Annotated in this window: 35 protein-coding genes; 22 read left to right on the forward strand and 13 right to left on the reverse strand. The window is 59.2% G+C overall.

What is annotated here, in order from left to right:
* The 17 genes from ABJP42_RS08735 to ABJP42_RS08815 all read left to right on the forward strand — a co-directional run.
* Window positions 1-1,064: peptidoglycan glycosyltransferase FtsW (locus ABJP42_RS08735; protein ID WP_348339939.1), on the forward strand; the 1,064-nt coding region annotated here is incomplete at its 5' end.
* 71 nt (window positions 1,065-1,135) lie between these two features.
* Window positions 1,136-2,227, forward strand: a complete 1,092-nt coding sequence (locus tag ABJP42_RS08740) for a UDP-N-acetylglucosamine--N-acetylmuramyl-(pentapeptide) pyrophosphoryl-undecaprenol N-acetylglucosamine transferase (protein ID WP_348339940.1) — start codon at window positions 1,136-1,138, stop codon at window positions 2,225-2,227.
* A 2-nt stretch (window positions 2,228-2,229) separates the two neighbouring features.
* On the forward strand, window positions 2,230-3,642 hold the full coding sequence (murC, locus tag ABJP42_RS08745; protein WP_348339941.1) for a UDP-N-acetylmuramate--L-alanine ligase: 1,413 nt from the start codon (window positions 2,230-2,232) through the stop codon (window positions 3,640-3,642).
* Window positions 3,643-3,670: 28 nt separating this feature from the next.
* Window positions 3,671-4,882, forward strand: coding sequence for an APC family permease (locus tag ABJP42_RS08750; RefSeq protein ID WP_348339942.1), 1,212 nt, complete (start codon window positions 3,671-3,673; stop codon window positions 4,880-4,882).
* Window positions 4,879-5,124 (forward strand): DUF2484 family protein, encoded by a 246-nt coding sequence (locus tag ABJP42_RS08755; RefSeq protein ID WP_348339943.1) that lies wholly within the window; start codon window positions 4,879-4,881, stop codon window positions 5,122-5,124. Before ABJP42_RS08750 ends, ABJP42_RS08755 begins: the two co-directional genes overlap by 4 nt.
* On the forward strand, window positions 5,121-5,390 hold the full coding sequence (locus ABJP42_RS08760) for a DUF2484 family protein (protein WP_348339944.1): 270 nt from the start codon (window positions 5,121-5,123) through the stop codon (window positions 5,388-5,390). Before ABJP42_RS08755 ends, ABJP42_RS08760 begins: the two co-directional genes overlap by 4 nt.
* Before the next feature lie 2 nt (window positions 5,391-5,392).
* Entirely contained in the window at window positions 5,393-5,686 is a 294-nt protein-coding gene (locus ABJP42_RS08765) for a hypothetical protein (RefSeq protein ID WP_348339945.1), read from the forward strand.
* A gap of 2 nt (window positions 5,687-5,688) precedes the next feature.
* Window positions 5,689-6,639 (forward strand): UDP-N-acetylmuramate dehydrogenase, encoded by a 951-nt coding sequence (murB, locus tag ABJP42_RS08770; protein WP_348339946.1) that lies wholly within the window; start codon window positions 5,689-5,691, stop codon window positions 6,637-6,639.
* A gap of 347 nt (window positions 6,640-6,986) precedes the next feature.
* Complete coding sequence (locus tag ABJP42_RS08775) at window positions 6,987-7,907, forward strand: D-alanine--D-alanine ligase (protein WP_348339947.1); 921 nt, start codon at window positions 6,987-6,989, stop codon at window positions 7,905-7,907.
* Entirely contained in the window at window positions 7,895-8,785 is an 891-nt protein-coding gene (locus ABJP42_RS08780; RefSeq protein WP_348339948.1) for a cell division protein FtsQ/DivIB, read from the forward strand. The genes ABJP42_RS08775 and ABJP42_RS08780 overlap by 13 nt, the downstream gene beginning before the upstream one ends.
* A gap of 1 nt (window position 8,786) precedes the next feature.
* Window positions 8,787-10,121: a cell division protein FtsA gene (ftsA, locus tag ABJP42_RS08785; RefSeq protein ID WP_348339949.1), complete on the forward strand. Its 1,335-nt coding sequence runs from the start codon at window positions 8,787-8,789 to the stop codon at window positions 10,119-10,121.
* A 382-nt stretch (window positions 10,122-10,503) separates the two neighbouring features.
* The gene (gene ftsZ / locus ABJP42_RS08790; RefSeq protein ID WP_348339950.1) at window positions 10,504-12,213 is read left to right on the forward strand and encodes a cell division protein FtsZ; all 1,710 of its coding nucleotides are present in this window, start codon (window positions 10,504-10,506) and stop codon (window positions 12,211-12,213) included.
* 210 nt (window positions 12,214-12,423) lie between these two features.
* Window positions 12,424-13,359 carry a UDP-3-O-acyl-N-acetylglucosamine deacetylase gene (gene lpxC, locus ABJP42_RS08795; protein ID WP_348339951.1) on the forward strand — a complete coding sequence of 312 codons (936 nt, stop codon included), beginning with the start codon at window positions 12,424-12,426 and terminating at the stop codon, window positions 13,357-13,359.
* 311 nt (window positions 13,360-13,670) lie between these two features.
* Window positions 13,671-14,519 (forward strand): outer membrane protein assembly factor BamD, encoded by an 849-nt coding sequence (locus ABJP42_RS08800; protein WP_348339952.1) that lies wholly within the window; start codon window positions 13,671-13,673, stop codon window positions 14,517-14,519.
* A 45-nt stretch (window positions 14,520-14,564) separates the two neighbouring features.
* A complete protein-coding gene (recN, locus tag ABJP42_RS08805; RefSeq protein ID WP_348339953.1) occupies window positions 14,565-16,211 on the forward strand; it encodes a DNA repair protein RecN in 1,647 nt (548 codons plus the stop codon).
* Between the two features lie 119 nt (window positions 16,212-16,330).
* Entirely contained in the window at window positions 16,331-18,013 is a 1,683-nt protein-coding gene (locus tag ABJP42_RS08810; RefSeq protein ID WP_348339954.1) for a chloride channel protein, read from the forward strand.
* 427 nt (window positions 18,014-18,440) lie between these two features.
* On the forward strand, window positions 18,441-18,629 hold the full coding sequence (locus ABJP42_RS08815) for a hypothetical protein (RefSeq protein ID WP_348339955.1): 189 nt from the start codon (window positions 18,441-18,443) through the stop codon (window positions 18,627-18,629).
* Window positions 18,630-18,882: 253 nt separating this feature from the next.
* Here the strand turns inward: ABJP42_RS08815 and ABJP42_RS08820 are convergent, their stop codons facing one another.
* The 7 genes from ABJP42_RS08820 to ABJP42_RS08850 all read right to left on the reverse strand — a co-directional run bounded on the left by ABJP42_RS08820 (window position 18,883) and on the right by ABJP42_RS08850 (window position 26,294).
* Window positions 18,883-19,224 carry a DUF427 domain-containing protein gene (locus ABJP42_RS08820; RefSeq protein ID WP_348339956.1) on the reverse strand — a complete coding sequence of 114 codons (342 nt, stop codon included), beginning with the start codon at window positions 19,222-19,224 and terminating at the stop codon, window positions 18,883-18,885.
* 67 nt (window positions 19,225-19,291) lie between these two features.
* Window positions 19,292-21,082 carry an aminopeptidase P family protein gene (locus ABJP42_RS08825; protein WP_348339957.1) on the reverse strand — a complete coding sequence of 597 codons (1,791 nt, stop codon included), beginning with the start codon at window positions 21,080-21,082 and terminating at the stop codon, window positions 19,292-19,294.
* Window positions 21,083-21,156: 74 nt separating this feature from the next.
* The gene (locus tag ABJP42_RS08830) at window positions 21,157-21,807 is read right to left on the reverse strand and encodes a 2-hydroxychromene-2-carboxylate isomerase (protein WP_348339958.1); all 651 of its coding nucleotides are present in this window, start codon (window positions 21,805-21,807) and stop codon (window positions 21,157-21,159) included.
* Between the two features lie 27 nt (window positions 21,808-21,834).
* Complete coding sequence (gene cobT, locus ABJP42_RS08835; protein ID WP_348339959.1) at window positions 21,835-23,712, reverse strand: cobaltochelatase subunit CobT; 1,878 nt, start codon at window positions 23,710-23,712, stop codon at window positions 21,835-21,837.
* Window positions 23,709-24,236, reverse strand: a complete 528-nt coding sequence (locus tag ABJP42_RS08840) for a hypothetical protein (protein WP_348339960.1) — start codon at window positions 24,234-24,236, stop codon at window positions 23,709-23,711. The genes cobT and ABJP42_RS08840 overlap by 4 nt, the downstream gene beginning before the upstream one ends.
* Before the next feature lie 189 nt (window positions 24,237-24,425).
* Entirely contained in the window at window positions 24,426-25,412 is a 987-nt protein-coding gene (gene cobS / locus ABJP42_RS08845) for a cobaltochelatase subunit CobS (protein ID WP_122075315.1), read from the reverse strand.
* Between the two features lie 258 nt (window positions 25,413-25,670).
* On the reverse strand, window positions 25,671-26,294 hold the full coding sequence (locus ABJP42_RS08850) for a DnaJ domain-containing protein (RefSeq protein ID WP_348339961.1): 624 nt from the start codon (window positions 26,292-26,294) through the stop codon (window positions 25,671-25,673).
* Between the two features lie 106 nt (window positions 26,295-26,400).
* Between ABJP42_RS08850 and ABJP42_RS08855 the strand changes: the two genes are divergently transcribed.
* Window positions 26,401-26,658, forward strand: a complete 258-nt coding sequence (locus ABJP42_RS08855; protein WP_348339962.1) for a BolA family protein — start codon at window positions 26,401-26,403, stop codon at window positions 26,656-26,658.
* An 80-nt stretch (window positions 26,659-26,738) separates the two neighbouring features.
* Here ABJP42_RS08855 and ABJP42_RS08860 read toward each other — a convergent pair whose 3' ends face one another.
* Entirely contained in the window at window positions 26,739-27,242 is a 504-nt protein-coding gene (locus ABJP42_RS08860) for a DUF4177 domain-containing protein (protein ID WP_348339963.1), read from the reverse strand.
* A 102-nt stretch (window positions 27,243-27,344) separates the two neighbouring features.
* Entirely contained in the window at window positions 27,345-28,583 is a 1,239-nt protein-coding gene (gene pepT / locus ABJP42_RS08865; protein ID WP_348339964.1) for a peptidase T, read from the reverse strand.
* Between the two features lie 53 nt (window positions 28,584-28,636).
* Here pepT and ABJP42_RS08870 point away from each other — a divergent pair, with 53 nt between their 5' ends.
* Entirely contained in the window at window positions 28,637-29,932 is a 1,296-nt protein-coding gene (locus ABJP42_RS08870; protein ID WP_348339965.1) for a hypothetical protein, read from the forward strand.
* Window positions 29,933-30,114: 182 nt separating this feature from the next.
* Here ABJP42_RS08870 and gatB read toward each other — a convergent pair whose 3' ends face one another.
* Entirely contained in the window at window positions 30,115-31,623 is a 1,509-nt protein-coding gene (gatB, locus tag ABJP42_RS08875) for an Asp-tRNA(Asn)/Glu-tRNA(Gln) amidotransferase subunit GatB (protein WP_348339966.1), read from the reverse strand.
* A 245-nt stretch (window positions 31,624-31,868) separates the two neighbouring features.
* On the opposite strand from gatB, the gene ABJP42_RS08880 reads away from it, so the two are divergent.
* The gene (locus ABJP42_RS08880) at window positions 31,869-34,271 is read left to right on the forward strand and encodes a Tex family protein (protein ID WP_348339967.1); all 2,403 of its coding nucleotides are present in this window, start codon (window positions 31,869-31,871) and stop codon (window positions 34,269-34,271) included.
* A gap of 78 nt (window positions 34,272-34,349) precedes the next feature.
* Here the strand turns inward: ABJP42_RS08880 and ABJP42_RS08885 are convergent, their stop codons facing one another.
* The 3 genes from ABJP42_RS08885 to pepN form a co-directional block, all read right to left on the reverse strand.
* A complete protein-coding gene (locus tag ABJP42_RS08885) occupies window positions 34,350-35,759 on the reverse strand; it encodes a hypothetical protein (protein ID WP_348339968.1) in 1,410 nt (469 codons plus the stop codon).
* A gap of 138 nt (window positions 35,760-35,897) precedes the next feature.
* On the reverse strand, window positions 35,898-36,407 hold the full coding sequence (locus ABJP42_RS08890) for a hypothetical protein (protein ID WP_348339969.1): 510 nt from the start codon (window positions 36,405-36,407) through the stop codon (window positions 35,898-35,900).
* Window positions 36,376-38,940: an aminopeptidase N gene (gene pepN / locus ABJP42_RS08895; protein ID WP_348339970.1), complete on the reverse strand. Its 2,565-nt coding sequence runs from the start codon at window positions 38,938-38,940 to the stop codon at window positions 36,376-36,378. The genes ABJP42_RS08890 and pepN overlap by 32 nt, the downstream gene beginning before the upstream one ends.
* Window positions 38,941-39,229: 289 nt before the next feature.
* Between pepN and ABJP42_RS08900 the strand changes: the two genes are divergently transcribed.
* Complete coding sequence (locus ABJP42_RS08900) at window positions 39,230-41,362, forward strand: malate synthase G (protein WP_490363203.1); 2,133 nt, start codon at window positions 39,230-39,232, stop codon at window positions 41,360-41,362.
* Window positions 41,363-41,436: 74 nt separating this feature from the next.
* A complete protein-coding gene (locus ABJP42_RS08905) occupies window positions 41,437-41,862 on the forward strand; it encodes a GlcG/HbpS family heme-binding protein (protein WP_348339971.1) in 426 nt (141 codons plus the stop codon).
* The last annotated feature ends 13 nt before the right edge of the window (window positions 41,863-41,875 follow it).

The raw sequence follows: 41,875 nt of genomic DNA on the forward strand, positions 1-41,875 counted from the left end.
TATTTGTATTGGGCCTGCTGCTGGGGCTTGCGGCCTCGGTACCGCTGGCAGAACGCAATGGCTTTGACAATTTCCACTATGTGCAGCGCCAGGCGATCTTTGGCATCACCGCCCTGATCGCGATGATCCTGACCTCGATGATGTCGCCGCAGTTGGTGCGCCGCCTGGCGGTACTTGGCTTCATCTGTGCCTTTGTGGCGCTGGCCCTGCTGCCGGTGCTGGGAACAGATTTTGGCAAGGGCGCGACGCGCTGGTATTCGCTTGGCTTTGCCTCGCTGCAGCCCTCGGAGTTTCTGAAACCCGGTTTTGTGGTGGTGGCGGCCTGGATGATCGCCTCGAGCCAGCAAATCAATGGCCCTCCGGGCACGTTGATTTCCTTTGGCATCTGCATGGCTGTGGTGATGATGCTGGTTCTGCAGCCCGATTTTGGCCAGGCCTGTTTGATCCTTTTTGGCTGGGGCGTGATGTATTTCGTCGCTGGTGCGCCGATGCTTTTGCTAGTCGGCATGGCAGGCGTGGTGGTTCTGGGCGGTGTTTTTGCCTATTCTAATTCCGAGCATTTTGCCCGCCGCATTGATGGATTCTTAAACCCGGATATCGATCCCACCACCCAGATGGGCTATGCCACCAATGCGATCCGTGAAGGTGGCTTGTTTGGGGTTGGTGTCGGCGAAGGTCAGGTGAAATGGTCGCTACCCGACGCCCATACCGATTTCATCGTGGCGGTTGCCGCCGAGGAATACGGGCTGATCCTAGTGCTGGTGCTGATCGGTCTCTATGCCATGGTGGTGGTGCGCTCGCTGTTGCGGCTGATGCGCGAACGCGATACTTTTATCCGTCTCGCAGGAACCGGTCTGGTCTGCATGTTTGGGGTGCAGGCAATGATCAACATGGGCGTGGCCGTGCGGCTTTTGCCAGCCAAGGGCATGACCCTGCCCTTTGTCAGCTACGGCGGGTCTTCGCTGATTGCTGGCGGGATTGCGCTGGGGATGCTCTTGTCTTTTACCCGCGCAAGGCCGCAGGGTGAGATCGCCGATTTCCTGCGTGGACGCGGGCGCGGCTGATCAGTAAGACCTCCAAAAGAGACGCCCCAAGGGTAGACCGGGCTGGTTCCTAGCAAAGAAACACGAGTGATATGACACAGAAACTGCTCTTGATGGCGGCCGGTGGCACCGGTGGACATATGTTTCCCGCCCAGGCCCTGGCCGAGGCGATGCTGCGCAAAGGCTGGCGGGTGAAGCTGTCAACGGATGCGCGCGGCGCGCGCTACACCGGCGGTTTTCCCCATTCAACCGAGATCTCCGAGGTTTCTTCAGCCACCTTTGCCCGCGGTGGTCTGCTGGCGAAAGCCATGGTCGCGCCCAAGATCGCTGGGGGCGTTTTGTCGATGGCGTTGCAGATGCGCCGCGACCGCCCGGATGCGGTGATCGGCTTTGGCGGCTATCCCTCGATCCCGGCCCTGGGGGCTGCTACCCTACTGAAGCTACCGCGGATGATCCACGAACAAAACGGCGTATTGGGCCGGGTTAACCAGCTCTTTGCCACGCGCGTTGCCGGGGTCGCCTGTGGCACCTGGCCAACAGATCTGCCAGAGACCGTGCCGCATGAACACGTCGGCAACCCGGTGCGGGGCGCGGTGTTGGAGCGTGCCGGCGCGGGCTATATTTCGCCGGGTGATTACCCGATGTCGATCCTGGTGATGGGCGGCAGTCAGGGCGCACGCATCCTGTCGGATGTGGTGCCTGCTGCGATTGCCGCCGTGCCCGAAAGTATCCGCAAGTTCCTGCGGATTTCGCATCAGGCGCGGGATGAGGACATGGCGCGAGTTACCGAGTTTTACGCGAGCCATGGGATTTCTGCCGATGTGCAGCCGTTTTTTCACGATGTACCGGCACGGATGTCCGAGGCGCAATTGGTGATCTCGCGGGCTGGGGCCTCTTCGGTGGCGGATATCAGCGTCATTGGACGCCCATCTATTTTGGTGCCCTATGCCGCCGCAACTGGCGATCATCAGACCGCCAATGCCCGTGGTCTGGTGGATGCGGGCGGCGCCATTCTGATCCCTGAAAGTGCCCTTGACGCCGCCGCGTTGAGCGCGCAAATCGAGGCCGTTTTGAGTAACCCAGAGGCGGCACAGAAAATGTCGCTTGCCGCATTGAGCGCCGGTGTTCCCGACGCCACCGAAAGATTGGTGGCGCTGGTCGAGCAACTGGCTGAGGAAGGATAAGTATGACCCCTGCAACCAAACTGCCCGGTGACGTCGGTCCCATTCATTTTGTCGGCATTGGTGGCATTGGCATGTCCGGCATTGCCGAGGTGCTGTTGAACCTGGGCTATGTGGTGCAGGGCTCTGATCTGAAAAGCTCAAAAATCACCCAGCGGCTGGAAAAGCTCGGCGCTCTGGTCTTTGTTGGGCAAAGGGCGGAAAATCTGGCTGAGGCCGAGGTGGTGGTAATCTCCTCCGCCATCAAACCAGGCAATCCCGAGCTGGACGAGGCCCGTCGTCGTGGCCTGCCGGTGGTGCGCCGGGCTGAAATGCTGGCAGAGCTGATGCGGCTCAAGTCCAATATCGCCATTGGCGGCACCCATGGCAAAACCACCACCACCACAATGATGGCCGAACTGATGGTGGCGGGAAAATTTGACCCTACCGTGGTCAATGGCGGCATCATCCACGCCTATGGCTCCAATGCGCGTATGGGGCAGGGCGAATGGATGGTGGTTGAGGCTGATGAGAGCGACGGGACGTTTAACCGCCTGCCAGCGACAATCGCCGTGGTCACCAATATCGACCCCGAACACATGGAGCATTGGGGCGATTTTGACACGCTTCGGGATGGCTTCCACGAGTTTGTCTCCAATATTCCGTTTTACGGCGTCGCGGTCTGTTGCACCGATCACGCCGAGGTGCAGGCCCTGGTTGGCCGCATCACCGACCGCCGGGTTGTCACCTATGGCTTTAATGCCCAGGCTGATGTGCGGGCAACCAACCTGACCTATAAGGCGGGCGTGGCGCATTTTGACATCCATTTGCAGGCTGAAGATCAGGTGATCAAAGGTTGCAGCCTGCCGATGCCCGGCGACCATAATGTCTCGAATGCCCTGTCTGCTGTGGCGGTGGCCCGGCATCTGGGCATGAACAGCGGTGAAATCCGTGAAGCCCTGGCCAATTTTGGCGGCGTCAACCGGCGTTTCACCAAGGTGGGTGAAGTCAATGGCGTGACCATCATTGACGACTACGGCCACCACCCGGTTGAAATTGCTGCGGTGCTGAAAGCCGCCCGCCAAGCCATCGCGGATACCCCTGGCGCACGGGTGATCGCAGTGCATCAGCCGCACCGCTATTCGCGCCTGTCGGACCTGTTCGAGGATTTCTGCGCCTGTTTCAACGAGGCGGATGTGGTTGCCATTGGCGAGGTCTTTGCCGCTGGCGAAAATCCCATTCCCGGTGCCAGCCGCGATGATCTGGTGGCAGGAATGATCCGCCATGGCCATCGTCACGCCCGCGCCCTGCTGGACGAAGACGATCTGGAACGTCTGGTGCGCGAGCAAGCCCGTCCGGGTGATATGGTGGTCTGCCTTGGGGCTGGTACCATCAGCGCTTGGGCCAACGGCCTGCCAGAACGGTTGAGCCAAAGCTAAACAACTCTGACCAGAAGGATCCTGGCCCATGACCCAGCACCTCAAGCGCCGCATTGGATTGGGTCTTTTGACCGCCTATGGCATTGGCGTCATGGTGGGGGCCGGGATCTATGTGCTGGTCGGGGCCGTGGCGGGTGAGGCCGGCGTTTTGGCGCCACTGTCCTTTTTGCTCGCTGGATTGGTCGCGGCGCCAACAGCGCTCTCCTATGGTGAGTTTTCCTCTCGTCTGCCCGAGGCTGCCGGTGAAGCGGCCTATGTGGGGCAGGGGTTTGCCTCGCAACGCCTGGCGGTGTTTGTCGGGCTGGCGATTGTTCTGGCCGGGACTGTTTCAGCTGGGGCGGTGCTGCGCGGCGGCGCTGGGTATTTCTCTGCCGCCACTGGCTTGAGCTCGCAAATTGCGATCCTTGCCATGGGGCTCGCCTTGATCCTGGTGGCCCTGGTGGGGGTGCTGGAAAGCTTTGCCCTGGTGGCGATTTTCACCTTGATCGAGGTGCTGGGCCTGGCCCTGGTGGTCTGGGCCGGGTTTTCCACCTCGGCCAGCGTTGATTGGATGGCTGCGCCGCCGCTGCTAGAGGGCCTGGGCTCCCCCGGTGTGGCCACGGGCATTGCCTTTGGGGCGGTGCTGGCCTTTTTTGCCTTCATCGGCTTTGAAGACATTGTGAACATGGCCGAAGAGGTGCGCGAGCCGACCCGCATTCTGCCCAAGGCCATTATCATCTCGCTTGCCGTTACCTCTGTTATCTATGCGCTGGTCTGTTGGGCCGCGGTGCGGGCGGTACCGCTGGAGAGCCTGTCGCAATCGCAAAGCCCGTTGGCGCTGGTCTGGCAGCAGGCCCAGGGCGGCAATGCGCGGTTCCTATCGGCGATTGCGGTCTTTGCGGCGCTAAACGGTGTGTTGGCGCAGATCGTCATGGCCTCGCGGGTGCTTTTTGGCTTGGGTGGTCGCACAACGGGCCTCGCGGCCTTTCGCCATGCCCATCCTAGGTTTGGCACCCCGGTGCGCGCCACCGTGCTGATAGGTCTGGCGGTACTGGGTGCGGCCTATTGGCTGCCAGTGGCCCAGCTGGCCGAGGTAACTTCAACCACGTTGCTTTCGGTTTTCGTTCTGGTGAACCTGGCGCTGATCCTGCAAAAACGCCGCCGACCAGAGGCACCGTTTCAGGTGCCCTTTGCGGTGCCTGTTGTGGGTCTGGTCCTGTCATTGCTGGCCTTGGCCATCGCACTGAAGGGCTGGATGTGAGCCTGATCGCGGGAATTCTATGGGTGCTGGCCACCACTGCAGTGGCCATGCTGCCCGTCGAGCGTCATTTTGTGCCGGGCCGCATCCTTTTGTTTCTGGCGCCGGTCCTGCTTATCTGGATGGGGATTGAAATGGGCTGGCTGGCTATTGCCTTTGGACTGTTTGCAGTTGCGTCGATGTATCGCCGCCCGATCAAATACTATTGGGCCAAGTGGCGCCAACCAAAGGAGGGGTCGCAATGACAGTCTCGCTGACGCTGGCCGCAGTCTGGGCCTTGGCCGCCAATTTTCTGGCCGTCCTGCCGAGCCGCGACAATCATTGGCGCCGCGCCTATGTTTTGATCGCCATTGGCATTCCGCTCTTGGGCTATGTAGCCTATGAGAACGGTCCCTGGTGGGGGCTTGGGGTACTTTGCGCCGGTATGAGCGTGCTGCGTTGGCCTGTGATCTATCTGGGGCGCTGGCTGCGCGGTTTGGGCGCTTCAGCTTTTGGAGATAAAGGGGACTAGTCATGTTTTGGCTTGGCTTGGCTTTGGTCGTCGGGGCATTGCTTGGACTGGCGGGAAAGGCTCGTTGGTTCCTTGCACTTTTTGCGGGGACAACCCTCCTTTTGGGCGGGGGGTGGCTTTACGTTTACTACGTCACGGTTCTTCCAAACTATGGAACTGGAGTGGGGGACGATGGCACCGGAATTGGATTTGCCTTTGTCAGTGCTTTCCTTTCTGTCGCTTGGGTTGCAACTTTGTTTGCCTTCTGCTTTGGCTTTTTGATCAATGCCTTTTTACGTTGGATGGACTGGCTCTGAATATGTCTGAACTTGAATTTCCCAATTTGCCATCGGTGCGTGGCAAACTGACCCCCAACCGTGCCCTGTCGGATCTCACCTGGCTGCGGGTGGGCGGCGAAGCCGACTATCTTTTCCAGCCTGCCGATGTGGACGATCTGCAGCACTTCCTGGCAGAACTTCCTTCCGAGGTGACGGTCTTTCCCATGGGGGTAGGCTCCAATCTGATTGTGCGCGATGGGGGCTTGCGGGCGGTTGTCATTCGTTTGGGTCGCGGCTTCAACACAATCGAGACAGAGGGTGATCTGGTCACCGCAGGAGCGGCGGCGCTGGATGCTCATGTGGCGCGTAGGGCGGCGGATGCCGGGCTTGATCTGACGTTCCTGCGCACCATTCCGGGATCAATTGGCGGCGCTGTGCGGATGAACGCGGGTTGCTATGGCTCATACCTGGCGGATCACTTTGTCTCTGCGAAAATTGTCACCCGCGATGGGACCCTGCGGGAGATCACGGCGGATGAGTTACAGTTTCAGTACCGGCAGACCGAGCTCCCCGAAGGCGCGGTGCTGATATCAGCCACATTGCGCGCCGCAGCGGGCGAGCCGGAAGCGCTGCATGCCCGCATGGCAGCGCAGCTACAAAAGCGGGATGAGACCCAGCCGACCAAGGACCGTTCCGCCGGATCGACTTTTCGCAACCCGGCTGGATTTTCCTCCACGGGCCGGGCTGATGATGTGCAGGATCTGAAGGCCTGGAAGGTGATTGACGATGCGGGCCTGCGCGGGGCGCGCATTGGCGGCGCACAGATGAGCGAAAAGCATTCCAACTTCATGATCAACACCGGTGGCGCAACTGCCGCAGATCTGGAAACTTTGGGCGAAGATGTCAGAAAAAAGGTTTACGCGGATTCCGGCATAACGCTAGAATGGGAAATCATGAGGGTCGGAGAACCCCTGTCAGAGCAGCAAGACTGACGTCAGAACAATCGCAAAGGCGCTACCTTTTCAAATCATTACGGATTTGTTTTGGGGGTTTTGACCGTTTTTGACGTGACAGCGGGCAGGCGCGATCTTAAGCATGGTAAAGCTGCTGTTAATGGGCCAGTAAGATTTACGGCGTTAAGATGGCACAGGGCCCTGTTTTGGGGTCGCGAGATTTCCCGGCAATGGCACAGGCAGCTGTTGGCGAGGCGCTGGATTCTGGATCCGGCAAAACACTGGGGTGCAGGCCCCAAACATCGGGCAACGACCCGGATACGATGTGGGCCAGTTTTCGGCTCCAATAACCAAGGGCAAAAGCCCGATAAATTTGAGGCGCTATCGTGGGTGAGTCGAGCAGAACACTCCCGAAAGTGGCGGTACTATTGGGCGGGCCCTCGGCAGAACGTGAGGTCTCTTTGTCCAGTGGGCGTGAATGCGCAGCCGCGCTACGGGGCGAAGGATATGAAGTGGTGGAGCTGGACGCTGGTCCGGATCTCTACGCACAGCTTACGACACTCAAACCAGATGTGGTTTTTAATGCCCTGCATGGCCGCTGGGGTGAAGACGGCTGCGTTCAGGGCCTGCTGGAATGGATGGCTCTGCCCTATACTCATTCTGGGGTATTGGCCTCTGCCCTAGCAATGGATAAGCAGCGCAGCAAGATGGTGTTTCAGGAGGCGGGCCTACCAGTGATGGAAAGCGGGCTGTTTCCCAAATCCAAGGTGATGGCTGAGCACGCAATGGTGCCGCCCTATGTTGTTAAGCCCAACAATGAAGGCTCCAGCGTTGGCATCTATCTGGTGCACGAGGCGGCCAATGGCCCGCCTGCGCTGTCTCCTGAGATGCCCGAGGAGGTACTGGTCGAGGCCTTCGCACCGGGCCGTGAGCTGAGCGTGTCGGTATTGGGAGATCGCGCCCTGGAAGTGACCGATATTCTGACCGATGGCTGGTACGACTATGATGCCAAATACAAACCCGGAGGGTCGCGCCACGTGATCCCGGCAGATTTGCCGGAAGATATTCGTGCGCTCTGTCTGGATTATGCGCTGCGGGCGCATCAGGCGCTTGGCTGTCGCGGGTTGAGCCGCACGGATATTCGCTGGGATGAAAGCAAGGGCGCAGCTGGCCTGATCTTGCTGGAGACCAACAATCAGCCCGGCATGACGCCGACCTCGCTGGCACCAGAGCAAGCCGCCCATTGTGGCATTCCCTTTGGCGCGCTCTGTGCGCAGCTGGTGGAGGATGCATCATGCGGGCGTTAAAAAAACGGATCTCTCGTGGCGACAGTATGGCCGATCCGGCACCGTCACGGCTGAAGTACCGCCTGCAACGCTGGATGCTCACTCCGGGCATTCGCTTTGGCCTCAAATTTGGTGTGCCGCTGTGTCTGTGCCTGGCGGCCACTGGCGCTTTTCTGGCCGATGTCGGGCGGCGTGATATGCTGCGCGACAGCGCCGCATCCCTTGTGGCGGCCATCGAAGAGCGCCCGGAATTCATGGTCAATGTCATGGCCATTGACGGTGCTGGGGACTCTGTGGCGCAGGATGTGCGCGAAGTGGTGCCGCTGCGCTTCCCGGTGAGCTCCTTTGATCTGGATCTGGCCCAGATCCGCATTCAGATTGAAGAGCTGGCCCCGGTGAAATCTGCAGATGTGCGTATTCGCCCAGGCGGTGTTTTGCAGGTCGATATCAAAGAGCGCACCCCCGCGCTGGTCTGGCGTAGCCACGAAGGTCTGGCCTTGTTGGACGAAAGCGGGGCCCATGTGGCTGAGCTGGGCCGCCGCGCCATGCATCCGGACCTGCCGCTGATCGCCGGGAAATCTGCAGATCTCATGGCCGAAGAGGCCCTGCAGTTAATCGCAACCGCGCGCCCTTTGGGGGAGCGGCTGCGCGGGCTGGTGCGGATCGGAGAGCGCCGTTGGGATCTGGTTCTGGATCGCGGCCAGCGCATCATGTTGCCCCGCGACAAGCCCATTCAGGCTCTGGAACGGGTGATCGTCGTGAGCGAAGTACAGGATCTGCTGGAGCGTGATGTCGCGGTGGTGGATATGCGGATTGCGGCACGGCCGACAGTTCGAATGACAAAAAACGCAGTGGAAAACTGGTGGCGCATCAGAGCGCTGAACGAGGGTGGATTCTAAGATGACGGATCTTTATCAGTCCCAGCGCGCCATGCGCCAAATGCGCCGTCAGGCGATGCAGCGCGGCGTGGTGGCCATTCTGGATATCGGCAGTTCGAAAATTGCTTGCCTGGTTCTTCGCTTTGATGGCACCAATCGGTTGAGCGAAGACAACTCGATCGGCTCGCTGGCAGGCCAGTCCGGGTTTCGGGTGATCGGTGCCGCCACCACCCGCTCGCGCGGGGTGCAATTTGGCGAAATCACCGCCATGCAGGAAACCGAACGCGCCATCCGCACCGCTGTACAGGCAGCGCAAAAGATGGCCGGTGTGCGGGTTGACCATGTGATCGCTAGTTTTTCTGGCGCCAATCCGCGTTCCTATGGCCTGGATGCCCGGTTGGAGCTGGAAGGCCAGGAGGTCTCGGAGACTGAAATTGCCCAGGTGCTTGCGGCCTGCGAGGTGCCGGAATATGGCGCTGGCCGTGAGGTGCTGCATGCGCAGCCAGTGAATTTTGCCCTCGACAATCGTTCTGGTCTGGAAGATCCGCGTGGCCAGCTGGGCCAGACACTGGCGGTGGATATGCATATGCTGACCGTTGACACAGGTACGGTGCAGAACCTGGTGCGTTGTATTCAGCGCTGCGATCTGGAACTCGCCGGAATTGCCTCTTCGGCCTATGCCTCTGGCTATGCGGCCCTGGTCGAAGACGAGCAAGAGCTGGGCGCGGCCTGTATCGACATGGGCGGTGGCTCCACCTCGATTTCGGTCTTTATGAAGAAACACATGATCTATGCCGATGCGGTGCGTATGGGCGGCGACCATATCACCAGCGATATTTCCATGGGGCTGGGTGTGCCGATGGCCAGTGCCGAACGCATCAAGACCTTTTGCGGCGGGGTGCATGCCACTGGTGCCGATGATCGTGACATGATCGATATTGGCGGCGACACCGGCGATTGGGAACATGATAGGCGTACTGTGAGCCGGGCGGAACTGATTGGCATTATGCGCCCCCGTGTCGAGGAAATCCTCGAAGAGGTGCGCACGCGGCTTGATGCCGCCGGATTCGAATACCTTCCCAGCCAGCAAATCGTTCTCACCGGCGGCTCCAGCCAAATTCTGGGTCTTGACGGTTTGGCGACACGTATCCTGGGCCAGCAGGTGCGGCTAGGCCGTCCTCTCCGGGTTCATGGCCTGCCACAATCGGCCACCGGGCCCGGTTTTGCCGCCGCTGTCGGGCTGAGCCTGTTTGCCGCGCATCCGCAGGATGAATGGTGGGATTTTGAAACCCCGGTGGACCGCTATCCAGCGCGTTCCATCAGCCGCGCAGTGCGTTGGTTCAGGGACAATTGGTAAGCCTTAGGGGGTGGGGGTAAAAAAATATCCCCAGCCTGTGGAAAACCTGTCGGGATCTGGGTGACAGACCCGCAAAAAAAGGCTAATATTATGCGAAGCGTCGTAGAAAGCGACGTAATAAGGCCGAGCAGTTGGCAACCAAGTCAGAAGAGTTTCAGTGTTCGGCGCTTTGCCGGATCCAATGTTCTGTTGTGTTGTGGTGGGCGTTTTCCACCAAATCTGCCGGGATAAGCGAAATTCTGCGGGTTTCCCCCGACGGTTGACCATATTTTGTGGTGTTTTTCGTTTTTTTGGATGACGAGACTCCGCCGTCGCGGTAGGGTTGAGGCTGAATTTACAGGAATAGCCCTTGCGGGAGGGCTGAGTAACAGGCGGAAAGAGCATGACATTGAACCTTTCGATGCCCGGGCAGGAAGAACTGGCCCCTAAGATCACCGTGTTCGGTGTCGGCGGTGCGGGTGGCAACGCGGTCAACAATATGATCGCAAAAGAGTTGGAGGGTGTCGATTTTGTCGTCGCCAATACGGATGCTCAAGCGCTGCAGCAGAACGCAGCCAAAAGCCGGATCCAGCTGGGTGTAAAAGTCACCGAAGGTCTGGGTGCTGGCGCGCGGCCCTCTGTGGGTTCTGCCTCGGCAGAAGAAAGCATTGAGCAAATTGTCGATCACCTGGCAGGCGCACATATGTGCTTCATTACTGCCGGTATGGGCGGCGGCACCGGAACCGGTGCGGCTCCAATCATTGCGCAGGCCGCACGTGAGCTGGGCGTTCTGACCGTTGGTGTTGTCACCAAGCCTTTCCAGTTTGAAGGCAACAAGCGGATGAAACAGGCCGAGGAGGGTGTCGAAGCCCTGCAAAAGGTCGTGGATACGCTGATCATTATTCCAAACCAGAACCTGTTCCGTCTGGCCAATGAAAAGACCACCTTCACCGAGGCTTTCTCGATGGCGGATGACGTGCTGTATCAGGGCGTCAAAGGTGTGACCGATCTGATGGTCCGTCCCGGGTTGATTAACCTTGACTTTGCCGATGTGCGCGCCGTGATGGACGAGATGGGCAAGGCGATGATGGGCACAGGCGAGGCCGAAGGCGAAGATCGCGCCGTTCAGGCGGCAGAAAAAGCCATTGCCAATCCGCTGCTGGATGAAATCAGCCTGCGCGGTGCCAAGGGTGTTCTCATCAACATCACCGGTGCGCATGACCTTACTCTGTTTGAACTGGACGAAGCCGCCAACCGCATTCGCGAAGAGGTGGACCCAGAGGCAAACATCATCGTGGGCTCCACGCTGGACACCGCAATGGAAGGCCAGATGCGCGTTTCCGTCGTGGCCACCGGTATCGACGCCACCGAAGTGATGACAGATATTCCAGTGCCACGCCGCCCGATGTCTGCGCCACTGAAAAAATCCGTCAGCAATGAACAGGCGCCTGCTGCTCCTTTGGAGTTGAACACGCCTGTCGAACAGCCTCAGGTGGCGGCTCCGGCGCAGCCAGAACCCTCGCTGTTTGAAGGGCTCGACCCGCAGCAGGTTGCTGCGCAGGAGCAGGCCGAAGATATCTTTGAAGAGATCGAAGAAGTCGGCCAGGATGGTCTGCCACAGCCTGCCTACCAGCCTCAGGTTCCGGCCTTCCAGCCGCAGGCCGAAGTTGCCGAAGCCCAGCCAGAGGCCAGCTTTGTTGCTCCTAAAGCTCCGGCACCTGGCACCCCTTCTGCCGATGCGATTGTGCGCCTTCAGGCCGCGGCCGCCCGTGCGCAGGGTCAGTCTGTTGGTCAGCCGCAGGCCGCACCTCAGCCGCAGATGCAGCAGCGCCCTGTCGCGGCCGCTCCTGCCGCAGAACAGGACGAGCAGCAGTCTGAACAGCGCCGGTTTGGCCTGAACTCGCTGATCCACCGGATGACAGGCAGTGCCACCGAAGGTCAGGCCGCAAAGCCGCAGGCCACGCGTCAGCAGCCACCCATGCAGCAGCCAGCTCAACAGCCGGTGCAGCAGCAATCCGCGGCGCCTCAGCCGCAGCCGGTGCAGCAACAGGACCCTGATGCTGAGCAGGATCGCATCGAGATTCCTGCATTCCTGCGTCGTCAAGCCAATTAACCTTTCACTAATCAAGATTAACGGGCCGCCTTAGGGCGGCCCTTTTTTGTTCAAATACAATGTATTGAACTGCATTAAGCAGTGTTTTGCCGATCTGTTACAGGGATGTTTCATTCCGTTACAAAGATTGAGTTGTGGCTTTTTTGTGAAATCCTTACCTGTCATCCCAACACGACGCATGACGTCGGACATGGTGATCAGGAGCACAAGGTGCAGAATACGCTAAAAGCATCGGTGACATTTGAAGGGGTTGGCCTGCATTCAGGTCAAACAGCGCGGCTGGTAATCATCCCGGCGCCCGCTGGACACGGCATCGTCTTCAAACGTACTGACATCGCTTTGGGCAACACCCTTGTACCTGCCATGTGGGATCACGTAGAGCGCACGGCACTTTGCACCCGTCTGGTCAATCGGGCCGGAGTTTCTGTCTCGACTGTTGAACATGTGATGGCGGCCCTGGCGGGCTGTGGTGTTCACAATGCACTGATCGAAATCGACGGACCCGAAGTGCCTATCCTGGACGGGTCTTCTGCCCAGTTTGTGCGTGGCATCATGGGGCGCGGCATTCAGCGTCTGGCGGCACCTGTTTCGGCGATCGAAGTTCTGAAGCCTGTGACCGTGACCAAGGATGGCGCCACGGCGACCCTGCTGCCCTGTGACCGCCTGATGATCGAATTCCACATCGACTTTGAAGAGCAGGCAATTGGCCGCCAAAGCCGGGTCCTGGATCTTCGCAACGGTGCCTTTGTGCGTGAACTCTGCGACAGCCGAACTTTCTGCCGCCGCTCTGATGTCGAAAACATGCAGGCCAATGGGCTGGCTTTGGGCGGTGTTCCCGGCGAAAACGCCATTGTTTTTGACGGTGTTCAGGTCGAAAGCGGCGAAGGTCTGCGTCATTCGGATGAACCCGTGCGTCACAAGATGCTGGACGCCCTGGGCGACCTGGCCCTGGCCGGTGGCCCATTGCTGGGCCGCTATGTTGGCGATCGTGCGGGTCATGCCCTGACCAACACCTTGCTGCGTGAACTCTTTGCCACACCGGGCGCAGCACGTCGTGTTGACTGTGATCTGGCCATGGCGGCACGCCTTCCAGGGCAGGGGCTGGTCTGGTCCGAAATTCCCAATACTAGCCGCCGCGTCGCCTAAGGCCGCGCTGTCAGGATTGGCGCTTGGGCTGTTCGCCCGGTGCTACGGGCAGACTGAGGTCTTTGGTCTTGGAGGTATTCCACCTACACCGTTATAGCCCCGTATTGGCGGGGCTTTTTTGTTTTTTGGATGGCGAAGCTTTGCCTCCGGCCTTGGTTCCAGGCGCGTCGGGCTTGACCATTCCAAACAATCTCTGCCAAGTGGGGGTGAAGTGGGTGAAAGGCGTTTTGTACGCCTGATGAATGTGCTAAACCGGGCGGAACCCGGGGCGTTTAACACCCGAAAGTCAAAGACGGTGAGGTTTAGGCAATATGATCGGCATCAAGACAGGGGCCAAATTTGTCGGCGCGGCTCTTTTGATGGCAGCACTCTCTGGCTGTGGCGGAGATGGTGGCGCTGCTGAACAGACTGTTCCCCTTGAGTCTTTTACGCCTCAGCAGATTTTTGAGCGTGGTGAGTTTGAACTTTCTCGCAAGCGCACCAAAGATGCCGCCTTCTATTTTTCTGAGATCGAACGGCTCTACCCCTATTCGGAATATGCCAAACAGGCCCTGATCATGCAGGCCTTTGCCAGCCATAAAGCTAAAGACTACGAAGGTAGCCGTGCTGCGGCGCAGCGCTTTATCGACTTCTACCCTACGGATGAGGATGCCGCCTATGCGCAGTATCTGCTGGCGCTCAGCTACTATGATCAGATTGACGAAGTCGGCCGTGATCAAGGGCTGACCTTTCAGGCGCTGCAGTCCCTGCGCACCGTGATCGAGGTCTATCCGGACAGCGAATATGCCACTTCGGCTATTTTGAAGTTTGACTTGGCCTTTGATCACCTCGCTGGCAAAGAGATGGAAATTGGCCGCTATTACCTGCGCCGTGGTCATTATACCTCTGCGATCAACCGCTTCCGTGTGGTGGTCGAAGACTTCCAGACCACCAGCCACACCGCAGAGGCGCTGCATCGTCTGGTCGAGGCCTACATCTCGCTGGGCTTGATCGAAGAGGCGCAGACAGCTGGTGCCATTCTTGGCCATAACTACCAATCGACTGATTGGTATGAGGACAGCTATAAACTGCTCACATCACAAGGTCTTAAGCTCAAGGATCGCGGCAACAACTGGCTGAGCCAGATCTATCGTCAATCGATCAAAGGGCGTTGGCTGTAGTCAGCCAGACCAGCCTGACGAGGGAACGGGGCGATATAACCGGCCATGCTGCGCGCACTTGATATTCGCGATCTTCTGATCATTGATCACCTTGAACTGGCCTTTCAGCCGGGGCTGAATGTGCTCACTGGCGAAACTGGGGCAGGCAAGTCCATCCTTTTGGATTCGCTTGGCTTTGTTTTGGGCTGGCGGGGGCGCGCGGAACTAGTGCGCCAAGGCGCAGCCCAGGGCGAAGTCATTGCTGAGTTTGATCTTGGGCCAGAGCACCCGGCCCATGCTATCCTCGAAGAGGCAGGGTTGCCGGGCGGCGAAGAACTGGTTTTGCGACGGATCAACACGGCCGATGGGCGCAAGACCGCCTGGGTCAATGACCGGCGCTGTTCCGGTGAGGTGCTGCGGCGCCTGTCCGAAACCTTGGTCGAACTGCACGGACAACATGATGATCGCGGGTTGTTGAATCCGCGTGGGCACCGGGCGCTGTTGGATGCCTTTGCCGCTGTTCCAGATCTGTTGGCGCAGACCCGAACCGCCTGGAGTGTGGCCTCCAAGGCGCAAAAATCTGTACAGACCACGCGGGATGCGCTCGAAGCGGTGCGCGCCGAAGAAGAGTTTCTGCGCCATGCGGTGGCAGAGCTGGACAAGCTTGACCCGGAGCCGGGCGAAGATGAGACGCTGGATGCGCGACGTCGCCAGATGCAGCAAGCAGAACGGATCCGGGGTGACATCGCCCGCGCCCATACACTGCTGAGTGACGGTGCAGAGGCCGCATTGGGCGAGGCACAGCGCTGGCTCGAAGGTGTTGAGAGTGGTGAAGACACTGGTTTGACCGCGCCGCTTGGAGCATTGAGCCGAGCCATGGTGGAGCTGGGTGAAGCCCAGGACGGGGTGAGCCGGGTGCTAGAAGGGCTGGATTTCAACCCCGGAGATCTCGAGGATTGCGAGGCAAGGCTGTTTGAAATCAGGGCTTTGGCACGAAAATACGCCGTTCAACCGGATGAGCTTGCCGCCCATGCTGATGTTCTGCGGGGCAAACTTGCGGCACTGGATGCAGGTGATCAGGATCTGGCGGATCAGGAAGCGGCACTGCAGCAGGCGCAGGCTGCCTATCAGACTTTGGCCGATCAACTCACCGCTGCCCGGCAGGGCAATGCCGAAGCTTTGGATCAGGCCGTGATGGCAGAACTGGCGCCGCTGAAAATGGAGCGGGCCTTGTTTGAAACGCTGGTCGAACCGGCAGATCCTGGACCCGAAGGTCAAGATACCGTCGCCTTTACTGTCGCAACCAATCCCGGCGCCCCCTCTGGGCCGCTGAACAAAATTGCCTCTGGTGGGGAGCTGAGCCGGTTTCTGCTGGCCCTCAAGGTCTGCCTGCGGGGCACAGACCAAAGCAAAACGCTGATTTTTGATGAGATTGACCGGGGGGTCGGCGGGGCCACGGCAGATGCGGTTGGTCGACGCCTTCGGTCCTTGGCTGCTTCTGGACAGGTGCTGGTTGTGACCCATTCGCCGCAGGTTGCGGCCCAGGGCGGTTTCCACTGGCGGGTGCAAAAACGAGTGACCGAGGGTCTTACCCTGTCTGAAGTGGTGCCCCTGGATGAGGGGGAGCGGGTGGATGAGATTGCGCGCATGGTTTCCGGTGATACCATAACCCCCGAAGCCCGCGCTGCTGCACGGGCGCTTCTGGCCAGCTAAGACGCAGACATTACACAGAGAAAACGGCGAGGATGAGTTATCCAAACCATTTCTTTACGGTCAGTTTGCTATTTTAGGGCAAAGACGCACCTTACATTTGTCGATTGAACAGGACCCCAATGCCCCAGAAGCTTCGCTTTTCTGTCACAGCCCAATCCGCCCAGGGGATCTCTGCGGTGCGGGATCTGTGGCGGGTATTGCTGCACCGGGGGCCAAGCCAGTTCCAGTTCTGGCTGATTGCGCTGCTGATTGGTATCAGCGCCGGCTTTGCAGCGCTGTTGTTTCGCAAGGGTATTTCGGCGCTGCAGGCCTGGGTCTACGGGGCAGAAGATGTCAATTATCTACACAGTTTTGCAGCAGATCTGCCCTGGTATTGGCTGGTGCTGATTGCCACCTTTGGCGGGTTGGTTGTTGGGCTTATTCTGGATCGTTTTACACCGGATGCGCGGGTGCGATCGGTTTCGGATGTGATTGAAGGGGCGGCTCTAAAAGAGGGGCGGCTGGAGATGCGGGAGGGGCTGGCCTCGGCTCTAGCCTCGTTCATTACCCTCTCAACTGGTGGCTCATCGGGGCGCGAAGGACCAGTAGTGCACCTTGCGGGGGTGATCTCCAGCTGGGTCAGCGACAAAATCAAGGCAGATGGCATTACCGGGCGAGATTTGCTTGGCTGTGCCGTAGCCGCTGCGGTTTCCGCTAGTTTCAACGCGCCAATTGCCGGAGCGCTTTTTGCGCTGGAAGTGGTACTGCGCCATTTTGCGGTGCGGGCCTTTGCGCCGATCGTCATTGCCTCGGTTGCGGGGACTGTGATCAATCGCATGGCCTATGGCGATGTCACCGAGTTCTCCATGAGCACGCCTGGCGCTTTGCAGTTCTATGTCGAATTGCCTGCCTTTTTGATGCTCGGGGTTATCTGTGGTCTGGTGGCAGTGGCGCTGATGCGGGCAATTTTTCTGGCCGATCGGGTTGGCGACTCCCTGCAGGAAAAACTTTGCCTGCCACGCTGGCTGCGCCCGGCGATCTCGGGCCTGCTGCTGGGGGTTATTGCAATCTGGTACCCCCATATCATTGGCGTTGGGTACGAGACCACTGAACTGGCGCTTTCGGGTGGGTTGATACTGTCGCAAGCACTGATTTTTGTCGTGGTCAAAACGACGGCCGTGGCAATCACCATGGGTGGGCGCATGGGCGGCGGCGTTTTTTCCCCTTCATTGATGATTGGTGCCATCACCGGGCTTGCCTTTGGGCTGGTTGCAACCTCCTTCCTGCCGGATGTATCCGGCACCCATACGCTTTATGCCTTTGCAGGCATGGGGGCGGTGGCCGCGGCAGTACTGGGCGCGCCGATCTCCACCACCTTGATTGTGTTTGAGCTGACCGGAGACTGGCAGATCGGCCTCGCGGTAATGGTGGCCGTGTCTATTTCTACGGCGCTGGCATCGCGACTGGTGGACCGGTCCTTCTTCCTCACTCAGCTGGAGCGCCGTAACATCCATTGTGCCGCCGGCCCGCAGGCCTATCTTCTGGCTCTACTCAAGGCCAATGTGGTCATGCGCCGGCTGGAGGATCCAGGCTGTGCTTCGAAAGGAGACTGTGAAGCCCTGTGCGAACAGGGGCTTGCGGTAGAGCTTGGAACCTCTTTAGAGGCTGTTCTTCCGGTGTTTGACCGTGCCGATGTGACATTTTTACCAGTGGTGGAAACCCTTGAGGGGGAGGAAATCCTGGTTGGGGCGATCTACCATGTGGATGCTCTGAAGGCCTATAACAGGGCACTGGTTTCGGTCGCCGCTGAAGAGCACAGTTAAGTCGCCAGGCCTTGAATTTGAGACGGGTGGGCTCAGTAAATGGCCAGGATTTGTCATCAAGGCACAAATCCTTTTAGGTGGCAAAGCCCCTTGTCCCGTTTGTATTTAGCTAAATGTTAACGGGCAGTTACCCAAGACAGGGTCATCACTATCCGCAGGTAGAACCTCCTGTTTGGACTAGCAATCATCTGGAAGGGGGCTCGGCTTTGTTGCGTGACCGAAAACAACGCAGGAAAAGCCCCCTGCAGTTATGGTGGTTTCGAGCAGCCAACTCGCCCTGGTTGAATTCACTGTTGCAACTTGGCCTGGATTCGAGAGGCTTTTACGACACATAAAAGTTAATTTCTTCTTTCTATTGATTAACCTCTTGGATTAATGGATTCTAATCGCACAGTGACCTTTGTTACTAAAGTGCGGAAGGAATGATATGCGTGCTTTTGAATGCGGCCCGGAAGAGGCTGTGCAAAAACGTATTGGTGGCGAGCAGGAAAAAGAAAAGGCGTCTTTGGAGGCCTTGATTGATTATGCGCTTCAATGCGCAATGGAAACCAATGTCTTTAGCGCCGATGAGCGGCTGGAAGACGTGCGGCGCAATCTGTGCCGGGCAGTTCTTTAAGTCAGTTTCCTATTAGTCATGCTTGCAATGCACCCTGATCATCCGACGGGGTAAATACTGATAGCTTACTGGAATGGATTTGGGGCCCGGGGTCCTGTTGGAAAACATGAAGAGCGGCCCGTGAAGGCCGCTTGTTTCATTCTGTCTTGCTAGGTATTTTGACCAAGCTTTCTGTGGATCAGGTCTTTGCCTGACTTATCCGCAAGAGCAATAATTGCCGTCAGCTCTGGCCCTAGGTCCGCTTTTCTGAGGCTTAGATTTGCTCTACTTTAACAGTGTCGCCAAGATGAAACGCGAGATAGCCTTTGATCTCCGCCACTGCATCGATAGGATCTTCGTAGCTCCAGACCACATTCTTGGTGATGGATGATTTATTGACGATCGAATAATAGGTCGCGTCGCCTTTGTGTGGGCAATGGGTTGTCTTGTCGCTTGGGTCCAGAAAAGCCGTGGCGATGTCCGTGCGCGGAAAGTAGATCACTGGGGCATGGCCGTCCTCATTCAGTTCAAGCGCATTTGTGCTTTCACCCAGAACGGCGCCGCCAGAGCGAACCACCCAGGTGCCTGTTGCTTTGCGAATGCTGATATTGCTCATCGGTCACTTCCCCCTCAAATTCGGCTCATGGCATATCTCTATGCCATAACCATGTAACATTCTGTTATCAGATTGCTCTGGTGACGTCATCCAGCCAGGCCTGTGCGTTTTTACTGACGTGGGGGCGTAGTTTTGCCAAAGTCTCGGCGTGGTAGGCATTGATCCAGTCCCGCTCTGCCTGGGAGAGCATCTCGGTGAGGATCAGCCGCCGGTCAATCGGCGCATAGGTGAGGCCGCGCCAGCACAACATCTCCCGCTCTGGATCGCTGCTGCTCAGCTTTGGGGCGCGTTGCACCACCAGCAGGTTTTCGATCCGAATGCCAAAGGCGCCTTCGCGGTAGTATCCCGGCTCATTGGACAGGATCATCCCCACCTCCAGTGGCACCGTAGAGACCCGGCTCAGACGCTGTGGGCCTTCATGGACGCTGAGGTAAGCACCAACACCATGCCCCAGCCCGTGGTTGAAATCCTGCCCCGCCAGCCAAAGCGGCATACGGCCGATGGCTTCGATATCGCGACCTGCCAGCCCTTTGGGCCAGCGCAGACGGGACATGGCGATCATGCCCTGCAACACGCGGGTAAAGGCGGCGCATTCCTCGGAGCCGGGAGTGCCAATGGCAATGGTGCGGGTGATATCGGTTGTGCCATCCTGATATTGCCCGCCGCTGTCCAGCACCAGCAAATGGCCGTCCTCCAAAGTGCTGTTGCTTTCCTCGGTGACCCGATAATGCATCACAGCACCATTTTCACCAGTGCCAGAAATAGTTTCAAAGCTGATGTCGCGAAGTACTGGGTCGCGGCGGCGCAGGTCTTCCAGGCGTTTGGCCACCTCGATCTCGGTGACACTGCCCGCGGGCTGCGCGTCTAGCCAGGACAACAACTCCACCACGGCAGAACCATCGCGCAGATGGGCGGCGGCGGAGCCGGCAATTTCGGCTGTATTCTTGCGCGCCTTGGGCAGGGCGCAGGGATCGCCTGTGGAGACCATCCGCTCTCCAAGGGCGTCGGCCACGATCTGCGGCAGGCTGGCACGGTCTACCGCAACCGCGCCATTGAGGGCGGCAACCGCCTGCAAAAAATCCTCTGAGGCGTGGTGGCGCACCGTTTCGGGCAGGTGGTCCCCAAGCTGTCCCAGTTTTTCTGGAGCCATGAAAAGATCAACGCGCGCGTCGGCGTGCAGAATGGCAAAACCATGGGCCACTGGGTTGCGGGGAATGTCGGCACCGCGGATATTCAGCAGCCACATGATGCTGTCGGGCAGGGTGATCAGCGCCGCCGTCTGTCCTGCAGCGCTCAACTCCTGCGCCAAACGGCTACATTTGTCTACTGCCGTTTCCCCTGCATATTCCAGTGCATGGGGTAGGACGGGTTGCAGGGGCGGGGCAGGTTGGTCCTGCCAGATCCGATCCACAAGGTTGTCACATTGCACCAGTTCGATGCCCGTGTCGGCAAGCTCCTTGGTCATGGTGGCGATCTGTGCGGTGGCATGCGGCCAAGGATCAAACCCGACCTTGCCGCCCTTGGGTAGCTTTTCTTTGAGCCAGCCGCCAAGCTGTACCTCGGGCCAGGGCACTGGGGTGAACACTTCGGCAACCTGCCGTTTGACTTGGGTGCGGTAGCGGCCGTCAATAAAAACACCGGCCTGTTCTTTCAGAACCGCGCAAAATCCTGCAGATCCGGTGAACCCAGTAAGCCAACTCAGCCGTTCATCGCGAGCGGCGACATATTCGCCCTGATGCGCATCGGCGCGCGGCACAAGAAACCCGTCAAGCCCCTGCTTTTCCAGCTCCAGCCGCAGCGTGGCCAGGCGCGGTGGCCCCTGTTCAGGACGGGCTGTGACGTCAAAACTCTGGAACATGGGGGTCTCCTGCTTGGGCGGGTGTCAGCGTCGCCAGAGAACCGTGAAGTTTGGCTGGGCGCAACCCGTGAAATTCAGCTTTTGCCTACGGGAGGGTTCTTGAACCCGGTGCCGGGAAAGGGATGCGTCAAGGCGTGTTCCATCAGTTCGAGGTGGTCCTGGCCATAGTAGGGATCGCCGTCCAGGATGTAGGTCGGAGAGCCAAAGAGGTGCATCGCCAGCGCAGCTTTGGTGTTGTCTTCCAACACTTTCTGCACATTGGGTTGCATTGCGCCTTCCAATAGCGGCTCAGGATCCAGCCCGGCTGCCCTTGCCGCCCTGCGCAGTTCATCGGGGTTCATCAGATCGATGTCATCACGCCAATGGGCCTGCAGCAGGGCATCTGCCAGGGCGTCCACATCCTGCCCCAGCCGGGCGGCCATGATGACCATACCGCTAGAGAGGGTCAGAGCATTGTCATGATAGGTTGGCCGATAGTGGATGATAGGCAGGCCGCGATAGGCAGCCCAGCGTTCGATCTCGCGGCCAAAGAAATAGTCCACATGGGCCTGGCTGCGCCCGGCAAAGGGCTGCCCGCCGGCTTGCTCCACCACAGGCGATAGCAAAAAGGGCCGATGCACCAGTTCGCACCCGTGGGCTGCACAGATTTCACCCAGCCGCTTGGAGCCCAGATAGGCATAAGCGGAGTGGGTGGAGTAGAAATACTCGATCCTGTGCTGTGTCATCTCTGTCCTTCTGATCAGTCGACCCGATTAGCTGACCTTTTTCATGCCCATCACCCGTGCACGGGCGCGGGGATCGCTGTCAAACAGGGCAGCAAGCTGTTCTGTCATGGCCCCGGCCAGCTGCTCCACATCGGTAATGGTCACCGCGCGGTCATAGTAGCGGGTCACATCATGACCAATGCCGATCGCCAGCAACTCCACCTGTTTGCGCTTTTCGACCATATCGATCACGTCGCGCAGGTGTTTCTCCAGGTAGTTGGCCGGGTTCACCGAGAGGGTGCTGTCATCCACCGGAGCACCATCCGAGATCACCATCAGGATCTTGCGGGCTTCCTGACGGGCCAACATGCGCCGATGGGCCCATTCCAGCGCCTCGCCGTCGATGTTTTCCTTCAGCAAGCCTTCTTTCATCATAAGGCCGAGGTTGGGCCGCACGCGCCGCCAGGGGCTGTCCGCGGATTTGTAGATGATGTGGCGCAGGTCATTCAGACGGCCCGGCATCTGTGGCCGCCCATCATTGAGCCAGGCCTCGCGGGCCAGCCCACCTTTCCAAGCGCGGGTGGTAAAACCGAGGATCTCCACCTTGACGTTGCAGCGTTCCAGGGTGCGGGCCAGAACATCAGCGCAGATCGCGGCGATGGAAATAGGACGTCCCCGCATCGAGCCGGAGTTGTCCAGCAGGAGCGTCACCACGGTATCGCGGAACTCAGTGTCTTTTTCGCGCTTGAACGAGAGCGGAGTGGTCGGGTTGGCAATCACCCGCGCCAGACGGCCGGCATCCAGAATGCCCTCTTCCAGATCAAACTCCCAAGAGCGGTTCTGCTGCGCCTGCAGACGGCGCTGCAATTTGTTGGCGAGACGGCTGACAGCGCCCTTAAGCGGCTCCAGCTGCTGATCAAGATAGGCGCGTAGCCGTTCAAGTTCTGCCGGTTCGGCCAAATCTTCAGCAGCGATTTCTTCGTCATTGGCGTCGAGGAAAACTTTATAATCCGGGTCGGCCTCTGACACCGGGGGGGGCGGAGGCGGATCCAGCGGTGCTTCGCCGTCGGGCATCTCGGTTTCTTCGGCCAGTTCTTCGTCGGCCATCTCATCCATCGAGACCTGAGCCTGACTTTCGTCCTGCTGCTGTTCTTGCGCCTGCTCGGCGTCGGCATCGGCCTCTTCGTCGTCTGAGTCATCCTCGCCATTGCCATCGGGATCGGGCTGCTCTTCGGCGTCGTCTTCAGCTTCGTCGTTCTGTTCGTCGTCCAGCTCATCCGGATCATCGCCCAGCTGATCACCATAGCCCAGATCGGCGATGATCTTGCGGGCGAATTTGGCAAATTCGGACTGGTCGGCGATTTTGTCGTCGAGGTTTTCCAGCGTCTCGCCGGCCTGAGATTCAATAAATCCACGCCAGAGTTCCATAACATTGTCTGCACCCTGCGGCAGGGGGCGACCGGTGGCGAGATGGCGCACTAGGTAACCGGCCGAGGCCGCCAGCGGCGCCTCAGAGGAGCTTTTCATCTGGTCATAGCCGCGCCGAATGGCCTCGTTGCGGATCTTGACGTCGATGTTGGAGGCGGTGCCGGGCATATGCCGCGCGCCCATAGCCTCGCAGCGGGCGGTTTCCATCGCCTCATACAGATCACGCGCCATTTCCCCCTGTGGGGTGTATTTGGCATGGGTGGCATCGTCGTGGAACTTGCGCCGCAGCGCCAGCGCATCAGCGGTGCCACGGGCCAGCAGCACCTCCTCGCGGGTCATGCGACGGGAAACCTGCGGCAGGCGCATATTGTCACCGGAGACGCCCGAGGGGTCGACGGTGTAGGAAACGCTCAGCTCCGGATCATCGGCCATGACTTTGGTGGCCTCGGCCAGGGCCTTTTTAAACGGGTCGGCTGGATTGTCGTTTTGTTTTTTCATTGGAATACCCAGCGCGTTTGTTCATGCTTTGCACCGATAGTGGTGCAGAATGACTGCAGCTCGTCTAGATTTGCACTATCCTCTGCGGCGTCCCGCATATCCAGGAAGATGCCAAGCATCATCGAGGATAGCTCACGCTCATAGGCTTTTCGTTCGATATAGCTCGGTGGCAGTTCGCCATGCTGTTTTTGGTAGGCAACAGTAGCAAAATCGACAACAGCCTCTTCAAAGGCCAGGTCCATATCGCCCTCAGGGTTATTGTATATAAAGAACTCCAAGTCAGCCATGACGTAGGCTGTGCAAACGTCATAGGCTTCCGCCTCGTCATGGACATCGGTCCAATCGGCCGCTAGGGCGGTCGATGCCGACAGCCCTAGTGCGGCAAGAAAAATCGTAGCAGGGGCAAGTATACGGAACAATCCGGAGACCAGCGGCAGGCGCATCTTGTCATCGGCCATGACCTTGCTGGCCTTGGCCTGCGCCTTCTTGATCGGACCCGCAGGAATTTTGTTGTGTCTACTCATGGTCGCACCCCGTCTTTGGTAGAAGCATCCCGCCGGGAGCAACCTTTGTCCAGCCTTCCGAAGTAGTATGGAGGGCGGGGCCGGGCCGCGGGCGGGAAACAAAGTGCCCTCCCCCGTTTTGCCAAAGGCAGACCTCCGGATTGGAGGGCGGGTCGGGCACCGCCCGGCGTTGCCGCCGGGGGCTTCGTCTTACCCCAAGCTCACGCTGGCGGCGCTTTCGGGCAGCTCTTCGTCAAAGCAGCGCTGGTAGAACTCGGCGACGGTCTGGCGTTCCAGCTCGTCGCATTTGTTCAGGAAGGACAGGCGGAAGGCATAGCCTACATCGCGGAAGATCTCGGCGTTTTGCGCCCAGTTGATCACGGTCCGCGGGCTCATCACGGTCGACAGGTCGCCATTCATGAAGGCGGTTCGGGTCAGATCCGCAACAGTCACCATCTGGCTGATGCTCTTGCGGCCTTCGGCGGTGTTGTAATGCGGGGTCTTGGACAGAACGATGGCGGTCTCAGCATCGTGGCTGAGGTAGTTCAGCGTTGCCACCAGCGACCAGCGGTCCATCTGGGCCTGGTTGATCTGCTGGGTCCCGTGATAGAGGCCGGTGGTGTCGCCCAGACCAACGGTGTTGGCGGTGGCAAACAGACGGAAGAAGGGGTTCGGGGTGATGATCTCGTTCTGGTCCAGCAGTGTGAGCTTGCCGTCATGTTCTAGAACACGCTGGATCACGAACATCACGTCCGCGCGGCCGGCGTCATATTCATCAAAGACAATCGCAACCGGGTTACGCAGGGCCCAGGGCAGGATGCCCTCGTGGAATTCTGTCACCTGCTTGCCGTCGCGCAGTTTGATCGCATCTTTACCGATGAGGTCAATCCGGGAGATATGGCTGTCGAGGTTGACCCGCACAGAGGGCCAGTTCAGGCGGGCGGCGACCTGTTCGATATGGGTCGATTTGCCTGTGCCGTGGTAGCCCTGGATCATCACACGACGATTGTGGCTAAAGCCCGCCAGGATGGCCATGGTGGTATCGGGGTCGAACTTATAGGTGGGATCGATCGCGGGAACGCGGTCAGAACCTTCGGCAAAGCCTTTGATGGTCATGTCGGTATCGATGCCAAAGACATCGCGCACCGAAATGGGGTCGGTGGGTTTTGCATTCATATCCAGCATGCCGTCGGTCATCACAGTCGATCCTTGTTCCTCTCCCGCCTCTGCGGGGTCAATCCGAGGGATTGGTGCCTGATCTTGCCTTGAAGGGCAAGGGGCAGAGTAGAGGCTGGCCAAATAACGTGATGTTGTTGGCGAACTGGACTTACGAGCGGCCCAATATGTGAACCCATTTCCTGCAGGCACAGGACTGTCGCCACAAAGACTGTCGCCACAAAAAAGGGCAGCGCGGGCTGCCCTTCTGTCGGTGTTCTTGCTGCAGCTAAAGTGGCATCACTTAAAGCTGCGGCTGTCCTTGATCTGGTCCCAGGCCCAGCGGACCTCTTGTAGCTGCTCTTCCTGGCTACGGTCGCCGCCATTCATATCCGGGTGCAGCACCTTGATCAGCTTTTTGTAGGCCTTGCGGATGTCGGCCTTGGACCAATCGTCCTTGGCTTCCAGCAGTTCCAGCGCCTTGCGTTCGGTTGCCGGCAGGCGGCGCCCCGTCGCGCCGGAGCGGCCCGGGTTCTGCGTGGCATTGCCGCCCAGAACTTGATGCGGATCCTCGATGCCCAACCGGGCCCAGGCGCGGGCTTCGGGGTCGCCCATGGGTTTGGTTTGGCGTTCCCAGACCTTATCCTTGGATTGCTGCGCGTTCAGCTCGGCCTCGGTTGTGCCTTGGAAGAAATTCCAGTGGTTGTTGTATTCGCGGACATGTTCCTGACAGAACCAGAAAAAATCATCCAGAACATCGGGGGCTTTGGGCGCGCGGAATTTACCCGCCTCGTTACAGCCTTCCTTGTCACAGACCCGCGTGGAGGTCTCCGACGCGCCGCTGGCGGCCCGACGTCCGCGCGGGTTTTTCTTTTTTGCAGAACTGACGGACATATCGAAACCGAAAGGATCTGATTTGCTCATGGGGTGCACCTTCTCGACGCAACTACTCGACTCGGAGGCAGCAGTTTAGTCTAAGGGGCGAGAGATTGAAGGGGGGCAGCGAAATAAAAATGAGGATGAGCGAAATATGAGCATTCGCGTAGAGATGGAACAGCGGCTGCAGGAGGCCTTTGCGCCCACAGCGCTAGAGGTGGTGGATGACAGCAACAGCCATATTGGCCATGCCGGCCATGATGGCAGCGGTGAGAGTCACTTTAACGTGATGATCCGCGCTGCCGCCTTTGCCGGGCAGAACCGGGTGCAGCAGCACCGGGCGGTGCATAGGGCGCTCGGCGATATTGTGCCGCGCATTCACGCGCTGGCGCTGGATATTGGCAGCGACTGACAAAAGAAACCGCCCCTGCTGTCAAAGGACACAGGGGCGGTTTCTATCCAAGGGCAATTTCACTCCAGGCCGCGCAGGGGCTAGTCGCTGTCTGAGGATCGCTGGCTGGCGCGTGCTTTTAGGGCCTGGGTCATGCCGGAAACCGGGCTCAGCTCTTCAACGCCGTCATCAGCCTGCATTCTAGCAGCGCCGACACCCGGAACCGGTGTGGCACCCGAAGGGGCCTCTGGATCCCCTGCGGTGGCGGTCAGAGGCACAGGTTCGGCTTCATGCTGAGGCAGGGGAGCCGGGTCGAAGTTGACGGTGGTGTTTTCTTCAAGCTGGACCACCTCGGTGGGGCTCAACTCTTTCGGCAGGGCGCGGCGGAAAATCAACACGTTACGCCAGTTGGTCGTAGAGCCGGTCAGGCCAGAACGTTCGTCCGAGGGCAGGAGCTCGGCGCGTTGGTATTCCCAGCCCTCTGCCGCCATCTCATTGAGGGTGATCTCGATGGAATTGGCAAAACGGCTCTCTGGGGTTTTGACGCCCTTGGCCTTGGTGCCCTTGTGCGGGGCGGGGACAACTTTGTACTCAAACGCTTGCATCGCGGTCTCCTGACTTCCGGCGCAGGTTTAACCGATGCAGGCGGGGGGTCAAGTCTGGCTTCGCTGCCCGATCCAAAGACCGGACAGCGAAGAGGGCAGCGCCTATTTTTTTGCTGCCAGCTGCGCCAGAGTCAGGCAGACATTCAGCGAGGCCGCCATGTCCTGCACCGAGACCCATTCCAGCGGCCCGTGCACGCATTGCATGCCACAGAAAATATTCGGGGTTGGCACGCCCAGCTCTGTCAGGCGGGAACCATCGGTGCCGCCGCGAATGGGCACCGAGATCGGCTCGATCCCATTGGCGCGGCAGGCCTCCAGCGCCAGATCAACCGGGGTCATGTCCTTTTCCAGCCAATAGCGCATGTTGCGGTACTGCGGATAGATCTCGCAGGTCACTTCGGCACGCGGCTCAGAGGCCTGCACGGCCTCGCAGACGCTGCGCAACAGATCGCCCTTGGCCTGCAACCCGTCGCGTTCAAAATCGCGCAGGATCAGCTTGATCTCCATCTCTGACGAGCCGCCGCTCATGTCGGTGACATGCAGGAAGCCCTCGCGCCCGTCAGTGGTTTCCGGCGTCAGGGTCGCCTGCGGCAGGGTCTGCACGATCTTGGAGGCCAGATGCGCGGCATTGACCATTTTTTCCTTGGCCCAGCCGGGGTGGATGGAAACCCCCTTGATGGTGACAATGGCACGATCCGCCGAGAAGCTTTCGTAGATGATTTCGCCCAGATCACTGCCATCCAGCGTATAGGCAAAATCGACGCCCAGATCCTTGGGCAGTTCTGCATCCACACCGCGGCCAATTTCTTCGTCCGGGGTAAAGGCGATGCGAATGGGCCCATGGGGGATATCCGGGTTTGCCAGCAGGTGGCGGGCCAGGGTCATGACGATAGAAACCCCGGATTTGTCATCGGCCCCCAGCAGGGTCAGTCCCGAAGCGGTGACCAGATCATGGCCTTCCTTGCCGGCCAGATAGGGGTGATCCTTGGGGGACAAGACCAGGTCGGGATCATCTGGAAAGGTGATGTCGCCGCCATTGTAACCCTTGATGACACGGGGCTTGACGCCTGCCGCATTGAATTGCGGCGCGGTATCCACATGGGCCAGAAAGCCAACTGTTGGCCCATCGGTGTTGCCCGGAATTGTCGCCAGAACCGTGCCGTAATCTGTGAGGCTAACATCCTGCGCGCCGATCCCCTTTAGCTCTTCCACCAGCAGGTTTGACATATCGAGCTGGATTGCGGTGCTGGGCGAAGAGGGCGAATTCTCATCGCTCTGGCTGTCGATGGCGGCATAGCGGACCAGACGGTCCTGAAGCTCTTGATTGAAATTATCTTGCATGAGACCTCCTGAGTTCATGGGCGAGAAAAGCCTGTGGGGCAGGCAAGGTCAAGGTGGGTGTTCTGGTTGAGGAATGTGGTATAGGTACGCGCATTGCGGGCGATTTCGGAGTCATGATGAAAGTTTTGCAAAACATTGATATGAAATCCTATAATCGCTGGTTTGAGCATGTGCCGGTTGATCAACAGGTTTCCACTGCCGTTGCCTTGGGAAACCGAGCGGCCAAGAGGGCGATGCTTGGTTTCCTCGCTGAACTACTCGCAGAGAAAGACGGTGCCATCGTTGCTTTGAGACTGTTCCGGCATCAGCTGTTCTCAGAGAATACGGGGCGTGACTATCTTGTCGATGAAGCCCAAGCGAATCGAGCATGGCTATCCGCTGTTGATCGCAAGCAGGTGTTGAGCCTTCCTGTCTCAGCGGGCATCAGAGCCACTCTGGACGCTGTTGAATTGGCAAAACCGGCGGGGGGCGCCGGTATTTCGCCAATGGCACTTGCCCTCATGGTGCACGCGCTAACCTCCAAGGCTGGCGATAGTTGGGACGGAGCCAAGGTTGCAAAGGCCATGGTCTGGTTGGAATTTCAGGAGGACCGAGATTTAGTTGATAACAAAGAAGATCTGTTGACGGCCCCATTGTTTCACGAATTGACTGAGGTCTATGGCGTGCTTTGGGCTGATGTAAGTGCTGGATTGTCGAAACGCGCCGGTTTCGGGTTCTGGGTTCGATGGCTGGAAGCTGCTTTGAAAGGGAAACCACTGACCGGCGATTGGGACAGTCACTGGCAGCTGATGCACGACATCGCGCTGATCCCCGATGCGGATTGGGGCGAGGGTAAGGAATCCGACGCCATCCGCGTGGCGAAGATCATCGACCTTATCACCCAGAAACATGCGCTGCGGCAGGAAGTCGCGCGGGCGAAGCAGGCGCTGGAGAATGAGACCTTCAACGCGATGACGCTTGGCCGACATCGTGACAACCTGCCCGATGACATGCCGCCCTCGCACATCGTGGAATATCGCGCCCGGCTGCAAGAGTTAGAGACTGCCCTAGATGAGGTGGGCGCTGCCCTAGAACCTCCCATCCCTGACGCAGAGGCCTTGGAAGAGGCCACTGGGCGTCTGCGGGCAGTTTGGGAGAAGATTAAGAAGTACCCTGTTGCCCTAGCCTTTGTCACTTTGATCGGGGCAGCGGCAACTGGTGCGGCAGGTCAAGCCGGTGTGCGCGGGATGGACTGGGTTTGGGACAATGGTATGCCGCAAATCATTCGTGGTCTGAAGGACATCGCGCCGAAGCCAAGCACTCCACAGAAAGCCCCAAAAGGCTGGGAAAAGCCTTCTGTTGATATCTAGCGATTGAACGCCAAGGGCAGGGCCCGACCGTGGTGGGGGTGAAGCCCCCGCCGTGGGGGCGGGCGGGGGCTGCCCGGCCTATCGCCCGGGCCTGTGGCCGGTTTGGGCGATGCAACAAATTTGGACGATGCAACAAAAAAGGCGCCCCGGGTGGAGCGCCTTTGGAGAGGTTGATTTGTGGCTTAGCCCAGTTTTTTGGCAACCAGTTGGTTTACCGCCTTGGGGTTGGCCTTGCCGCCCGTGGCCTTCATCACCTGACCCACGAACCAGCCTGCCAGTTTGGGGTTCTGTTTGGCTTTTTCCACCTGCGCGGGGTTGTCGGCGATGATCTGATCCAGGGCGGCCTCGATGGCGCCGGTATCTGTCACCTGCTTCATGCCACGCTCTTCAACGATCTGGGCCGGGTCACCGCCCTCGGTATAGACGATCTCAAACAGGTCCTTGGCGATCTTGCCCGAAATAGTTTCAGCCGAGATCAGCTCCACAATGCCGCCCAGCTGCGCCGGGGTGACGGGGCTGTTGGCAATATCGGCTTCATCAGCCTTCAGGCGGCCAAAGAGTTCATTGATCACCCAGTTGGCAGCGAGCTTGCCATTGCGGCCCTCAGCCACGGCTTCAAAATAGGAGGCAGATTCCACATCTGCGGTCAGCACCGAGGCGTCATAATCGCTGAGTTTGAAATCGGCGATGAACCGCGTCTTTTTTGCGTCAGGCAGTTCCGGCAGCGTGGCGGCGATATCATCGACCCAGGCCTGTTCGATCTCCAGCGGCAGCAGATCGGGATCGGGGAAGTAGCGATAGTCATGTGCTTCTTCTTTGGAACGCATCGACCGGGTTTCACCCTTGTCTGGGTCATAAAGCCGGGTTTCCTGATCGACTTCTCCACCGGCTTCGATGATGGCGATCTGGCGGCGGGCTTCGATCTCGATGGCCTGCTGGATAAAGCGCATGGAGTTCATGTTCTTGATCTCGCAGCGGGTGCCAAGATGATCGAAGTCCTGGGTTTCCTGGTATTTCTCGTACTGACCGGGGCGGCAGACCGAGACGTTCACATCGGCCCGCAGGTTGCCGTTTTGCATATTGCCGTCGCAGGTACCGAGGTACTTCAGGATCTGGCGGATCTTGGCGATATAGGCGGCGGCCTCTTCGGGGCCACGGATGTCGGGGCGGGAGACGATCTCCATCAGGCAGACGCCTGTGCGGTTCAGGTCAACAAAGGACATATTGGGATCCATGTCATGGATCGATTTGCCCGCGTCCTGTTCCATGTGGATGCGTTCCACCCGCACGGTGCGCGCGGTGCCATCGCCCAGTTCCACCAGCACTTCGCCTTCGCCCACGATGGGGTGGTAGAGCTGGCTGATCTGATAGCCCTGCGGCAGATCCGGGTAGAAATAATTCTTGCGGTCAAAGGCGGACCAGAGGTTGATTTCAGCCTTCAGACCCAGGCCGGTGCGCACCGCCTGTTCAACACAGTATTCGTTGATGACGGGCAGCATGCCGGGCATGGCGGCATCAACAAAGGAGACATTGGAGTTTGGCTCGGCACCAAATTTGGTCGAGGCGCCAGAGAAGAGTTTGGCATTGGAGCTGACCTGGGCATGTACTTCCATACCGATGACCAGTTCCCAGTCATGTTTGGCGCCCGAAATCACCTTGGGCTTGGGGAGTTCATATGTCAGGTCGAGCATCTCGCACCGGCTCCTTATATCACGTTTAAAAGGCGTTCTAGGCCAGCGGGGCAAGCGGGGCAAGTGGTTGCAGAGATTCTGCGGGGATCTGGGGGCGAGACTTGTGGATTTGGCGCAAATCGCAGGCAACTGCGGGTTTGTGGCGCGCTCGGCCACGCGGGCTCTTGGCGGCATCTCATAGCAGGGCTAAGAAGGGTGCCCGAGCCGACCGCCGGTCGGCTGCGCAGATAAAATGAGGACGCCCCTTGGATACAGCAGCCCGTATCGCCCAGAGAATTGCCACCGAGATTGGCGCCGCAGCAAAACAGGTTACCAGTGCTGTGACCCTGCTGGACGAAGGCGCCACCGTGCCCTTTGTGGCGCGCTACCGCAAGGAAGCCACCGGAGGTCTGGATGATACGCAGCTGCGCACCCTGGATGAGCGCCTGTCCTACCTGCGCGAATTGGAAGCGCGACGCGGGGCAATCCTGGAGTCGATTAAATCGCAGGACAAGCTGACGGATGCCCTGGCGGGATCGATTGCCAAAGCTGAGACCAAAGCGCAGTTGGAAGATATCTATCTGCCCTATAAGCCCAAGCGGCGGACCAAGGCGATGATTGCCCGAGAAAATGGGTTGGAACCCTTGGTGGAAGCTATTCTGGAGGATCACAGCGCCGATCCTGAGGTCCTGGCTGCGGGCTATATCACCGAGGCGGTGCCGGGCACCAAAGAAGCCCTGAACGGTGCGCGTGATATTCTGACCGAACGGATGACAGAAAATGCCGGATTGTTGGGCCGGTTACGTCAGTTCATGCAGGCAGAGGCCCGGCTGACCGCGCGGGTGGTCGAGGGCAAAGAACAAGAGGGCGCCAAATTCTCTGACTATTTTGACCATGCTGAGCGCTGGGGGGATGTGCCCTCGCACCGGGCCTTGGCGATGCTGCGCGGCTCCAATGAGGGCGTGTTGACGCTGGATATCGGACCCGATCCGGAAGAGGGCGTTGCGCGCGCCGAAGCCATGGTGGCGGCGGAACTGCAGGCTGGCGGCACTGGGCCGGGGGACAAATGGTTGCGTAAAGTGGCCGGCTGGACATGGCGGGTGAAGCTGAGCCTGTCGATGATGCTGGAGTTGATGGCGGATTTGCGGTCACGGTCGCAGGATGACGCCATTCAAGTCTTTGCCCGTAACCTCAAGGATCTGCTGTTTGCCGCCCCAGCCGGTGCGCGACCGACGCTCGGGCTGGACCCGGGCATTCGCACCGGCGTCAAGGCGGCAGTGGTGGATGCAACTGGGAAACTGGTGGCCACAGAGACGCTCTATCCATTTCAGCCAAAGAATGATCTGCGCGGGGCGCAGGTCTCCATTCTGAAGCTGATCGCCGAACACGGCGTTGAACTGGTCGCCATCGGCAATGGCACCGCCAGCCGCGAAACAGAACGTATGGTGGCCGAGGTGATCAAACACCTGCCCGCCAAGGTGAATGCGCCCACCAAGGTCGTGGTCTCAGAGGCCGGGGCCTCGGTCTATTCGGCCTCGGAACTGGCGGCGCGGGAATTCCCAGATCTGGATGTGTCGCTGCGTGGCGCAGTGTCGATTGCGCGGCGCCTGCAGGATCCGCTGGCGGAGCTGGTCAAGATCGAACCCAAGAGCATTGGCGTTGGTCAGTATCAGCATGATGTGGACCAGCACCGGCTGTCAAAATCGCTGGAGGCGGTGATCGAGGATGTGGTGAATGCCGTAGGCGTTGATCTCAATATGGCCTCGGCACCGCTACTGAGCCATGTGTCGGGGCTGGGGCCTGGGTTGGCCGAAGCCATTGTGGCGCACCGAGATGTCAATGGCGCTTTTGCCTCGCGCCGGGAGCTGTTGAAGGTGGCGCGGCTTGGCCCTAAGGCCTTTGAGCAATGTGCGGGCTTCCTGCGTATTCGTGAGGGCAAAGAACCGCTGGATGCCTCATCCGTACACCCCGAGGCCTATAGTGTTGCCCGCCGGGTTGTTTCCGCATGTGGCCGCGATATTCGCCAGATCATGGGCGATGATGGCGCGCTGAAAGGGCTGCGGGCTGAACAATTTGTCGACGACAGTTTTGGCCTGCCAACGGTGCGCGACATCTTTGCCGAGCTGGAAAAACCGGGCCGGGACCCGCGCCCCTCCTTTGTGACGGCGAATTTTGCCGAGGGGGTCGAGACCCTACAGGATCTGAAGCCCGGCATGGTGCTGGAGGGCACGGTTACCAATGTCGCGGCCTTTGGCGCCTTTGTGGATATTGGCGTGCATCAGGACGGGTTGGTGCATGTCAGCCAGCTGGCAGACAAATTTGTCAAGGATCCGCATGAGGTGGTGAAGACCGGCCAGGTGGTCAAGGTCACTGTCACCGAAGTGGATATTGCCCGCAAACGCATTGCCCTTACCATGCGCAAAGATGGCGGTGCCTCGGCCCGCGAAGAGCGCAACGCCCGAGGTGGAGCGCCGGGCCAGCCCAAGTCAGGGGGCGGCGGGCGCGGAGGTCAATACCGCGGGGGGCAAAAATCAGGAGGTCAAAAAGCTGGCGAGCAAAATCGTGGCGGGCAAAACCGGGCTGGCATGTCCTCTTCCCCCAAAGGCAGTGGCAAACAAGAGACCGGTGCCCTGGGTGCGGCTTTGATGGATGCTTTCAAAAAGACCTGAGGTGCAGCGCTATAAGGGGCAGCTTAGAATGATCAAGTGAAGAGGTCGGGGTTTTCCCGGCCTTTTTAATGAAACGGGTCATTCCGGAACCAGATCAAAACCCTCAGGGGTAAATGAAATCTTGTGACCGCTGCCCAACTCGTCGCGGAAAATTCCGGCGATACACTGCAGCGCCTCAGCCTGGCCAAGAGCGGCAAAGCGGCGCAGAGAGGTGATCCGCGCGTTGTTGTTGAAGCCTTCGCAGGCATGGGCCCAGATCAGCGGATGCAGCTCATGCAGGTGGCTACGGATCAGCCAGCGTGCGGCTTCGGCGATCTTTAACCGATTCACGTCGGCCTGCTGGTTTTGCCCCCGGCCACTGCGCAGGGTGACCGAGCAATAGGCGGCCAAAAGGTTGATCATCTCCTGGCTGGGATCGGCACACAGGATATCCTGCAACCCATCAAGGAAGAAATCCGGATCAACCCGGGCGCAGGCCTGAACATCAATGGCCAAGGCATCAAAATAGACCCAGGTGTAGCCGCCAGCCCCCCATTCTTCCTGGGTGCGGACAGCAGTGCGGCGTGCTTCGAGCTCTAGCGCTGCATAAGAGCCATTGGCACGGGGCAGCATCTGGGCACCAAGCGCGCGCATTGGACGGGGGTTTTCAGGGTTCTGATCAATCAGCGCGCCATAGGCATCTGCCACTTCTAGGGTGTCGGCGTTTTGGCCGGCATAAAGCGCACATTGGGCGGCTGCCAGAAAAGCGCTGTTTTGACAATTCTTCTGCAACGGCTGCAGCAGGGTGGCGGCCCGTTCAAAATGCGCATTGGCACGGCGCAGATGTGCCTCGGCTTGGGCTTCGGCCAGAGCCTCTTCGGTGGCGGCACCGCGCCAGATCCAAGCGATGTCAATATGTGCCAGCGCCACAATAGCAGTGAGGTAGCTGTCTTGACGGTGGTCGCGGCGCAGCGCTTCGAGCGCCATGACGCCATCAATTAGGATCCTGTCTTCGCCCTTTTCGCCAGCGACAGACGCCGGTTTGGCACTGCGATCTTCAAGGGCGTGCTCCACCGCATTCACCACGTCAGCGCGGGCCCCATAGGCCAGCAGGTCAGCTGCGGGCAGCCCGCCTGAGGTGCGGCTGTGGTTTTGATCGGCCTCGCGGATAAGCTGTGACAGATCGGACCAGCGTTCTTGGCGGGCGAGAAACTGCCCGCGATCCTGCAGCGCATGACGGCTTTTGGTGTCTGACCCTTCTTCGCAGATCGGGATCAACAAGGAATCGGCAAAGGGGATATGGGGTGGTTCGGCGGCGGTCTCAGCTGGGGCATCTAGCTGCTCTGGGGTGTCTTGACCTGCGGGGGCGGGCTGGGAACTCGCCACGGAATCCTCTTCGTCGACCCGAGAAGCGGCTGGTCTGACTGCAAAACTGGCCGCAATCCAAGCGGGAAACTCTTTGTGCAGTCGGGACAGGCGCGTCCACATCTGGTCGTGAGATTTGAGCATTCAAAGTCCTGCAGTTGGCAGCTGATCTGGGTAGGCTCAAAATGATTGCGCAATGCGGCGCAATCGTGGCGGCGATGGGGTGATTGCCGATAAGAATTGGGAAATGGCGTGGCAGAAGGAACTGCGGCGCAGGCAGGTCTAGAAAACCGTGAAGTGGTGGCGCTGGCAGGCAATGCCGCGGGCCTCTAGGGCCTGTTCCAGCTCTGACACAGGGGGCAGAACATGCTGGGGGATGCGAGTTTTGCGGTCATCCTCAAACACAAGCGTGGCGCGAAAGGAAAAGTCCCAACGCCGGTCCAGCCGGAGCAGGGTGACGGAGGACAGCGGCAGACAGGTCTGGCGGGTCGCGGTGACCCAGCTGATTTGATCATCTGTCAGCTCTAGCCAGGACAGAGGGTTGCGCCAAAGCTCCCAAAGACCGGGCAGCACTGGCAAGGTTAAAAGCACAAGAAACCAGGTGGTGATTTGCATTTTGACCCCAGCAAAAACCAGGGCCGCAAGCCAGAGGCAAATCGCAAGAGCCAAGGCCGGGCTGCGCCCCTGATGCTCAAACAAAAGCGGTGTCAGGGGCGCTGTTCTGGCGGGATCTTTGCCAGGCTGGTCCGGGGGGGGCTGATCAGGCATCCAGAATTCGACTGACCATTTCATTGGTGTCACGGCTCAGCCCGGTGGTTGATTTGATCCGTTGCAACTGCATTTTGATCAGGGCTTGTCGGTCTGCATCATAGCGTTTCCAGGTCTGGAAGGCGGTACACATGCGAGCGGTGGTCTGCGGGTTGAGACTGTCCAGCACGATGAGGTTATCTGCCAGGAGCTGGTAGCCTGCGCCGCTGGCATGGTGGAAGCCCGCGTGGTTGCCCGCCAGGGCACCCATCACCGCGCGGAACCGGTTGGGGTTTTTCAGGGTGAACAGTTCATGCCGGGTCAGATCTTTTGCCACAGCTGCGGCTTTTTCCGGTGTCGCGAGCGCCACCTGTAGGGCAAACCATTTGTCCATCACCAGTCGGTCACCCCGCCACTGCTCAAAAAAGGCATGCGATTGCGCCGCGCCATTTTCCGCCTGCAGCAGCCAGGACAGGGCAGCATATTGCTGGGTCATATTGTCGGCTGATGCATATTGGCGCGCGGCCTGTTCGCCGCCGTCCAACCGGGTCAGGAGCGTCAGGACCCGCGCGTTCAAAGCACGTTTGCCTGCGCTTGCGGCATCGGGAGAGTAGGCGCCTTCCACGGTGGTCTCCGCATAGAGCCGCGGCAGGCTGTCCGCCAGCTGCTGCGCCAATGTCTGGGCAAGGGTCTCGGCGGCGTCGTATATCTTTTGCGGGTCGGGGGTGACGCCACGCTCATACAGAGTCTGGGCTATATCGGACTGGCTGGGCGGTTGCAGGACCAGCGCCCGGAAGGCTGGATCCAGGCTGTCGTCGCGTACCAGTTTCTGCAGCGCCTCCAAATAGGCAGCATCCGGGGCTGCGCCCTCTAGAACCATGTCGATGCGGGCTTCGCGGGCCAATGTGTTGCCGGCCTCCCAGCGGTTGAACAGATCGCTGTCATGGGCCAGCAAAAAGGTACGCTCAGCGCTGCTGGTCGCACGCTCCAGAATGACCGGGGCTGAGAATTCACGCAGGATCGAGGGCACTGGCTTGCTGGCCAGCCCGTCGAAGGTAAAACTCTGTTTGGCCTCGGTCATTTCCAGCACAGTGGTGGGCTGCACCTCATCACCATTGCCGTTGAGCAATCCCAGCGCGATAGGGATGACGCGCGGGTCTTTCTGTGGCTGGCCGGGGGTGGCAGCAGTGCTTTGCTCGAAGGTGAGCGTATAGCTGCCATCCTCATAGCTCTCTGCCACCTTGAGCCGTGGCGTCCCGGCCTGCGAATACCAGCGCTTAAACTGGGCCAGATCGCGCCCGGTGCTGTCCTCAAACACCTGAAGCCAATCCTCGATGGTGCAGGCCTGGCCATCATGGCGGTCAAAATAGAGATCCACCGCCTTGCGATAGGCCGCGTCGCCCACCAGACGTTTGAGCATGCCGATGATCTCGGCGCCCTTTTCATAGATGGTGGCCGTATAGAAGTTGTTGATTTCCTGAAACTCTTCGGGTCGAACCGGATGTGACAACGGGCCCTGATCTTCGGGGAATTGGCGGGCGCGCAGATCAATCACATCCGAGATCCGCTTTACTGAGGCAGAGCGCATATCGGAGGTGAACTGGGCATCGCGGAACACCGTCAGCCCTTCCTTGAGGCAGAGCTGGAACCAGTCGCGGCAGGTGATCCGGTTGCCGGTCCAGTTGTGGAAATACTCATGCGCAATGATCGCTTCGATGCGCTCAAAATTGGCATCTGTCGAGGTTTCAGGCGAGGCCAGAACGCAGGAGGAGTTGAAGATGTTCAGCCCCTTGTTTTCCATCGCGCCCATGTTGAAATCATCCACCGCGACGATGTTGAAGATATCCAGATCATATTCGCGGCCATAGGCCTCTTCGTCCCAGGTCATGGATTTTTTCAGCGCTTCCATGCCAAAGGCGCATTTATCCTCATCCCCCGGGCGCACCCAGATGTTCAGCTCGACCTCTTTGCCGGATTGGGTGGTAAACGTATCCGGGTGATTGACCAGATCACCTGCCACCAGGGCAAAGAGATAGGCCGGTTTGGGCCAGGGGTCATGCCATTCGGCCAGACCCTGGGATTGCGACACCGGGTTGCCGTTAGACAGCAGCACTTCCTCATCACCTTCAATGCGAACGGTAAAGATGGACATCACATCGGGGCGGTCGGGGTAATAGGTGATCTTGCGAAAGCCCTCGGCCTCGCATTGGGTGCAATACATGCCCCCCGACATATAAAGCCCTTCGAGGGCAGTGTTGCCCGCCGGGTCAATTTCCACCTCGGCCTCCCAAAGGAACGAGGTTTCGGGCACTTCGCAGGTCAGCCCCTCGGCAGTCAGATCAGGGGTGGCGTCAGTTCCGTCAATCTTGGCCGAGATCAACTTCAGCTTTTCGCCGTGCAAAAAGAATCTGAGGTCGGTTGCGCCAGGCTTTGGTGTGAAGCGAATTTTGCTCAGCACGCGGGTGGCGCTGGGGGCCAGACGAAAGGTCAACTCGACGCTGTCGACCTCAAAGCCAAAGGGGGTGTAGTCATTTAGATAGAAGGTCTCTGCTTCGGTCAGGGCTGCGTCACTGGTCATCTGGAAATCCTCGTCTGTCCGTGCCGGGTGGCAGTCTCCCGCTACCCTTGGTCTTTTGGTTGTCCTAGTCGTAGGCAATGGCGCTGGGCCGGGCAAGCGCAGGACGCGGAAAATGCAAGCAAAACCAGCGGGCATTTGCGTGTCATTTTTGAAGTCAGGTATGATTTGCTAAAAAATTTTGAAACAGCCATGCCGGAATTGGTAAAGTCATCTTACCGCATCTGTTGCCGATAGGAAACTTTTCCTGTATCCGGGAAACAGGATCGACAGAGGCAGAAGGAGTAGATCAATGAGCGAGATGCGCAATATCGAGGGGATGCAGGTGGCATCCGAGCTGGCTGAGTTCATTGAAGGCAAGGCCTTGCCGGGAACAGGCGTTTCGGCCGCGGCCTTTTGGGCGGGGCTGTCTGGCCTGATCAATGGCATGGGCGATGAAAACCGTGCCCTGCTGGCAAAACGCGCTGATCTGCAGGGGCAGATTGATGCCTGGCACATTGCCAACCGTGGCGCGCCTCAGGACGAAGCCGCCTACGAGGCCTTTCTGCGCGAAATTGGCTATCTTCTGCCCGAAGGCGATGATTTTGAAGTTGATACCACCAATGTTGATGCTGAGATCGCTCATACGCCGGGGCCGCAACTGGTGGTGCCGATCACCAACGCCCGTTTTGCCTTGAACGCGGCCAATGCCCGCTGGGGATCCTTGTATGATGCGCTGTATGGCACCGATGCCATGGGGGATCTGCCCCAGGCTGGCGGCTATGATGCCGCGCGCGGTGATCGGGTGATCGCCTGGGGGCGGAGTTTTCTGGATGAGACCTTTCCGTTGCAGGTTGGCTCGTGGAATGACATCAGCGGCCTGACGGTGACGGAGGGGGCGCTGGCCCCGGCGTTGAAGGATGCTGGGCAGTTTGCGGGCCACGTTGGTGAGGCCAATGCTCCAACACGGGTGCTGCTCAAAAACAACGGCTTGCACGCAGTGATCGAGATCGATGCTGCTGGCAATATCGGCGCGACAGATGCAGCCGGGATCAATGATATCACCCTGGAATCGGCGCTCTCCACCATTATGGACTGCGAAGATTCCGTGGCCTGCGTTGATGCAGAGGACAAGGTTGTTGCCTATTCCAACTGGCTGGGTCTGATGAAACGCGACCTGGCAGAGGAGGTCAGCAAGGGCGGCAAGACCTTTACCCGCGTGCTGAACGATGACCTGGAGTTTGTCACCCCGGCAGGCGAAACAGCCAGCCTCAAGGGGCGCTCGCTTCTGCTGGTGCGCAACGTCGGCCACCTGATGACCAACCCGGCAGTGTTGGACAGCGAAGGTCGAGAAGCGGGCGAAGGCCTCCTGGATGCGATGATCACTGTGATGATCGCTATGCATGACCTGCAGGCCGCGGGCGGCAACTCGCTCAAAGGCTCGGTCTATGTGGTGAAGCCGAAGATGCACGGCCCCGAAGAGGTCGATTTTGCCTGCCGCATCTTTGACCATGTCGAAGCCGCGCTGGGCCTGCCGGCCAATACAGTCAAGATTGGCATCATGGATGAAGAGCGTCGCACCAGCGTCAATCTTAAACAGTGCATCCGCGCCGCCAGATCGCGGGTTGCCTTCATTAACACGGGCTTCCTGGACCGCACCGGGGATGAAATCCATACCTCGATGGAGGCAGGGGCCATGCTGCCCAAAGGCGAAATGAAGGGCACCGCTTGGATTGCTTCCTATGAGGATCGCAACGTTGATATCGGCCTGGCTTGCGGCCTCAAAGGCCGCGCCCAGATCGGCAAGGGTATGTGGGCCATGCCGGATCTGATGGGCGAAATGCTGGCGGCCAAAATCGGCCATCCCAAATCCGGCGCCACCTGCGCCTGGGTGCCATCGCCAACTGCCGCCACCCTGCATGCCACCCATTATCATCAGTTTGACGTGCTGGCTCATCAGGATGCGCTGCGCGTGGCTGGCCCGCGTGGGAGTCTGGAAGATCTGCTCACCGTGCCGGTGATGCAGGGGCAGAACCTCTCTGACGAAGAAATTACCCGCGAGATCGAAAACAATGCCCAGGGCATCCTCGGCTATGTGGTGCGCTGGGTGGATCAGGGCGTTGGCTGCTCCAAGGTGCCGGACCTCAATGATGTGGGGCTGATGGAAGACCGGGCAACCTGCCGGATTTCCAGCCAGGCGCTGGCCAATTGGCTGCACCACGAGGTGGTGAGCGCGCCTCAGGTGTTGGCAGCGATGCAAAAGATGGCTACGGTCGTTGACCAGCAAAACGCAGGCGATGCCAGTTACAGCCCCATGGCGCCGGGGTTTGAAGGCATTGCCTTCCAGGCCGCCTGTGATCTGGTCTTCAAAGGGCGCATTCAGCCCTCAGGCTATACTGAGCCTGTGCTGCATGCCCGCCGCCTTGAACTGAAGGCCGCCAGCTAACAGATCAATAACAGAGGGGGCAGGGAGCTTTCCTGCCCCTTTTCTTTTCCCGCTCCCGACCAAAGGATGAGCCCATGACAATTTCCCTGCAATCTGCCCAAACCATCATCGACAAAGCCCTGGCAAAGGGCCGCGACATGGGCTTGAAACCGCTCTCGGCGGTGGTGCTGGACGGCGGCGGCCATGTGCAGGCCTTTGCCCGCGAAGATGGCGCAGCACCGGGCCGTTTTGCGATCGCCCATGGCAAGGCCTATGGCGCGGTGATGCTGGGCATGGCGGGCACCGCCCAGATGGCGCGGGCCGAGGCTCAGGCTTATTTCATGGCCGCAGTGAACGGTGTCTATGGCGGCCAGGTCATTCCGGTACCGGGCGGGGTGCTGTTGCGCGATGATACCGGCGCGGTGATTGGTGCAGTGGGGGTGACGGGCGATACCTCAGACAACGATGCCATTGCGGCCATGGCCGGGATCGAAGCAGCCGGACTCACCGGCGAAATCTGATCTCAACTGACAC

It is taken from the genome of Pseudophaeobacter sp., assembly GCF_039971195.1.
Classification (GTDB): Bacteria; Pseudomonadota; Alphaproteobacteria; order Rhodobacterales; family Rhodobacteraceae; genus Pseudophaeobacter.

Bases quoted from the DNA above. Each gene is read 5' to 3' on its own strand.
- ABJP42_RS08740 (WP_348339940.1), top strand. From the start codon at position 1,136: ATGACACAGAAACTGCTCTTGATGGCGGCCGGTGGCACCGGTGGACAT.
- murC (WP_348339941.1), top strand. From the start codon at position 2,230: ATGACCCCTGCAACCAAACTGCCCGGTGACGTCGGTCCCATTCATTTT.
- ABJP42_RS08750 (WP_348339942.1), top strand. From the start codon at position 3,671: ATGACCCAGCACCTCAAGCGCCGCATTGGATTGGGTCTTTTGACCGCC.
- ABJP42_RS08760 (WP_348339944.1), top strand. From the start codon at position 5,121: ATGACAGTCTCGCTGACGCTGGCCGCAGTCTGGGCCTTGGCCGCCAAT.
- ABJP42_RS08765 (WP_348339945.1), top strand. From the start codon at position 5,393: ATGTTTTGGCTTGGCTTGGCTTTGGTCGTCGGGGCATTGCTTGGACTG.
- murB (WP_348339946.1), top strand. From the start codon at position 5,689: ATGTCTGAACTTGAATTTCCCAATTTGCCATCGGTGCGTGGCAAACTG.
- ABJP42_RS08780 (WP_348339948.1), top strand. From the start codon at position 7,895: ATGCGGGCGTTAAAAAAACGGATCTCTCGTGGCGACAGTATGGCCGAT.
- ftsA (WP_348339949.1), top strand. From the start codon at position 8,787: ATGACGGATCTTTATCAGTCCCAGCGCGCCATGCGCCAAATGCGCCGT.
- ftsZ (WP_348339950.1), top strand. From the start codon at position 10,504: ATGACATTGAACCTTTCGATGCCCGGGCAGGAAGAACTGGCCCCTAAG.
- ABJP42_RS08800 (WP_348339952.1), top strand. From the start codon at position 13,671: ATGATCGGCATCAAGACAGGGGCCAAATTTGTCGGCGCGGCTCTTTTG.
- recN (WP_348339953.1), top strand. From the start codon at position 14,565: ATGCTGCGCGCACTTGATATTCGCGATCTTCTGATCATTGATCACCTT.
- ABJP42_RS08810 (WP_348339954.1), top strand. From the start codon at position 16,331: ATGCCCCAGAAGCTTCGCTTTTCTGTCACAGCCCAATCCGCCCAGGGG.
- ABJP42_RS08815 (WP_348339955.1), top strand. From the start codon at position 18,441: ATGCGTGCTTTTGAATGCGGCCCGGAAGAGGCTGTGCAAAAACGTATT.
- ABJP42_RS08820 (WP_348339956.1), bottom strand. From the start codon at position 19,224: ATGAGCAATATCAGCATTCGCAAAGCAACAGGCACCTGGGTGGTTCGC.
- ABJP42_RS08825 (WP_348339957.1), bottom strand. From the start codon at position 21,082: ATGTTCCAGAGTTTTGACGTCACAGCCCGTCCTGAACAGGGGCCACCG.
- ABJP42_RS08830 (WP_348339958.1), bottom strand. From the start codon at position 21,807: ATGACACAGCACAGGATCGAGTATTTCTACTCCACCCACTCCGCTTAT.
- cobT (WP_348339959.1), bottom strand. From the start codon at position 23,712: ATGAAAAAACAAAACGACAATCCAGCCGACCCGTTTAAAAAGGCCCTG.
- ABJP42_RS08840 (WP_348339960.1), bottom strand. From the start codon at position 24,236: ATGAGTAGACACAACAAAATTCCTGCGGGTCCGATCAAGAAGGCGCAG.
- cobS (WP_122075315.1), bottom strand. From the start codon at position 25,412: ATGACCGACGGCATGCTGGATATGAATGCAAAACCCACCGACCCCATT.
- ABJP42_RS08850 (WP_348339961.1), bottom strand. From the start codon at position 26,294: ATGAGCAAATCAGATCCTTTCGGTTTCGATATGTCCGTCAGTTCTGCA.
- ABJP42_RS08855 (WP_348339962.1), top strand. From the start codon at position 26,401: ATGAGCATTCGCGTAGAGATGGAACAGCGGCTGCAGGAGGCCTTTGCG.
- ABJP42_RS08860 (WP_348339963.1), bottom strand. From the start codon at position 27,242: ATGCAAGCGTTTGAGTACAAAGTTGTCCCCGCCCCGCACAAGGGCACC.
- pepT (WP_348339964.1), bottom strand. From the start codon at position 28,583: ATGCAAGATAATTTCAATCAAGAGCTTCAGGACCGTCTGGTCCGCTAT.
- gatB (WP_348339966.1), bottom strand. From the start codon at position 31,623: ATGCTCGACCTGACATATGAACTCCCCAAGCCCAAGGTGATTTCGGGC.
- ABJP42_RS08885 (WP_348339968.1), bottom strand. From the start codon at position 35,759: ATGCTCAAATCTCACGACCAGATGTGGACGCGCCTGTCCCGACTGCAC.
- ABJP42_RS08890 (WP_348339969.1), bottom strand. From the start codon at position 36,407: ATGAAATGGTCAGTCGAATTCTGGATGCCTGATCAGCCCCCCCCGGAC.
- pepN (WP_348339970.1), bottom strand. From the start codon at position 38,940: ATGACCAGTGACGCAGCCCTGACCGAAGCAGAGACCTTCTATCTAAAT.
- ABJP42_RS08900 (WP_490363203.1), top strand. From the start codon at position 39,230: ATGAGCGAGATGCGCAATATCGAGGGGATGCAGGTGGCATCCGAGCTG.
- ABJP42_RS08905 (WP_348339971.1), top strand. From the start codon at position 41,437: ATGACAATTTCCCTGCAATCTGCCCAAACCATCATCGACAAAGCCCTG.